Annotated in this window: 51 protein-coding genes, 1 tRNA gene and 1 other annotated feature; of the genes, 27 read left to right on the top strand and 25 right to left on the bottom strand. The window is 37.0% G+C overall.

Going from position 1 to position 57671, the window contains the following annotated elements:
* Positions 1-561 precede the first annotated feature (561 nt).
* The 5 genes from croR to ACFO3L_RS08380 all read left to right on the top strand — a co-directional run bounded on the left by croR (position 562) and on the right by ACFO3L_RS08380 (position 6933).
* Positions 562-1254 carry a response regulator transcription factor CroR gene (croR, locus tag ACFO3L_RS08360; RefSeq protein WP_379965896.1) on the top strand — a complete coding sequence of 231 codons (693 nt, stop codon included), beginning with the start codon at positions 562-564 and terminating at the stop codon, positions 1252-1254.
* Positions 1244-2422 (top strand): sensor histidine kinase, encoded by a 1179-nt coding sequence (locus tag ACFO3L_RS08365; protein WP_379966236.1) that lies wholly within the window; start codon positions 1244-1246, stop codon positions 2420-2422. Before croR ends, ACFO3L_RS08365 begins: the two co-directional genes overlap by 11 nt.
* 42 nt (positions 2423-2464) lie before the next feature.
* Positions 2465-2671, top strand: a binding site (T-box leader).
* Between the two features lie 60 nt (positions 2672-2731).
* A complete protein-coding gene (serS, locus tag ACFO3L_RS08370; protein WP_379965899.1) occupies positions 2732-4006 on the top strand; it encodes a serine--tRNA ligase in 1275 nt (424 codons plus the stop codon).
* A gap of 143 nt (positions 4007-4149) precedes the next feature.
* Positions 4150-5613, top strand: a complete 1464-nt coding sequence (locus tag ACFO3L_RS08375; protein WP_379965902.1) for a polysaccharide deacetylase family protein — start codon at positions 4150-4152, stop codon at positions 5611-5613.
* A gap of 171 nt (positions 5614-5784) precedes the next feature.
* Positions 5785-6933: a cobalamin-independent methionine synthase II family protein gene (locus ACFO3L_RS08380; protein WP_379965905.1), complete on the top strand. Its 1149-nt coding sequence runs from the start codon at positions 5785-5787 to the stop codon at positions 6931-6933.
* Between the two features lie 466 nt (positions 6934-7399).
* Here ACFO3L_RS08380 and guaB read toward each other — a convergent pair whose 3' ends face one another.
* The 17 genes from guaB to mnmE all read right to left on the bottom strand — a co-directional run bounded on the left by guaB (position 7400) and on the right by mnmE (position 25491).
* Positions 7400-8881, bottom strand: a complete 1482-nt coding sequence (gene guaB, locus ACFO3L_RS08385; RefSeq protein WP_379965908.1) for an IMP dehydrogenase — start codon at positions 8879-8881, stop codon at positions 7400-7402.
* Between the two features lie 213 nt (positions 8882-9094).
* A complete protein-coding gene (locus ACFO3L_RS08390) occupies positions 9095-9802 on the bottom strand; it encodes a DUF1129 domain-containing protein (protein WP_379965911.1) in 708 nt (235 codons plus the stop codon).
* Positions 9803-9857: 55 nt separating this feature from the next.
* Complete coding sequence (ychF, locus tag ACFO3L_RS08395) at positions 9858-10958, bottom strand: redox-regulated ATPase YchF (protein WP_379965914.1); 1101 nt, start codon at positions 10956-10958, stop codon at positions 9858-9860.
* 15 nt (positions 10959-10973) lie between these two features.
* Positions 10974-11162, bottom strand: coding sequence for a DUF951 domain-containing protein (locus tag ACFO3L_RS08400; RefSeq protein ID WP_379965917.1), 189 nt, complete (start codon positions 11160-11162; stop codon positions 10974-10976).
* 21 nt (positions 11163-11183) lie between these two features.
* Positions 11184-12071, bottom strand: coding sequence for a ParB/RepB/Spo0J family partition protein (locus ACFO3L_RS08405; RefSeq protein ID WP_379965920.1), 888 nt, complete (start codon positions 12069-12071; stop codon positions 11184-11186).
* On the bottom strand, positions 12061-12825 hold the full coding sequence (locus ACFO3L_RS08410) for a ParA family protein (protein ID WP_379965923.1): 765 nt from the start codon (positions 12823-12825) through the stop codon (positions 12061-12063). Before ACFO3L_RS08410 ends, ACFO3L_RS08405 begins: the two co-directional genes overlap by 11 nt.
* Positions 12826-12836: 11 nt before the next feature.
* Positions 12837-13553, bottom strand: a complete 717-nt coding sequence (gene rsmG, locus ACFO3L_RS08415; protein WP_379965926.1) for a 16S rRNA (guanine(527)-N(7))-methyltransferase RsmG — start codon at positions 13551-13553, stop codon at positions 12837-12839.
* A gap of 227 nt (positions 13554-13780) precedes the next feature.
* Positions 13781-15565, bottom strand: a complete 1785-nt coding sequence (locus ACFO3L_RS08420) for a glycoside hydrolase family 35 protein (RefSeq protein ID WP_379965929.1) — start codon at positions 15563-15565, stop codon at positions 13781-13783.
* An 87-nt stretch (positions 15566-15652) separates the two neighbouring features.
* Positions 15653-16642, bottom strand: coding sequence for a tagatose-bisphosphate aldolase (gene lacD / locus ACFO3L_RS08425; RefSeq protein ID WP_379965932.1), 990 nt, complete (start codon positions 16640-16642; stop codon positions 15653-15655).
* Positions 16643-16678: 36 nt separating this feature from the next.
* Positions 16679-17848, bottom strand: a complete 1170-nt coding sequence (locus ACFO3L_RS08430) for an AgaS family sugar isomerase (RefSeq protein WP_379965935.1) — start codon at positions 17846-17848, stop codon at positions 16679-16681.
* 216 nt (positions 17849-18064) lie between these two features.
* Positions 18065-18466: a PTS sugar transporter subunit IIA gene (locus tag ACFO3L_RS08435; RefSeq protein ID WP_379965938.1), complete on the bottom strand. Its 402-nt coding sequence runs from the start codon at positions 18464-18466 to the stop codon at positions 18065-18067.
* 18 nt (positions 18467-18484) lie between these two features.
* A complete protein-coding gene (locus ACFO3L_RS08440) occupies positions 18485-19294 on the bottom strand; it encodes a PTS system mannose/fructose/sorbose family transporter subunit IID (protein WP_379965941.1) in 810 nt (269 codons plus the stop codon).
* Positions 19281-20168: a PTS mannose/fructose/sorbose/N-acetylgalactosamine transporter subunit IIC gene (locus ACFO3L_RS08445; protein ID WP_379965944.1), complete on the bottom strand. Its 888-nt coding sequence runs from the start codon at positions 20166-20168 to the stop codon at positions 19281-19283. Before ACFO3L_RS08445 ends, ACFO3L_RS08440 begins: the two co-directional genes overlap by 14 nt.
* A 12-nt stretch (positions 20169-20180) precedes the next feature.
* Positions 20181-20660 carry a PTS sugar transporter subunit IIB gene (locus ACFO3L_RS08450; protein ID WP_379965947.1) on the bottom strand — a complete coding sequence of 160 codons (480 nt, stop codon included), beginning with the start codon at positions 20658-20660 and terminating at the stop codon, positions 20181-20183.
* 428 nt (positions 20661-21088) lie between these two features.
* Positions 21089-21952, bottom strand: coding sequence for a homoserine O-acetyltransferase/O-succinyltransferase family protein (locus ACFO3L_RS08455; protein ID WP_379965950.1), 864 nt, complete (start codon positions 21950-21952; stop codon positions 21089-21091).
* A 222-nt stretch (positions 21953-22174) separates the two neighbouring features.
* Positions 22175-24076, bottom strand: a complete 1902-nt coding sequence (mnmG, locus tag ACFO3L_RS08460; RefSeq protein WP_379965953.1) for a tRNA uridine-5-carboxymethylaminomethyl(34) synthesis enzyme MnmG — start codon at positions 24074-24076, stop codon at positions 22175-22177.
* A gap of 17 nt (positions 24077-24093) precedes the next feature.
* Positions 24094-25491 (bottom strand): tRNA uridine-5-carboxymethylaminomethyl(34) synthesis GTPase MnmE, encoded by a 1398-nt coding sequence (gene mnmE, locus ACFO3L_RS08465; protein ID WP_379965956.1) that lies wholly within the window; start codon positions 25489-25491, stop codon positions 24094-24096.
* A 229-nt stretch (positions 25492-25720) separates the two neighbouring features.
* On the opposite strand from mnmE, the gene ACFO3L_RS08470 reads away from it, so the two are divergent.
* Positions 25721-26047, top strand: coding sequence for a hypothetical protein (locus ACFO3L_RS08470; RefSeq protein ID WP_379965959.1), 327 nt, complete (start codon positions 25721-25723; stop codon positions 26045-26047).
* A 56-nt stretch (positions 26048-26103) separates the two neighbouring features.
* On the opposite strand, the gene jag is transcribed toward ACFO3L_RS08470, so the two are convergent.
* From jag to rpmH, 4 genes are all read right to left on the bottom strand, one after another.
* Positions 26104-26862 carry an RNA-binding cell elongation regulator Jag/EloR gene (gene jag, locus ACFO3L_RS08475; protein WP_379965962.1) on the bottom strand — a complete coding sequence of 253 codons (759 nt, stop codon included), beginning with the start codon at positions 26860-26862 and terminating at the stop codon, positions 26104-26106.
* A gap of 39 nt (positions 26863-26901) precedes the next feature.
* Positions 26902-27726 carry a YidC/Oxa1 family membrane protein insertase gene (locus ACFO3L_RS08480; RefSeq protein ID WP_379965965.1) on the bottom strand — a complete coding sequence of 275 codons (825 nt, stop codon included), beginning with the start codon at positions 27724-27726 and terminating at the stop codon, positions 26902-26904.
* A gap of 16 nt (positions 27727-27742) precedes the next feature.
* Positions 27743-28087, bottom strand: a complete 345-nt coding sequence (gene rnpA / locus ACFO3L_RS08485) for a ribonuclease P protein component (RefSeq protein WP_379965968.1) — start codon at positions 28085-28087, stop codon at positions 27743-27745.
* 117 nt (positions 28088-28204) lie between these two features.
* The gene (gene rpmH / locus ACFO3L_RS08490) at positions 28205-28339 is read right to left on the bottom strand and encodes a 50S ribosomal protein L34 (RefSeq protein ID WP_071874528.1); all 135 of its coding nucleotides are present in this window, start codon (positions 28337-28339) and stop codon (positions 28205-28207) included.
* A gap of 538 nt (positions 28340-28877) precedes the next feature.
* On the opposite strand from rpmH, the gene dnaA reads away from it, so the two are divergent.
* The 6 genes from dnaA to gyrA all read left to right on the top strand — a co-directional run bounded on the left by dnaA (position 28878) and on the right by gyrA (position 37502).
* On the top strand, positions 28878-30215 hold the full coding sequence (dnaA, locus tag ACFO3L_RS08495) for a chromosomal replication initiator protein DnaA (protein ID WP_379965971.1): 1338 nt from the start codon (positions 28878-28880) through the stop codon (positions 30213-30215).
* A gap of 161 nt (positions 30216-30376) precedes the next feature.
* Positions 30377-31507 (top strand): DNA polymerase III subunit beta, encoded by a 1131-nt coding sequence (gene dnaN / locus ACFO3L_RS08500; protein ID WP_379965974.1) that lies wholly within the window; start codon positions 30377-30379, stop codon positions 31505-31507.
* A gap of 218 nt (positions 31508-31725) precedes the next feature.
* The gene (gene yaaA, locus ACFO3L_RS08505) at positions 31726-31965 is read left to right on the top strand and encodes a S4 domain-containing protein YaaA (protein ID WP_379965977.1); all 240 of its coding nucleotides are present in this window, start codon (positions 31726-31728) and stop codon (positions 31963-31965) included.
* The gene (gene recF / locus ACFO3L_RS08510) at positions 31952-33076 is read left to right on the top strand and encodes a DNA replication/repair protein RecF (RefSeq protein ID WP_379965980.1); all 1125 of its coding nucleotides are present in this window, start codon (positions 31952-31954) and stop codon (positions 33074-33076) included. The genes yaaA and recF overlap by 14 nt, the downstream gene beginning before the upstream one ends.
* Complete coding sequence (gene gyrB, locus ACFO3L_RS08515; RefSeq protein WP_379965983.1) at positions 33073-35022, top strand: DNA topoisomerase (ATP-hydrolyzing) subunit B; 1950 nt, start codon at positions 33073-33075, stop codon at positions 35020-35022. The genes recF and gyrB overlap by 4 nt, the downstream gene beginning before the upstream one ends.
* Positions 35023-35042: 20 nt before the next feature.
* The gene (gene gyrA, locus ACFO3L_RS08520) at positions 35043-37502 is read left to right on the top strand and encodes a DNA gyrase subunit A (RefSeq protein WP_379965986.1); all 2460 of its coding nucleotides are present in this window, start codon (positions 35043-35045) and stop codon (positions 37500-37502) included.
* Between the two features lie 49 nt (positions 37503-37551).
* Here gyrA and ACFO3L_RS08525 read toward each other — a convergent pair whose 3' ends face one another.
* Positions 37552-38649: an ROK family transcriptional regulator gene (locus ACFO3L_RS08525; protein ID WP_379965989.1), complete on the bottom strand. Its 1098-nt coding sequence runs from the start codon at positions 38647-38649 to the stop codon at positions 37552-37554.
* 264 nt (positions 38650-38913) lie between these two features.
* On the opposite strand from ACFO3L_RS08525, the gene ACFO3L_RS08530 reads away from it, so the two are divergent.
* From ACFO3L_RS08530 to dnaB, 12 genes are all read left to right on the top strand, one after another.
* Positions 38914-39999, top strand: coding sequence for an alcohol dehydrogenase catalytic domain-containing protein (locus ACFO3L_RS08530; protein ID WP_379965992.1), 1086 nt, complete (start codon positions 38914-38916; stop codon positions 39997-39999).
* Between the two features lie 31 nt (positions 40000-40030).
* The gene (locus tag ACFO3L_RS08535; protein ID WP_379965995.1) at positions 40031-41317 is read left to right on the top strand and encodes a hypothetical protein; all 1287 of its coding nucleotides are present in this window, start codon (positions 40031-40033) and stop codon (positions 41315-41317) included.
* Positions 41318-41331: 14 nt separating this feature from the next.
* On the top strand, positions 41332-43491 hold the full coding sequence (locus ACFO3L_RS08540; RefSeq protein ID WP_379965998.1) for a hydantoinase/oxoprolinase family protein: 2160 nt from the start codon (positions 41332-41334) through the stop codon (positions 43489-43491).
* A 5-nt stretch (positions 43492-43496) separates the two neighbouring features.
* On the top strand, positions 43497-44030 hold the full coding sequence (locus tag ACFO3L_RS08545; protein WP_379966001.1) for a hypothetical protein: 534 nt from the start codon (positions 43497-43499) through the stop codon (positions 44028-44030).
* Positions 44005-45387, top strand: a complete 1383-nt coding sequence (locus ACFO3L_RS08550) for an FAD-dependent oxidoreductase (protein WP_379966004.1) — start codon at positions 44005-44007, stop codon at positions 45385-45387. Before ACFO3L_RS08545 ends, ACFO3L_RS08550 begins: the two co-directional genes overlap by 26 nt.
* A gap of 10 nt (positions 45388-45397) precedes the next feature.
* A complete protein-coding gene (locus ACFO3L_RS08555) occupies positions 45398-46993 on the top strand; it encodes a xylulokinase (protein WP_379966007.1) in 1596 nt (531 codons plus the stop codon).
* Between the two features lie 245 nt (positions 46994-47238).
* Positions 47239-47538: a 30S ribosomal protein S6 gene (rpsF, locus tag ACFO3L_RS08560; RefSeq protein ID WP_379966010.1), complete on the top strand. Its 300-nt coding sequence runs from the start codon at positions 47239-47241 to the stop codon at positions 47536-47538.
* 42 nt (positions 47539-47580) lie between these two features.
* Entirely contained in the window at positions 47581-48093 is a 513-nt protein-coding gene (gene ssb / locus ACFO3L_RS08565) for a single-stranded DNA-binding protein (protein ID WP_379966013.1), read from the top strand.
* Between the two features lie 23 nt (positions 48094-48116).
* On the top strand, positions 48117-48356 hold the full coding sequence (gene rpsR / locus ACFO3L_RS08570) for a 30S ribosomal protein S18 (protein WP_379966016.1): 240 nt from the start codon (positions 48117-48119) through the stop codon (positions 48354-48356).
* 182 nt (positions 48357-48538) lie between these two features.
* Positions 48539-48991 (top strand): 50S ribosomal protein L9, encoded by a 453-nt coding sequence (gene rplI, locus ACFO3L_RS08575; RefSeq protein ID WP_379966019.1) that lies wholly within the window; start codon positions 48539-48541, stop codon positions 48989-48991.
* 109 nt (positions 48992-49100) lie between these two features.
* A tRNA-Lys gene (locus ACFO3L_RS08580) sits at positions 49101-49173 on the top strand.
* A 187-nt stretch (positions 49174-49360) separates the two neighbouring features.
* Entirely contained in the window at positions 49361-50731 is a 1371-nt protein-coding gene (dnaB, locus tag ACFO3L_RS08585) for a replicative DNA helicase (RefSeq protein WP_379966022.1), read from the top strand.
* 79 nt (positions 50732-50810) lie between these two features.
* On the opposite strand, the gene ACFO3L_RS08590 is transcribed toward dnaB, so the two are convergent.
* Entirely contained in the window at positions 50811-52433 is a 1623-nt protein-coding gene (locus ACFO3L_RS08590; RefSeq protein ID WP_379966025.1) for an ABC-F family ATP-binding cassette domain-containing protein, read from the bottom strand.
* 202 nt (positions 52434-52635) lie between these two features.
* Here ACFO3L_RS08590 and ACFO3L_RS08595 point away from each other — a divergent pair, with 202 nt between their 5' ends.
* Positions 52636-53454 carry a ZIP family metal transporter gene (locus ACFO3L_RS08595; protein WP_379966028.1) on the top strand — a complete coding sequence of 273 codons (819 nt, stop codon included), beginning with the start codon at positions 52636-52638 and terminating at the stop codon, positions 53452-53454.
* A 51-nt stretch (positions 53455-53505) separates the two neighbouring features.
* Here the strand turns inward: ACFO3L_RS08595 and ACFO3L_RS08600 are convergent, their stop codons facing one another.
* Positions 53506-54753 (bottom strand): glutamate-5-semialdehyde dehydrogenase, encoded by a 1248-nt coding sequence (locus ACFO3L_RS08600; protein WP_379966031.1) that lies wholly within the window; start codon positions 54751-54753, stop codon positions 53506-53508.
* Positions 54753-55559 carry a glutamate 5-kinase gene (gene proB / locus ACFO3L_RS08605; RefSeq protein ID WP_379966034.1) on the bottom strand — a complete coding sequence of 269 codons (807 nt, stop codon included), beginning with the start codon at positions 55557-55559 and terminating at the stop codon, positions 54753-54755. The genes ACFO3L_RS08600 and proB overlap by 1 nt, the downstream gene beginning before the upstream one ends.
* 194 nt (positions 55560-55753) lie before the next feature.
* On the opposite strand from proB, the gene ACFO3L_RS08610 reads away from it, so the two are divergent.
* Entirely contained in the window at positions 55754-56260 is a 507-nt protein-coding gene (locus ACFO3L_RS08610; protein ID WP_379966037.1) for a dCTP deaminase/dUTPase family protein, read from the top strand.
* A gap of 17 nt (positions 56261-56277) precedes the next feature.
* Entirely contained in the window at positions 56278-57648 is a 1371-nt protein-coding gene (gene radA, locus ACFO3L_RS08615) for a DNA repair protein RadA (protein ID WP_379966040.1), read from the top strand.
* Positions 57649-57671 lie beyond the last annotated feature (23 nt).

Here is a 57671-nt window from a genome sequence, read left to right on the forward strand (position 1 = left end):
ATTCTACACGTTTGTTGTTTGTTTTGCTTGCTTTGTTCAGTTTTCAAAGGTCTACGTTGTTGCTTTGTCAACAACTCTTATATCTTATCAGATTGAGCAGTTGCTGTCAACTACTTTTTTATCTTTATTTAAAAACTCATGAATAAGATATTGCACTGTATCAACAGCGACTTGAACATCTTACCAAACATTCGTTATGTTTGTCAATCGTTTTTTATAAAAAACTTAAAAAATATAGCTGAGATAAATAACCACTTTTTCAATCCCAATACCTAATAATATACCAACTTTCAATTGCTACGTCAACTACAAAAAGCCTATTATATCAACGTTTTGATTTAACCCTTTTCATGCGAAGGCTCTAGGCTCATTATGAGCGTTAACATAACTTAAAAACGGATTATATGTCATTATAACATCCTAATGTTCGTCAAAAAGTAAAGTTCATCGACCACGACAACTATTGATTCCTCAGTTTTCCTAAAGAATGAAGTTTATTTTATCTATTTTTTGATTTTTTTGATAATATGAGGATAGATAAAACTACTAGGAGGCTACGTTATGAAAATTTTAGTTGCAGATGATGATAAAGAAATTGTTGAATTATTAAGTATCTATCTCCAAAATGAGGGCTACGAACCCGTAAAAGCTTACAATGGTCAAGAAGCTTTAAATACTGTACGGTCCACACCTGAATTAGGATTACTTATTCTAGACATCATGATGCCAGAGTTAGACGGCATGCAAGTTGTTAAAACTCTTCGTAAAGAAGATTCTCAGATTCCTATTATTATGTTAACTGCAAAAACAACTGATATGGATAAAATCAAAGGGCTTGTAGCTGGTGCAGATGATTACGTCACAAAACCTTTCAATCCATTAGAAGTTATGGCTCGTGTGAAATCACTATTACGCAGAACAAAAATGTCTTCAGAACAAAATCAACCAGAGATTTTAGAAGTTGGTTCATTAATTATCAATCGTGACTCACATGAGGTTACGACTGTTGATGGTGTTGCCATTCAATTAACTGCTCTTGAATTCGGGATTTTATACTTACTTGCTTCACATACAAGCCGCGTATTTAGCGCAGACGAAATTTTTGAACGCGTTTGGAAACAAGAAAGTGTTGTTTCTGCTAAAACCGTCATGGTTCACGTGAGCCATCTACGCGATAAAATTGAAGAGGCAACTGGTGGCGAGAAAATCATTCAAACAGTTTGGGGAGTTGGATATAAAATCGATGCCAAATAACAGCTTTGAAAACAAGAAACGAATTACACTGACTTCTAGAGAAATTAGCGAATTGTTTGCAGAAGGAATCATTACAATTATTTTACTACTATTAATTAACGTTTCGATCATTGTTTTGTTTTCTTCTATTATAAATAGTTCTCCCTCTCTAAATGATGCGATTTTTGAATCACGTAATAGTTTTGTACGTAATTTTAATTCAACAATCTTTTTAAGCGGTAAAAGTATCTTACTTCCTCTCTTCTTACTATTAGATGCTTTCATTCTCTCATGGCGAATTATTCGTCGCTACCGTCAAATGCAATTGCGTCATATCATTTCGGAATTGCATTACATTGCTGAAGGCAATTACGATCACCGGATTCCTTTTGAATTACGTGGTGATTTAAATCGGGTAGTCTCAAGTATTAATGGTCTCGTCGACAGTACTGTGGCGGCTATTGAAGAAGAGCGTCGTATTGAACAATCAAAAGACGAGCTAATTACCAATGTCAGTCATGATATTCGCACACCATTAACGTCTATTATTGGTTATCTAGGTTTAATTGAAGACCGGCAATATCATTCAAAAGAAGATTTATTAAAATATACGCATATCGCGTACGTTAAGGCGAAGCAAATGAAATCTTTAGTCGAAGATCTCTTTGAATATACAAAAGTTCGACAACCTGATACACCAATTAGCACAACCACCTTTGATATGGTCCAACTCTTAGAACAATTAGCGATTGAGTTTGAGTTGGAAGCTTCTCGTAAATCTGTAGAAATTCAAGTTCAGTCCGATTGTCCACAAATTTTAATGACAGGTGATACCGATAAATTGGTACGGGTGTTTAATAATTTAATTACTAATGCGTTAAAATATGGGAAAAATGCAACCTTAATTATGATTACAATTGAAAAAATCGGGACAGAAGTTGTTGTGTCCGTTAAAAATAATGGAAAAATGATTCCAAAGCATGCTTTAGATGCCCTTTTCAATCGTTTTTACCGCGTGGAAGAGTCTCGCTCACAAGAAACAGGTGGGTCTGGCTTAGGTTTGGCCATTGCTCAAAGTATTATTGCCCTTCATGGTGGCTATATTTATGCCAAGTCGAATCAACAATGGACATCCTTTATCATCCATTTACCACTTGGTATTCGACAGAAAAGTCAAATTATTGATTAATAGTTGACGAAAGGTTGGTTTTCCGCTATGCTAAAACAAAATATATCTATTAAGCAGAGAATCTAGTATGTGTTTCTTCTATATAAGTAGAGAGCTGATGGTTGGTGAGAATCAGTATAGTTAAACACAGAATCCAATTCTTTTATTGCTTCTTTTGAAAGAAAGACCTACTCTTTGGTTACAAGAGATACAAGGGCGACAGTTTGTCGAACTTGGGTGGTACCGCGAATAATCTATTTCGTCCCAAGCTATTAGCGTGGGATGGAATAGTTTTTTTATTTTATTTACTATATATAGGAGGGTATAAAAATGTTAGATATGAAAATGATTCGCCAAAATTCTGATTTCGTTCAACAAAAATTACAATCTCGTGGTGTAAAGGCGGATGTTTTAAAAAAGTTTATTAGTCTAGATGAACAACGTCGTGCGCTACTCGTTCAGACTGAGGAACAAAAAAAATACCGCAATGATGTTTCTGGTGAAATCGCACAGTTAAAACGTGAAAAATTAGATGCTTCTGAAAAAATCAACGAAATGAAAGTCGTTGGTGAAAAGATTAAAGAAATCGATCAACAAATTCTAACAATCGATGCACAACTGCAAGAAATTGCAACGACTCTACCGAACTTGCCGCATGATAGTGTGCCATTAGGTGCAGATGAAGAAGATAATGTCGAAATCCGTCGTTGGGACACACCAAGAGACTTTGATTTTGAACCGAAACCTCATTGGGAAGTCGCAGAAAACTTAGATATTTTAGATTTCGAACGCGGTGCAAAAGTTTCTGGTAGCCGCTTTGTTTTCTACAAAGGCGCTGGAGCACGGTTAGAAAGAGCTTTATACAACTTTATGCTTGATCAACACGTTGATGAGCACGGTTATACAGAAATGTTAACGCCTTATGCTGTTAACAGCCAAGCAATGTTTGGAACCGGTCAATTTCCAAAATTTAAAGAAGATGTCTTCCAATTAGCGGACACAGACTTAACACTAATTCCAACCGCTGAAGTGCCTTTGACAAATTATCATAGTCAAGAAATTTTAGACGAAAAAGACTTACCGATTTATTTCACCGCTTTGAGTCCAGCTTTTCGTTCAGAAGCTGGTAGCGCAGGACGTGACACTCGTGGTTTGATTCGTTTACATCAGTTTAATAAAGTGGAAATGGTGAAACTAAGTAAAAGTGAAACGTCTTATGATGAACTAGAAAAAATGACAGCTGATGCCGAAAGTATTTTACAAAAATTAAAATTACCTTATCGTGTGTTGGCACTTTCAACTGGCGATATGGGCTTCTCAGCAGCTAAGACATATGACCTTGAGGTTTGGATTCCAGCACAAGACACTTACCGTGAAATTAGCTCATGTTCAAACTGTGAGGACTTCCAAGCGCGTCGTGCCATGATTCGTTACCGTGATGCAGATGGAAAAATCCAATACGCCCATACATTAAATGGTTCTGGCCTAGCAGTTGGTCGTACAGTTGCAGCTATTCTTGAAAACTACCAAAACGAAGACGGCAGCGTTACTATCCCTGAAGTACTTGTTCCTTATATGGGCGGTATGACTAAAATCGAAAAATAAATCTATTGGCTTTTAGCAGTCTAAAAAACTTCTTCAGATAAAAAAACTGAAGAAGTTTTTTTAAATTTTGATTACGTTTAATTGAGAAAATATATTAATAATGTTACATTATTAACAACTATGTACAAAGTCGAGGTGCTCCAATGAACGAACAAAAACCAATTCAATCACGAAGCGAGCTTCGCGCTCTTCAAAAGAAAAAAAGTGGCTCAAAATGGCTTTTCCGTATTGGAATCCCGCTATTTCTACTACTGATCACTCTTACAGCAGGATTTTTTGTTAAGCATTTTTTTGAACAGCAAGCGCTAAAAGATAGAATTGCTAGCGAAAAACAAGCGCTAATTGCGAGTACTCAAAAATTACAAGCTCAAAGCGGCTTTGAAACAACAGAAGAGATTCACGAAAAAAGAAATATCACTGAAATCATTTACCAACCAAAAGAAGACAAAGGCTTTCCAATTCCCAATTTTAATGAGAAATCAAAAAAAATGATTGAGCAAATTGCCGATAAACAAAAAGCAAAACATCCTACTGTTTTAATTGCCGGGTTGGGTACAGAAAGTTTTACAGAACAACTGGGCGCCTATCATATAAAAGTTGACACTTATCAATGGCAAGTCGATAAAAATAATTTTGATAAAGTGGCCACCGAAAAAGGGGCACCAATGTATATGAATCAAAAAACAGGTAAACCGGTCACAAGTAAAGAATTAATTGCAGAAGAAGCCAATTTATTAGGTATTCACCAAGTTATTCAGCAACAAATTTTAGATGAAGCGAAAGAACCTAAAAAGATTATCGATGCGGTCTTAAACCTACCAATTATTAATTGGGAATCAAAAATAACTTATACACCCGATGAACTAAAAATAACACTGCCAAAAAATGATACCGGCGTTTCTAAAATCACTTTACCTTACGATAAAATTCGACCATTTATTCAAAATGATTTAGTCAATCCAGCCGCTTTTAAAGAAGAAGCGCCTGCTCTTGACCCGAATAAAAAATATATTGCATTAACCTTTGATGACGGCCCTAGTGCCGCAACCACACCACAAGTTCTTAAAGTATTAGCTGAGAAAGACGTCAAAGCGACTTTCTTCTTATTAGGACAAAATGCGAGAGAATATCCAGAAATCGTGAATCAAATTCAAAAGGATGAACATGAAATAGCAAGCCATTCATACTCTCATCCACAGTTAACTGCCTTAACTGCAGAACAAGTCGTCAGAGAGGTCCGTGATACAGATAAAGCGATTTTCAATGCCACGGGAATTTTACCACGCACCTTTCGCCCACCCTATGGTGCGGTTAATCCCGATGTCGCTAAACAAATCGGAAAACCTGTTATCCAATGGAACATTGATTCTTTAGACTGGCAAACAAAAAATACCAAGTCTGTCATTCAAATGGTAAATCAAACCTCGCATCCTGGCGGAATTGTATTAATGCATGATATTCAAGAAGCAACAGCCGATGCTTTAGCCACTGTCATTGACAACCTTAAAGCGCAAGACTATGAATTTTTAACGATTGAAGAAATGTTCCAATTCAGCGAACGTCCACTCTATCAATATTTTAGCCTTAATGACTCTCGAAAAGTTTAAACGAAAAAAGACTGGAAAAACGTGCCTAAGAGGCAGTGTTCCAGTCTTTTTTATCATATGATTATAGCTTAAAACTATAGCTAGCTGATATTAATAAGTATAACTTCTTTTAGGGTTTATTTGGTATGCTAATGCTATCAAATTATTGCAACTATATTGGAGGGTATTACTATGGCTAAAGAACGGTTCCAACTCGTTGGGTCTTTACTACGACCAACTAATTTATTAGACTATAAAAATAAAATTGAAGTACGCGATGATATTCAATATCCATTTTATAATGATTTCATCGGGTATCAAGAAACCGAAACTGCTGAAATTGCTAAGATTATTGAAAAACAAATTACGGAAGAGATTCCTGTAATTACCGATGGTGAATACTCTCGATCAATGTGGCATTTAGATTTTGTTTGGGGTTTTGAAGGCATTGAACGCTTTATTGCAGATAGCGGGTACACTTTCCAAGATTTCGATGGTGGTATTTACGAAACACGTAAAGACATTGGCATTCGAATTACCGCACCTCTTTCAGGTAAAAATCATCACTTCATTACTTTATACAAACAATTGAAAGCACAGACCAAGGATCATCCTATTAAAATCACGGTTTGGGGTGCGGCTCATGCCTATACTGAATTAGCAATTATGAACCAAATTTACGGTGAAGAACAAGTTTACAAAACACAAGATGCCTTAAAAGAAGGTTTAATCCAAGCTTACAAAGAATTTTTAGTCGAATACAAAGAAGCTGGCGGTCAAATCATTCAATTTGACGACTGTTTATGGGAATTATTTTCCGAGGATAATGAACAAAGCTTCTTCACTGCTGGAAACAATGGTTTAGAAGAGTTGGCAGATGCTTTTATCGCAATCAATAACAATATAGCTGATTTTGCGCATGAACTTGGATTAAAAGTTTGGACGCATAATTGTCGCGGAAATTATGAAAGTCGGCATGCGGCTAGCGGTAGTTATGAATCAATTGCCGAAAAATTCTTACGTGATCAACGGTATGACCGTTTCTTCTTAGAATGGGATGATGAACGCGCAGGTGAACTTTCCGCTCTTTCTGTTTTAAAGGACCGTCCAGAAGTTGAAGTTGTACTCGGACTTCTTTCCAGTAAAACTGCCCATTTAGATGATGAAGAACGTGTTTATCAACTGCTTGAAAAAGCGAGCGATGTTTTACCAAAAGAGCGTTTATTCTTATCACACCAATGCGGTTTTGCTTCTTGTGATGGTGGAAATGAGCTATCCATTGACCAACAATGGGCTAAAATTAACCAAGGTCAGGCAATCGCTAAGAAGTTTTGGCAATAAAAAAAATTAAAAAAACGCCAAGCAGAGACTATCAAAGTCTTTGATTGACGTTTTTTTGCTTATTAATCATTCCAGAATGCTTATTTTATAGCCTCTTATTTAAACGGCATAAATAAATCAGCTACTCTGAAATAAGATCTTCTGGAAAAAAGTGAATAACACACTTTCTTTCCAGAAGATTTCTTATTTATCGTAGCTGAACAATGTATTTATAGCCTCTTGTTTAAACAGCATAAAATAAGCAGGATTTCGGTAATAAGCCGAAATTTTTTCAAAAGAAAAAAACTCTTTTGAACAATTTCTTGCTTATTACTCAATCCTAGACGCTTATTTTATAGCCTCTTAGTCTTAAACGGCATTTCTGAAGCAATGACTCGGTGATAAGCCAGATTCTTTCGAAAGTAAAGTACACTTTCAAACGATTCTTTACTTATCACTCGTCATTAGACACTTCAGAGATAGCCTCTTATTGCACGGAGTAGTTTGGTGCTTCTTTGGTAATTTGGACGTCATGTGGATGAGACTCTTTTAGTCCGTTGCCACTCATTTGAATAAATTGTGCTTCATCACGTAATTGTTTTAAGTTTGCTGCACCAACGTAACCCATACCTGATTTTAAGCCACCAATCATTTGGAATAAGATGTCTGCGGCACTTCCTTTGTACGCAACACGACCTTCGATTCCTTCTGGAACTAATTTGTTGGCTTCATTGACGCCACCTTGGAAGTAACGATCGCTTGAACCTTTCTCCATTGCGCCAAGTGAACCCATTCCGCGGTATGTTTTAAAACGACGGCCTTGGTAAATTTCAAATTCACCTGGTGATTCGTCGGTTCCTGCTAACATACTACCTAACATTACCGCAAATCCACCGGCAGCTAATGCTTTAACGATATCACCTGAGTATTTGATTCCGCCATCAGCGATAATGCCTTTGCCATATTGACGTGCAACGGAAGCAGCGTCATAGATTGCTGTTAATTGTGGTACACCCACTCCTGCAACGACACGGGTTGTACAAATTGAACCTGGTCCAATCCCAACTTTCACTACATCAACGCCTGCATCATATAACGCTTTTGTTCCTTCAGCTGTCGCAACGTTACCGGCAATCAAGGTAGCTTCTGGGAATTTTTCACGAATTTCTTTGATTTTACGTAACACACCCGCACTGTGACCATGTGCAGTATCAATTACAATCGCATCGGCCCCTGCTTCTAATAATGCCGCTGCACGTTCAAAACTATCACTTGTCACACCAACTGCTGCTGCGACTAATAGACGGCCATGTTCATCTTTCGCTGCATTTGGAAATTCGATTACTTTTTCAATATCTTTAATCGTAATTAAACCACTTAAACGACCTTCTGCATCAACGATTGGTAATTTTTCAATTTTATGTTTTTGTAATGTTTTTTCTGCTTCTTTCAAAGAAGTACCAACGGGTGCTGTCACCAAATTTTCTTTGGTCATCACTTCGTTAATTTCAATATTATAATCTGTTACAAAGCGGACATCACGGTTTGTAATAATTCCGACTAATTTACGATTTTCTAATGTATCAACAATTGGCACACCACTAATACGGTAAGTTGCCATTAATTTTTCAGCGTCCGCCACTAAATGTGTTGGTGTTAAGAAAAACGGATCAATAATAACGCCACTTTCTGAACGTTTTACTTTACGAACTTCATCGGCTTGTTGCTGTGTACTCATATTTTTATGAATCACGCCTAAACCACCTTGACGTGCCATTGCAATCGCCATTTTGCTGTCAGTTACTGTATCCATACTGGCACTAATAATCGGAATATTTAATTTGATATTTTTTGCTAATTGCACACTCATATCGACATCGTTTGGTAACACGTGACTTTCTGCTGGAATTAATAAAACATCATCAAACGTTAACCCTTTTTTTACAAATTTCGTTTCCCAGTTGGACATTGCTGTAACCACTCCTCAAATTATTTGTTTTTTTGTATTGTTATAGAAAATAGCAAAAATCTGATTGTCTGTCAACTATCCGTTTCCGAATATTAAAGAAAACTCATTATTTTCAAGTGTTATGAAACAAAAAGACGAAGATTCAAAAAAGAACCCGAACATTATCCGATGAATTTTTACATTCATTCGATTAACATTCGAGTTATCTGAAAATTATTTTTTCGGAGCTTCGCCTTTAGGTAAAGCCAAACTGCCGACAATATTGTATTTTTTCTTTAAGTAGTAACGCACACCAAAAGCTGCCGCACCAATTAATAGTAAACCAACTGGTGGTAAAATCACATTAATTACCGGTGGGATTAATGCAGAGAATCCAATTAAAGTAATCCAAGCTAAAAAGGCTCCAGCTAAAATTAAAATAATTTTCCACATTTTTAAACGTTCGCTTTTATCTGCACCTGGTTTTTCGAAGCGGTAAACGTATTTATACATTAAGTAAAATACCCAACCACCGATTGCTGCCATTAAGAAGAGTGTAATTACGCCATAAACTTGGACCGCGTCTTTCATTAATAAGCCCATTGTTCCTAGCATTAAACCAAAGACAGCTAAAATTAAAAGCGCATTATCAAGCCACATGAAGAATGGTGTTGTTTCTTTCTTTTCTTCCGGTTTATTTAAAATCGCTTCTGTTCGTTCCGAAACGGTTCCAAATAATTGACGAGCAGTTTTCCCACTTTTTTGCTCTTGAACAAGCACTGGTAAAATATCGTGCAAAGCAATGGCTTTTTCTTCTTCCGATAAATTCGCCGCATCTAATGATTTTTTTAAATCAAAGATGTATTGTTGATTTTTATTCGTTAATTGCTTTTCTAATTCGCGGTTTTCTGAAACATAATCTCGAATTGTTTCTGTTTCCATCTTTTGATAGCCCCCTTTTTAAATGACGTTCCGACTAACGCGTTGCAGAACTGTTTTACACGTTAAAACGAAACAGCATAACATCGCCATCTTGCACAATGTATTCTTTTCCTTCTAAACGAACACGGCCAGCTTCTTTAGCTGCTTGCATCGTCCCATAATGACTTAAATCATCAAATGAAACGGTTTCTGCACGGATAAAACCACGTTCGAAATCGGTATGAATAATTCCAGCTGCTTGAGGTGCTTTAATCCCTTGTTTGAAAGTCCAAGCACGAACTTCTTGTTCGCCAGCGGTAAAGTAAGTTGCTAAACCCAGTAAATGATAGGCTTTACGAATTAATTGATCTAAACCAGATTCTTCTAAGCCCAATGCTTCTAAAAATTCTAATTTGTCTTCATCATCTAATTCTGCAATTTCTTCTTCTGCACGGGCACTAACAACTACGACTTCCGCATGTTCACTCGCTGCAAATTCACGAACTTGCTTCACATATTCGTTACTCTCTGCATCAGCCACTTCATCTTCACTGACGTTAGCAATGTAAAGAACGGGTTTTGTCGTTAATAAGAAAAGTGATTTAACCATTTTTTCTTCATCTTCCGTAAATTCAATTGAACGTGCTGACAGACCTTCTTCTAAAACGGGTTTAATTTTATCCAAAATTGCTAATTCTGCTAATGCATCTTTGTCTTTTGTACGAGCAATCTTTGAGACTCTTTGATGACGCTTCACAACAGAATCTAAGTCTGCTAAAACAAGTTCTAAGTTAATTGTATCAATATCTGCTAACGGGTCCACACGGCCTTCTACGTGCGTAATATTGTCATCGTCAAAACAACGAACAACATGGCAAATCGCATCCACTTGGCGGATATGACTTAAAAATTGATTTCCTAGTCCTTCTCCTTGACTTGCACCTTTTACGATTCCCGCAATATCAGTAAATTCAAAAGTAGTTGGAACGGTTTTCTTTGGTTTCACTAACTCGGTTAAACGTTGTAAACGAGCATCTGGTACTTCAACCATTCCTACGTTTGGATCAATTGTCGCGAATGGATAGTTTGCGGCTTCTACACCCGCTTTTGTAATTGCATTGAATAAAGTTGATTTTCCAACGTTTGGTAAACCAACGATTCCTGCTGTTAATGCCATCTCTGATTCCTCTTTCTATTCTGGATTACTTTTTTCTAAAATCTTTTTCATTTTTTTCTCAAATTCTCGTCGTGGCATCATGACCATTTGACCACAAGCAAGGCATTTAATCTTGATGTCGGCACCCATGCGAATAATCTCCCAACGGTTTGTTTGACAGGCATGCGGTTTTTTCATCTCAACAATATCTCTCAAATCATACATTGTAGTCAGCTCCTTTGGTTATTATGCTTCATCGAATGTAATATTCAATAAATCTAAGATGCGGGTGAGATCGCTTTGCGACAAGTACTCAATCTCAATCTTTCCTTTGCCTTTTTTCTCATTGATTTCAACACTTGTACCTAATTTATCCATCAAGCGGTCTTCACTCTCACGTAAATAGTAAGGTTTTTCTTGAATAATACGTGAAATCTTTTTCTTTGACTTGTCTTCATTCATCTCTGCAACAAGTTGTTCCAATTGACGAACAGTCAAGTTTTCTTTGACACATCGATTAGCTAATTTTAGCATTTCTTCTTTGTTTTTTAAACCTAATAACGTACGGGCTTGCCCCATTGATAAACGTTCATCTTGTAACATTTCTTTAGCCAATTGTGGCAACGTTAATAAACGCAAATAATTGGCAATGTACGGGCGACTCTTACCTAAGCGCGTCGCAACTTCAACTTGTGTTAATTTCAAATTATCCATCAACATCTTATAGGCTTCCGCTTCTTCTAGAGGGTTGAGGTCTTCTCGTTGCAAGTTTTCTAAAACTGCGACTTGCATCATCGCTTCTTCATCAAAGTCACGGATAATTGCTGGGATTGTTTCTTTTTTAGCTAGCTTTGATGCACGGAAACGACGCTCGCCGGCAATAATTTCATAGCCTTTAACCGCGGATTTACGGACAATTATCGGTTGAAAAACACCCGAGTGAGCAATTGAACTTGCTAATTCTTTCAACGAGGTCTCATCAAAGGTTTTTCGTGGTTGATATGGATTTGGACGCAACTCATTGAGCGAAATGTCAACTACGGTTTCCGTTTGAACATCGACCTCTTCTAGACTTGCTAAATCTTGAAACAACGCATCGATACCTTTACCTAAAATTTTTCCTTTATTTTTCACGCGCTAACACTTCCTTTGCTAGTGCTTGATACACTTCCGCTCCTTTTGAACGAATGTCATAGTCAATAATCGACATGCCATGACTTGGCGCTTCTGATAAACGTACGTTACGCGGTATAATTGTTTCATAAACTTTTTCTTGGAAATAGCGACGAACTTCCTCAACTACTTCTGCACCCAAGTTGGTACGCGCATCGTACATTGTCAATAAGACACCTTCAATTTCCAGTTCTGGGTTAAAGTGCTTTTGAACAAGACGAACGGTATTTAGCAATTGACTTAGTCCTTCTAACGCATAGTATTCACATTGAACGGGTATTAGGATGGAATCACTCGCCGTAAAGGAATTAATTGTTAAATGACCTAGTGATGGTGGACAGTCAATTAAGATGTAGTCATACTGATCTTTGACTTCATTTAATGCCAACTTTAAACGCGATTCACGTGCCATCATAGATGTTAATTCAATTTCAGCACCAGCTAGTTGTAACGTTGCTGGTACAATATCTAGGCCTTCTCTTGAACTTGGAACAATCGCTTCTTGAATCGGTACTTCATTGACTAAGACATCATAAATATCTTTTGTCACATCGGGCTTACGAATCCCCATCCCACTTGTCGCATTACCTTGTGCATCAATATCAACAAGTAAAATTTTCTTTCCCATAAATGCTAAACTCGAACCTAAGTTAACAGTCGTAGTTGTTTTACCTACGCCACCTTTTTGATTTGCAACTGAAATGATGCGGGCCATAAATTGTCCTCCTATACTATCGGTTGTTTGTTTGGTAACCCTGGTTTTCTCGGATATTTTTTCGGTGTCTCTTTTTTCTTCTCAATCACTAAAACATGACGCTCATCGCCAATGATTGGTAAGAAACTAACTTTATCTTCAATAAACTTACCTCCCAGCAAACGAATTGCTGGTTGCGCTTCTTGTAATTCTTCTTCACTTTTAGCCGCTTTGAGTGCAAAAAATGAACCTTTTTTCTTAACTAAAGGTAAGCAAAGCTCAGTTAAGACGTTCAAACGCGCGACTGCACGCGCCGTCACGTAATCATAACTTTCACGGTGCTCTTTTGATTGCGCAAAAGTTTCCGCACGATCATGAAATAACGAGACGCCTTGTAAGCCGAGTTCACTCACTAAATTCGTTAAAAAAGTAATCCGTTTATTTAATGAATCAACAATTGATACTTGTAATGTCGGAAAGACAATTTTTAATGGAATACTGGGAAAACCTGCACCTGAACCTACATCACATAAAGACGCTTCAGTATTAAAATCGACAACTAATGCCAACATAATTGAATCATAAAAATGCTTCAAATACACTTCGCGTTTTTCCGTAATTGCCGTCAAATTCATCTTTTCGTTCCACGACACTAACAACTCAAAATATTTCTCAAATTGTCCAAGCTGCTTTTCACTCAGTACAATCCCTTGCTCTTCTAATTTTTCTTTGAATTCTTCAGGTAACATCGCTTATTTCCTTTCTTCTTCGTGAAACAGAAAAATGTTTCACAGATCCGTTATTACTTTAACGTAAATTCAACAATCATGCAAGCAAAACTCGCCTTTTTCTAGAGATTTTTTATGTTCCACGTGAAACAATCAGAGGCTATTTCTAGAGCGTTTTGATTATGAGAGATAAGAACATTTATAGATAGAAAAGGCGATGACTATAAATGTCATCGCCTTTTGCTATTCTAATGTAAAGTTGTTTCAACTAAATCAAAGATTGGTGCTTTGGTAAAGCTGATTTTATCACTATAAATCCCTTCTGTTTCAAAAATCACGACTTCATTTGCGCCTTCATTTAAGAATCCTTTTGGAATATAAAGTGATTGTGTTGCTCCTTTGTTCCAGAAGCGACCAATATGATTACCGTTAACTAACACAATTCCTTTACCAAACGCTTGCATATTAATAAAAGTATCTTCCAGTTGCTCAGCATCAAAGTTAAATTGATAGAAGCCAGGTTGGCCTTCATGCCAGTCTTTTGAATAATCGAGCGTTAATGGTTTATCAAATGGCAATGAATATTGTTCCCAATCTAGGATAAAGTGTAAATCAGTCATCACACCTTGGCGAATCCCTTTACGTTGCGTATCTGCCAATAATTTATGACCGTAGTTCACACGCCCCATATTCTCAATCAAGATATCCATTTGGTTGATTTCTTCTTTTGGTTCGAAGTAAATACTTTCACCAATTTTTTCTTGGTACTGAGTCATGATGTGTTCGCCGTTTATATACATTTTGGCACGGTCACGCGCATCAATAATTCGGTAATGTTCTTTTTCTGCCTCACGACGAATACTTGTACGATAGAACATGTATCCATAGTTTTGACCAACTTTTTCCATCGGTTGCGGGTACTTTGTCACAATCTTTTCACTAATATCATCTAAAACTTCGACTAAACCAACTTTATTAGCTAGTGGTACATCAATAATTTCCATTGTTTCTTTAACAATTGGATCCATTTGTTCAAGTTCAGGGAATAGTTCGTGGACTAAGTCTTTAATTGCATAGTATTTTTCAGTTGGATTGCCTTGCTCATCTAGCGGCGCTCCATAATCATATGAAGTAATTTGTGGTAAATCAAGTGTGCCGCGAGCCGAAGAACCATTCATAAAGCCAAAGTTCGTACCACCATGGAACATATACAAATTCACACTACCTAGCTCCAAGACTTCCCGCAATGCTTCAACCAATTCATCCGTTTCACGAGTGATAATTGGTTCAGCCCAACGGTTAAACCAGCCATCCCAGAATTCCATACACATTAATGGCCATTTTTTCCCATAAGATTCATGGAAATCTTTTAAAGCCGCAAAGTTTTCTTTTCCGCGTGAACCAAAGTTACCAGTTGGTAAAACACCCTCTTCAACCATGCTACCAGCAGCTAATGTCGCTAACCATGAACCATCTGAAGTGAACAATGGTACATTAACGCCTAAATCTTCCATTAACGTTTTAATCGCACGTAAGTAATCTTTATCTTCACCATAAGAACCGTATTCATTTTCGATTTGCATCATAATGATTGGTCCACCATTCGTGATTTGTAACGGAACAACTTGCTCCATTAAAATTTTGTAATACTCACGAACATAACCTAAGAATTTAGGATCACTTGAACGAATACGCATATCTTTATTTAATAACCAAGCCGGTAAGCCACCAAATTCCCATTCCGCACAAATGTATGGTGTTGGACGTAAAATAACGTACAAGCCCATTTTTTCAGCTTCTTTAATAAAACCAACTAAATCACGGATCCCATCAAAGCGAAACTCCCCTTCATTTGGTTCATGGATATTCCAAGGAACATACGTCTCGACTGTATTAAAGCCTAATGCCTTTAAGTTATGTAATGAATGATGCCAATCAGAAGGATGCACGCGAAAATAGTGGATTGCTCCTGACAAGATTTTAAAAGGCTCCCCATTTAACATAAATTCTTCTTTAATTTCAAAAGTTGCCATTTTGATTTCTCCTTTATTAAACGAACCATCCTATTGAAAATAGAATGGCCCGCTTTTTAGCTCTCAATTTGAACTGAAAAATCAACCTTAGATTATTTCAGCTTTATCGTGCCATGAGCTTGCAGTTTCAGCTACTACGCGATTTAATGATTCAATATTTTCTTTTCCTTCTGAACGTAACCATTGACGAGCGGCTTCTTCACCAGACTCGATAAATGGTGCTACACCATTTTTCCAAGTTGCGCGTCCACATAATACACCGTTAAATGTTGAACCTGCTTCTTTAGCGAAAACTAATGTATCTTGGAATAATTTCGCAGATACGCCTGCACTTAAGAAAATAAATGGTAAGTGTGTTGCTTCGCTTTGCTCTTTGAAGAATCGTAACGCTTCCTCACGTGTATGAACAACTTCACCTTCAGCAAAGCCTTCAACAAAGTTCATGTTAACGGGTACTTCAACTTTTAAAACATCTACTTTGTATTGAGGTTTTGAGAATTCTCTCATCATTTCATTCACTTTATGTGGTTTTACTTTAGCAAATTCAGCAGAACCGTTATCCGCATTTGTTGCATCGTAAGATAATAATTCTAAGTAAAATGGTAAGTCTTCTGCTAAACATTCGCTACCTAAGCGTTCAATAAAGACATGTTTTTTATGGTTGATTGCTGGATCTTCGTCAATATCATAGTAAAGCAAGAATTTAATGGCATCTGCACCTTGTTCTTTTAATGATAAAACAGACCATTCTTCTAATAAATCAGGTAAACGTCCTGGAGTCGATGCGTCATATCCTGTTTTTTCATAAGCTAATAATAAGCCAGCATGTTCATCGCGAACTTTCGCCGCTGGTAAACCGTATTCTGGATCTAATAAGATTGAAGAAGAAAATGGTGTCAACTCTTGCGAAACAAGTGATTTGAATTCTTCGATTTGTTTAGCCGTTGCATCAACGCCTAGAGCAGTCATCATTTTTTTCATTGCACCACGTTGGTCAATGGCTAATGCGCTAATAACGCCTTCTTTTGTTGATAAACGATCCATTGCTGCTTTTTTACCTGCTGTTAGTTGTAACATATTTGTCTCTCCTCTTCTTTTCTCAAAAATCAATTTTTAGTATTCGTGAATAATTACGCCTTTAACGACACGGTTAACCGTGCCAGTTGGTGATGGTGTATCTGGTGTGTTACCAACTTTGATTGATGATAACAATGAAACGGTTTGTGCGAATACGCCACCAGCTAAAGCTAAGTACCCATCTGGTAAAAGACCTGTTCCTTGTTTCAAGACAAAGTTTTCACCTGAGAAGTTCACATCGCCTGCTTGACCAATACCGATGATACCAGCCGCGATTTGATCGCCGTTCACTTCTTCTAAAATATCAACGTCATATTGACGTGTATAAGTATTATTACTAATGAAATCAAATAACAATGTTTTTTCATTTACGAATGATTTTGGACCATGACGGAAACCTAATGAAGAATCAAAGACTGTCGTAATTTTTCCAGCTGTTAATTCTAATACTTTTAATTGCGCCTCACGTGTTAAACCTGATAAGCTACCTGATCCTAAGTAAACGATACGTTCAAAATCACGATCGATAATTGCTTGAATCTCTGTTTCACGGCTTAAAACATCTTCACCTAAAGCGCATAGATTTTGAACGATTGTTGCTTTTTCAGCTGTTTTATTTGATTCATCAAAGACTAATAAGCCTGTTAATGTCATACAAGAAAAACTACCTGTCATCGCAAACCCTGCATCATTTGAACGCTCTGGCATTAATAATAACAAGTTACGCTCATCGCCTACAGCTGCTTTTGCTAATGCACCTTCTTTGGCACAAGTGATTGTCATATGATAAACATTTTTAATTACTTTGTTGGCTAAATCAACCGTTGCCACACTCTCTGGACTATTTCCACTACGAGCAAAAGAAACAAGAATGGTTGTTTCATCTGCTGAGAAATATTGTTCCGGTGATGAAACGATATCTGTTGTTCCAATACTTTGGAAAATGAATTTACTTGTATCACCATGTTGACTTAAGTACGGTACTAAAATATCTCCTACATACTGAGAAGTACCGGCTCCGGTGAAAACAACACGGATACGTTCAGTCGTGCTTTCTTTAACTGTGTTTAAAAATGCTGCAATTCTTTCTTCTGAACCTTTGTAATTTTCAAATGCTTCCGCCCATAATTCTGGTTGTTGGCGAATTTCACGGGTTGTGATTTCAGCGCCCATTTTAACAAGTTCTTCTGTTGCTAATTGATACATATTATCTCCTCCATCTTCCTATTAGTTAATCAAATTTCAACCAATCAACTGGTTACTACCACAACCTAAGTCTACTATTAAAAAAATGACTAGTCAACAGGAAATGTTGATTCTTTCAGACTTTAACAACATTTTAATAAAATTCAAGCGATTCAATAAAAAGAACCACTTAACAAAAGAATGCATTCTCCTTGTTAAGTGGCCCTTCACTAATTCTTATTCATCTTCGTCGTCGTCATCAGCTACTAGAAGGTCGTTAATAAATGTAATTCCTTCTCTTGCATCTGACACAAGGTCCGCTTTAGATCCAATCATTTCGCCGTTAATAAAACTAATGACCATTGGCATGTTCATTCCTGAGTACAACTCAAAAGATGCACCTGTCATTAACATTTTCGCCGCTACGTTACTTGGTGTACCACCAGCTAAGTCGCATAAAACAACGTATTCGTCTAAATTTTCCACTACAGCTTCTAATTTAGCTTGAAATTCAACAGGTCCTTCCTCCGGTAATAAAGCAACCGTATGAATTGTTTCTTGTGGTCCCATAATCATTTCTGTGCTTTGTTTTAAATGTTCGCAAAATGTTCCATGACTAATTAATACTAAATGACTCATTTGAGGTACTCTCCCTTATTATTTTGAAATAACGCCTAATGCAGATAATGCAATAGATACGATTAATACGATGAAAATTGCACGTGTTGATGTGATATTTTTCTTACCTAATAACCAGTAAACTGCACCAACAATTAATGCTGGGAATAAACGAGGTAAGATCATATCTAAGTTGTTTTGTAAGCTTAATGTTACATCACCGATTGCAGGTGCCCAAGCAATTTTAACGTTGATCATTGTTGCAACTAACGCTCCAACCATGAATACCCCCATTAAAGTCGCAGCATCTGTTAAAGCTGTTAAACGGTGTTGCATTGTTGTAACTAAGCTAACCCCTTCTTTGTATGAGAATTCTAGTTGTTTCCAACGTAGAACCATTACAGCGATTTGAGCAGCTAACCATAGGAACACCCCAACTGGGTTTCCTTGAATCGCCATGTTTGCTGAAATCGCACCAAAGATTGTTGGAATTAACGCACCAAAGATTGAATCCCCGATAGCCGCGAATGGTCCCATTAAACCAGTTTTAATACCTGAAACAGTACTAATTCCTTCAATTCCCTCTTTTTCTTCAATCGCTAAGTCAATCCCTGTCACGATTGTGTTTAAGAAGTTTGATGTATTAAAGAATTGTGCATGCGCAGTCATTGCTGTTTTTAGTTCTTCTGTATCATCACCGTACATTTTACGTAATTGTGGTAATACAGTGTATAAGTAACTTGATCCTTGCATACGTTCATAGTTCCAACCTAATTGGAAAGTGAAAAGGTTTCTACGGTTAATTTGTTTAAAATCTTCTTTTGTTAATTTATAATTAGATTTCGTCATCGTCAATTTCCCCCTCAGCAGAAGCATTTGAAGTTCCTTGTGTTGGTGCTGGTGTTGCGTGATTGTTCTTGTAACTCATGGCAGCTAAAGCAAAACCGATTAACGCAATTGCTAACATTGGTAAGCCGTTTAAGACTGCTGAGTATTCTTCTACTACACTTGCTACGTTTGCACCCAATAGTTGGATGTTTCCGAATAATGTAGTGAATAACGCTGTAATCACAAACCCTAAGATTAAGTAAGGGAAGTGTTTTTTAACTGGTAAGTAACGTAATAAGATAGCAAAACCGACTGCAGGTAAAACAGCTCCAGCAACAGATAATCCGTCACCTAACCATTTTAAGTCGCCATTTAAGATTGCTACAACGTTTTCAACTAAATCGCCACCAAATGCTAAAGCAAGGAATACTGGAAGCATACGTGATAACGCCCAAGGAAGTGCTCCTGCTAAGTAGTTACGTTCGATTGCTTTATAGTCGAAGTTTTCAATATGAGCATCGATACGGTGTGCAAAGAAAGTATTTGCAAAACGTCCTAAGATATCCATTTGAATCATTAAAGCTGCTACTGGTACCGCAATTGTTGCAATCGCTTGTTCTGGATCCCATCCTAAAGCGATTGAGAAAGCCGTTGCTAAAACGGTTCCTGAGTTGGCATCAATTCTTGATGCTCCACCGAATGTTCCAACACCTAAAACAGTTAATTGCATTGAGCCACCAATTAGTAAACCGGTTTTGATATCGCCCATTACTAATCCAGCAAAAAGTCCCGCAAAAACTGCCGAACTCATTGAAGAGTAAACTGTTAATTCATCTAAGATTTGATAACCTGCATATAATGATAATAATAAAATTTGCCACCATTGAATTGCCATGAATGTTCCCTCCTATTTGTTTAATAATGTCATGAAGTCTTCTGATCGGTCACTTGGAACCATTTGTGATACTAAACGAACACCTTTTGCTTTCAAAGCTTCGAAAGCCTCCACGTCTGCATCCACTACATTAATTGATTTCGTAATTGCTCTTGTTTCTGGTGTTTGCGACATGTTACCAACGTTAATTTCTTCTAATTTAACGCCAGCTTCCACAAGTTTCAACAAACGATCAGGTCTGCGTGCAACAATTAGTAGACGTTGAGAATCATATTTCCCTGCTACAATGTTTGCTGCTGCTTTTTCGACTGGTAAAACGCTTAACTTAACGCCAGAAGGAGTCGCTAATTTCAAACCACTCTTTTCAATTGCGTTGTCCGCTACCTCGTCATCCACAACCATGATACGACTAATATTTAATTTCGTCGTCCATAAGTTTGCTACTTGACCATGAATCAATCTTCCATCGATTCGCACTCCAATAATACTCATTACTGTTTCCTCCTCACTGACTTCTTTATTCAAAAAGCCAACTTTTTCTTACGCATTACTATCAAATTAGAAGAGAACGTTTACAAATATCAGAATTCATTTAATCTAAAAGAAAGATGAGAATGAAATAATAATTACTTTTTACACTTTTCTTTTATTAATAAATGCTCTGTCATTTTGTAAAACGCTTTTTCAATCTGGTAGTAACCACAACCTCAGTATAAATTATTTAAAGTAATTGTCAAGTCGGATATGACAAAAAAATTATACATAATAGCAAAAATCCGTTTTTTCGTTGAATAAAAGATATAAAAAGCGCTTACAAATCAATGATTTCGATTAGTTTATACTCTTTATCATTTTTATAAAATAATTTGATACTAACAGACGGTCACAGGTGATTTACTGGTACTAATTTAAACCCCAGTTTATTTTGATAATGACTTGATCCAATTTTTGTAAAATAAGTGAGCATACTTTTCCCAATTATTAATAATTGGTTGATTTATATCATCTTTTGCAAAATAATTTTTAGGTAACTCCGGTGACAAATTACGAGCGAGATCACGATCATACTCTTTTTTTAATGTATCCGTATCGTATTCTAAATGACCTAAAATATAAATATTTCGATTCTTATCCGAAGTAAAAATTGTCGGACCCAAATCCTGACTTTTAGCAATAATTTCAAAGCTACCTTGTTTGATTTTTTTTAAATCAAGGCCTGTATGCCGAGACTGTGGATAAGAGAATTCTTTAGGGAAATTCGCCATCAATGGATTCGACGTTTGAGCCTGTTGTAAAAAAAGACCGAATAGTTTGTCCTTGTATTGAATTTTTTCAATCCCATAGTAAACATACAGTGCGGCTTGTGCTCCCCAACAAATATTTAAAGTTGAGACACCTTTAGATTGACTCCAAAGCATGACTTGCTTTAACTCTTCCCAATAACTTACCTCTTCAAAAGGAATGGTTTCAATCGGAGCACCCGTAATAATCAGACCATCAAAATGTTCAGCTTCTATTTCAGAAAATGTGTGGTAATTTTTTTCTAAATGAGCTGGATCGGTCGTGGTACTTTTATAGGTTGTCATTTTAATCAATTTAACTTCAATCATTTCTTGACTATTCGATAGTAGACGAAAAAATTGATCTTCAGTAATCTCTTTTTGTGGCATTAAATTAATTAATCCTATTTTTAGTGGTTGTGTCGCTTCCTGATTATTTAAGATGATTGATTTATTGGATACTTTTCGATTTGTAATTTTCAAACCTATCTCTTGGTTTTTCAAATAAATTCCTCCTTGTTTTTTAATAATATAACAATATTTCTAACCAATTTATAATAATGATTAAAGAATGTCAACTTTTATACTAATCACAAAGGTAGAATTATTTGAGACTTTCCAGATTTTTCATGCTTTACCTATTGTTTCACGTGAAACATTTCTCTTTATCAAGGAGAAAAAAGCTTCTATTAGATTTTTATCTCATCTAATAGAAGCTTTTTTATATTATTCTGCTACTTTCGCAATCTTACCTTGTTCGATGTAAACCATTAAGATACTGATATCTGCAGGATTGACCCCGCTAATTCGGCTGGCTTGAGCTATCGTTTCGGGTTGGATTTTTTGCAATTTTTGACGGGCTTCTGTTGCTAACCCATTAATTGCTTCGTAATCAATTCGATCTGGAATACGTTTTGATTCCATACGTTTTAATTTTTCAACTTTTTCCATTGCTTTTTTTATATAGCCTTCGTATTTCACTTGAATTTCAATTTGTTCAATTTCTTTGTTTGTTAAAGCTTCTCCTGGTTTTTCAGGCATGAATGGTACCAAGTCAGCATATTTAATTTCTGGACGGCGTAAAATTTCATAGGCCAAAATTCCATCTTTTAATGTTGCTGAATTAATTGATTCTAAGAATGCTTGGAAAGCTTCCGTTGGTTTCAATCGAATACCTTTTAAGCGTTCAATTTCCGCTTCCACAGTCGCTTTCTTCTTATTGTATACGGCGTATTGTTCTTCTTTTACAAGTCCAATATCATAACCCATTTGAGTTAAACGTAAATCGGCATTATCATGACGTAAAATTAAACGGTACTCTGCACGAGATGTTAGTAAGCGATAAGGTTCCATCGTACCTTTAGTAACAAGATCATCGATCATAACACCAATGTAACCGTCACTGCGTTTTAAAACTAATGGTTCTTTTCCTTGAATCTTCAAGGCAGCGTTGATTCCAGCAATCAAACCTTGGCTAGCGGCTTCTTCATAACCACTTGTACCATTTGTTTGTCCTGCCGTATAAAGATTTTCAATTTTCTTTGTTTCAAGTGTTGGACGTAATTGGTGCGGAACAACCACATCATACTCGATTGCATATCCGGTACGCATCATTTGTGCATTTTCTAACCCAACAACTGAGTGCAAGACGTCCATTTGCACATCTTCTGGTAAAGAAGACGACAATCCTTGTACGTAAACTTCTTCCGTGTTCAAGCCTTCTGGTTCTAAGAAGATTTGATGACGCTCTTTATCGGCAAAACGGACAATTTTATCTTCGATTGATGGGCAGTAACGTGCTCCCACCCCTTCAACGATTCCAGTAAACATTGGCGCACGGTGTAAATTATTTTGGATAATTTCATGAGTCGTTGGATTCGTATATGTTAACCAACAAGGCACTTGATCTTTTAAATAGTCTTCGTCAGAGGTGGAGAAACTAAAATGATTCGGTGCTTCATCGCCTGGTTGAATTTCTGTCACATCATAGTTAATACTACTTGCTTTAATTCGTGGTGGTGTTCCTGTTTTAAAGCGTTCAATTTCAAGACCTAGTTCTTTTAAGTTATCCGCTAATGCGACCGCTGGTTGTGAGTTATTCGGGCCAGAGGAATATTTCAATTCACCAATAATAATTTCACCGCGTAAAGCTGTTCCAGCAGTAATAATAACTGCCTTTGAATGGTATTTTGCGCCTGATGAAGTAATAACGCCACGGCAAACACCCTCTTCAACGATTAATTGATTAACAATTCCTTGGCGAAGTGTTAATAGTTCTTCTTTTTCGATGACATGCTTCATCTCTGCTGCATACGCTTGTTTATCCGCTTGCGCACGCAAAGCACGGACTGCTGGGCCTTTTCCTGTATTTAACATCCGCATTTGAATATATGTCTTATCGATATTTTTACCCATTTCGCCACCTAAAGCATCGATCTCCCGGACAACGACGCCTTTAGCTGGACCACCTACAGAGGGGTTACATGGCATAAATGCTACCATATCCAAGTTTAATGTGATAAGCATCGTGTTTAAACCCATACGACTTGCTGCAAGTGCCGCTTCTGAACCCGCGTGACCGCCACCTACGACAATCACATCAAATGATTCACCTTCATAATATTGCATGAATTGTTCTTCCTTCCTTATTTCCCTAAACAGAATTGACTAAATAATTGTGTAATTAACTCATCTTGAACGCTATCTCCAACGACCTCACCTAAATAATCCCAACAGCGAGTCATATCCATTTGGACTAAATCAACCGGCATGCCGATTTCAATGCCATGTAAAACTTCATCTAATGCTTGAACGGCTTGTTCGAGTAAGCCGATATGACGTGTATTAGATAAGTAAGAGGCATCTTTTTCACCAGTTTTACCTCCAAAAAATAGTGTTGCAATAGCTGTTTCTAACGAATCAAAGCCTTCATTTTCTAAGACAGAAATCGCATAGATTGGTGTCTCTCCGACCAATTGGTGTAACTTCTCTTGGTCCAATTGTGGTGTTAAGTCCGTTTTATTTAATAAAATAATTCGCTTGCTATCTTGTGTTGCTTCAATCAGCTGTTGATCTTCTAACGTTAAAGCTTCACTTTGGTTTAAAACAAGTAAAACAAGATCGGCTTCCGTTAACGCTTTACGGCTACGCTCCACACCAATTCGTTCAACGACATCTTCGGTTTCACGAATACCTGCTGTATCGATTAATTTTAAAGGGACACCACGTAAATTAACATATTCTTCGATCACATCACGCGTAGTTCCTGCAATGTTAGTGACGATTGCTTTTTCTTCTTGTAAAAGATGATTCAGTAGACTGGATTTTCCAACGTTTGGTCGACCGATTATCGCGGTACTTAACCCTTCACGTAAAATCTTCCCTTGTTGAGCGGTTTGTAATAGCGCCTTAATTTGCGCTTTCACATCATGCGCTTTTTCTAGAAGTAATTGTGTCGTTAATTCCTCCACATCATCATACTCAGGATAATCGATATTCACTTCAACTTGGGCCAAAGTCGCTAAAATTTCTTGGCGAAGTTCACGAATAAGTGTCGATAAATTCCCATCTAATTGATTCAAAGCTAAATGCATCGCACGATCTGTCTTCGCTCGAATCAAATCCATTACAGCTTCAGCTTGTGATAAGTCCATACGACCGTTTAAAAAGGCACGCTTAGTAAATTCTCCTGGTTCTGCTAAACGGGCACCTTGGCGCAATAAGAGCTGTAAAATTTGATTGACGACGACAATCCCACCGTGACAGTTGATCTCAACAATATCTTCTCGGGTGAATGTTTTGGGTCCCTTCATCACCGACACCATCACTTCATCGATTAATTGCTCGTTCACTGGATCATAAAGATGACCATAATTAATTGTATGACTTGCGACCTCTTGTAATTTTTTTGAACCATTACGGTAAATACGATCAGCAATTTGAAAGGCGTCATCGCCACTTAAACGAACAATACTAATCGCACCTTCACCTGGTGGCGTTGAAATTGCTGCAATGGTATCGAACTCTTGCGTAAACTTTGCCAATGAAATTCCTCCTAATTTTTGACACAAAAAAAGCGCACACTCCACCCCTCGGCGCTAAAACGCTGGGGTAGACTTTGCACTTTGACTGCTTTGGTCTTGATTGAATTCTTGTCATAGAGTAGCATATTTTTTTTAAACTGACAAGTCCGAGGCCAATTAAGTTTTGCTTAAATTGTAAAAAAGGACTAATATAAAACTATCATATTTTGCGTTAGAAAGGATGACTCTCATGAACAAATCAAATGACACACTTGCTATTGAAAAAATTGTACTTTCGACTGGTAATATTAGTCGGCCCTACATCGTCCGTGATATCGTTTTTGCAATGGACACGTTTGATCTAACCACTTTTAATCAAATTCATGACCCAGATGACTACTTCACCAAGGTAATTAGACAATTAAAAGAAAAAGCTTTAAAATACAGCGCCGATGCGATTATTAACTGTCATTTCTCTTATGCTCATGAAGCGACACCGCACAATGAGGAACCGATTGTCCGTATTACGGCTTATGGAACGATTGTTCAATTCCGCAGTTCAACCATCGGTGGCTAGGAAATAGTCAAAAACGTCAATGATCACTTATACAACAAGCGGTCATTGACGTTTTTTTAATAATATTTCTTAGCTGGTTCAACAACTAAGTAGCGGTAAGGTTCTTCCCCTTCAGAGTGTGTTTTCACATAATCTTTTTTGCTCAAAGCTGCATGAATTTGTTTACGTTCAAAAGCTGGCATTGGTTCTAAGAAAATCGGACGGCCCGTACGATCAACTTTTTCTGCCGTGCGTTCCGCCAAACGTTGTAAAATCGCTTGACGTTTTTCACGGTAATTCCCAACATTAATGACAACTGAAATTTTATTTTGAGCCAAGCGATGAATAAATACTTGTGCTAAATATTGTAAAGCATTTAAGACTTTCCCGTGTTTTCCAATCAAAATTCCTTGTTTTTCAGTTTCAAGTTGAAAAACAAATAAATGATCTTCACGTGTCATTTTAACTAAAGCAGGAGCATCCAGTGCTTTTGAGATGTCCGTTAAATAAATCGCTAATTGCGTTAACGCTTCTTCATCCGATAGTCCTTCAGATGTGGTTGCTTTTTTTATTTGTGGTGCAGGTTTAATTGATTCTTCAACAACTGGTGCTTTAATGACTTCTTGCGTCACTGGCTTTTCTACAACCGGACTCGGTTTTGCTTCCTCTGAAACGACTGGTTCCATTGAAATACGGAAATTTTTCTTACCCATTCCGAAGAAGCCTTTTTTGCCTTCTTCCACAATTTCAATCGTTACTTGATCTCTTTCTAAACCAAGCGCCTTTAATCCTTGCGCAATCGCTTCTTCAATCGTAGCTGCTTCAAAAATTGACATCTGTATAACTCCCCTCTACTCTATGCTTTTGATTTTTAATTATTTTTTACGTTTTTTCTTTGGATTTTGTGCTTTCTTCAATGCTCGTTCACGATCACGTTCAAGTTTAGCAACTGCTTCACGCTCTTTAATAATTTTAAATGGATTATTAATTAACAACGTTTGCCCTACTTGGAATGCATTCGAGACTACCCAATATAATGACAACGCACTTGGTAAATTAATCGCCATCACTAAAATCATAATTGGCATAACGTAGTTCATCACTTTTAGACTCGCATTTGACTCTACTTGGCTCATACTTGATAAATATGTACTAGCAAAAGTAAAGATTGCTGCTAATATCGGTAAAATAAAGTAAGGATCGGGTTTTCCTAAAACCTCTATCCATAAAAAACTACCTTCTCTTAATTCTGGTACTCGAGAAATTGCTTGATAAACAGCCATTAAAATTGGCATTTGTACTAATAATGGTAAACAACCTGCATAAGGATTAACACCATGCTCTGCATAAAGCTTTTGTGTTTCCTCACGTAGTTTTTGTTGCGTTGCGACATCTTTTGATGCATATTGTTGTTGCAATTGTTTCACTTTTGGTTGAACATCTTGAGTTTTACGCATGCTCTTCGTTTGGAAGTGCATTAATGGTAATAAAATAATTCGCGTTAAAATCGTGAATAAGATAATCCCTAGTCCTCGACTGCCGCCAATAGATAACCACTTGATTGCCCGTGCAAAATTATAAACAATGATTTCCCAAATTCCCGTGCTTGATGCTGAAATCTCTCCAGTTCCACAGGCCGATAAAAGAACAACAAAAGCAAGCATTGTCATTAATAATCGTAGATGCTTTCTTTTTTTCACTAGAATAATTCCTTTCTTAATTCGATTTCATTACTTTCGCAAGTTTTAAGACATGCTGTAAATTTGAGTACACTTCTTGAAAAGATAAAAGGGCGACAGAGGGTCTTGCAATAATAATAAAATCAACATCTGGCGATAAATTCTCCCTTAGTTCTTGTAGGCTCGCGCGAATTTTACGCTTTACCGCATTTCTTTGGACCGCATTTCCAACTTTCTTACCAACTGAAATACCTACCCGAAAATGCTTTTGATCTTCTTTCGGTAAAACATAAACGACGAAATTTCGATTAGCCGAAGATTTCCCCGATACAAAAACCTTTTGAAATTCTTTCTCTTTCTTTACACGATAGGACTTTCTCATGCCTTTACATCATTTCCTTCTACTTAGTTAATACCAATCAATCATACCATAATTAGCCGAAAGGTAGCACCCTTTCGGCTAATTATGTATAAAAAAAAACCACTGATTTGCAGTGGTTTATGCAGAAAGAACCTTTCTGCCTTTACGACGACGGCTAGCGATTACGCGGCGACCGTTTTTTGTACTCATACGTTTGCGGAAACCGTGAACTTTTGAATGTTTACGTTTACTTGGTTGATATGTTCTTTTCATTCTTTTCACCTCCAAAAAGGATTTGCTATCGATACTTTTCGACATACCTTGATATTATAACGAATCGTCTATGATTTTGTCAATCAAAAAATGGATAAAATCTTTCACCTCAGTCTTTCTAACACCTAGTAGTTATCCACAAAAGCTTATTTTTATAGAAAAATGATCTGTGAATTGATTAAATAAAAAAAATGTTGTCTTTAAATTTAAACAAAGGTTTTCCACACATTCACAGGCTAAAACAAGTTATGCACAACCTTATTTTTTCTTGTGTATAACTTCGAGTAAACACGATTAAATCAAGGTCTTTTTTCCAGTTTTGCTTGTGGGTAACTTTGTAAAACACACGTTTTCCACATGTCGATTCTTTTTGTGGAAAACTATTTTTTAAGCTTGTGGATTTCTTTTTTTACTTTTTGTTAACACTGTGGATGAAATTCTTTTTTTTTATCTTTTTTAGTGTTTCTGTGGAAAACTTTTTGATTTCATGCTAAATTGGTAATATCTATCTTTATCTATTCTTACAGGAGGATGAATTATGCCATCTCTTGAAACTATATGGAGAGAATTGCAGGACAGTTATCGTAAAGAAATGAACCCCGTTAGCTATAACACTTGGATTGAACCTGCAAAACCTCTATCTTTTCAAAATAAGCAATTAATTATTGAAGTACCAACAATGATTCAAAAGAACTATTGGGAAAAAAATCTAGCAAGTAAAATTTTAGAAACCTTCTATATGATGAGCGGCGAAGAAATCTTACCCATTTTTGTCACACCCGATGAAGCTGAGAATTTAATGCAGCAAGTAGCTGAGAAAAAATCAGATCCAATTGATGAAACAAATAATAGTAAAGCTCTTTTAAACTCAAAATATACATTTGATACGTTTGTGATTGGTAAAGGAAACCAAATGGCCCACGCGGCTGCTTTAGTTGTTGCCGAAGATCCCGGTTCTATTTACAATCCTTTGTTTTTCTACGGCGGGGTTGGTCTAGGTAAAACCCATTTAATGCACGCGATTGGTCATCAGATGCTTTTAAAACGACCACATGCCAAAATCAAATATGTTAGTAGTGAAAATTTTACGAATGACTTTATTACATCCATTCAAAAAAATCGAATGGAAGATTTTCGTAATGAATATCGAACGGTTGATTTACTATTAGTTGATGATATTCAATTCTTAGTCAATAAAGAGGGGACACAGGAAGAGTTTTTCAACACTTTTGAAGAACTTTATCGTAATAACAAACAGATTGTCCTAACAAGTGACCGTTTGCCAAATGAGATCCCAACTTTACCTGAACGCCTAGTTTCGCGCTTTGCTTGGGGCCTATCGGTCGATATTACACCACCTGATTTAGAAACACGCACGGCAATTTTACGGAAAAAAGCCGAAGCTGAGAACCTTGAAATCCCAGATGATACGCTTAGTTATATCGCCGGTCAAATTGATTCAAATATCCGCGAATTAGAAGGCGCTCTTGTCCGAGTTCAGGCCTTCGCCGCAATCCAAAGTTCTGATATTACAACGAGTTTGGCTGCTGAAGCACTGAAAGCACTAAAAGCCAGTCACCATTTAAGCCAAGTCTCCATTTTGCAAATTCAAGAAGAAGTCGCAAAATACTATCACTTGCAGATTAAAGATTTAAAAGGGAAAAAACGTGTCAAAAATATTGTCGTTCCAAGACAAATCGCTATGTATCTCTCAAGAGAGTTAACCGACAATTCGCTACCTAAAATTGGGGCAGAATTCGGTGGGAAAGATCATACAACAGTGATTCATGCCCATGAAAAAATTCAACAACTCTTAAAACACGACGCCATTATCCAAAATGAAATTGCTGAAATCAAAGAAATCATTTATAACTAGTTGTGCATAAGTCTTAAAAAACCAATAAAGTTTTCCACAAGTTATTCACAGGTGGAAAACTTTATTTATCGAGGTTTGTTATCTGTTATCCACAGTACTAACAAGCCTACTACTTCTACTATTTTTTTTTATTAATAATCAATCTAAAAGGAGCTGCAATTATGAAACTAACATTGAATCGAAATGCCTTCATTCAAGAATTACAAACCGTTCAAAGAGCCATAGCTACAAAAACAACCATTAATATCCTAACTGGAGTAAAAATGGATTTAACAAACCAAGGTTTAACTCTAACTGGAAGCAATGCTGAAATCTCAATAGAATCTTTTTTAAGTGTGGAAGATGAAACAGCACAAATGCAAATCGAAAAAACAGGATCAATTGTCTTACAAGCACGTTTCTTCAGTGAAATTATTCGTCGTTTGCCAGAAGAAGATTTTACCTTAGAAGTTTTAGAACAAAACCAAGTTAAAATTACTTCAGGTAAAGCTTATTTTACTGTTAATGGATTAGATTCAGAGAATTATCCACATTTACCAATTATTGATACGCCAAATCAAATACAAATACCGATTCAAGTCTTAAATAAATTAATTAGTGAAACAGTTTTTTCTGTTTCACAACACGAGAGTCGTCCAATTTTAACTGGAGTTCACTTTGTTTTATCAAATGAAGTCTTATTAGCTGTAGCAACGGACTCTCATCGTCTAAGTCAAAGAAAAATTCCGTTAACGAATACAAGTGAACAATTCGATATTGTTATCCCTGGAAAAAGCTTAATTGAATTGTCTCGTTCATTGTCTGATGAAGAAGGGGTTGTAAGTATTCGCATAATGGACAATCAAGTCCTTTTTGAAACAGAAGGGATGAAATTTTATTCTCGATTATTAGAAGGGGCTTATCCTGATACGAATCGTTTAATTCCTACAAATTTTAATACAACAATTGAATTTGAAGGTAAAGAATTTTTAGCAGCGATTGATCGGGCTTCATTATTATCACATGAAGGACGTAATAATATCGTTCGCTTACATATTGCTGATGATGGCGTTATCTTATACGGAAACTCACCTGAAATTGGAAAAGTGGAAGAAAGTCTAAATTACAACCAAGTTTCTGGAGAACCATTAGATATTTCCTTTAATCCGGACTATATGAAGGCCGCTTTGCGTGCTTTTGGCGATACAACGATTAACATTCAATTTATTTCAGCTATTCGCCCATTTATTCTAGAACCATCTGAAGGTCAAGGCGAATTTGTTCAATTAATTACTCCCGTTCGTACCAATTAATTACAGATTTTCAACTATTACTGAAAATTATGAAAGTTGAAACAGAAAAAGCAAAAAACGCCTTAACATTCATTTTAAGGCGTTTTTTGCTTTTTTAAGGAAAATAGTTAAAAGTCCTCAAAGTTGCTAAAAACAAAGAATAAACGGATAAATTTGTTTTTTTAGGCATAAAAGGGTATAATATTAAGAGTGAACTCTTGATAGAATTGAGGGATAAAATGAAAACAAATATTTATTTGCAAACAGAATATATGACGTTAACTCAAATGTTAAAAGAAGCCAATATTATTGGTAGCGGTGGACAAGCCAAATGGTTTTTAGCTGATAATACAGTCTTTGTTGATGGTGAACCTGAAAATCGTCGTGGCCGTAAGTTATATGCTGGAATGATGATCGAGATACCCGGGGAGGGTACTTTTTTTATGAAAACACAGGATCAATTCAATGAGACTAAATGAGCTTCAAATCAAAAATTTTCGTAATTACAAAGAAGCCCATTTAACTTTTGATAAAAATTTAGTCATTTTTTTAGGCGAAAATGCTCAGGGTAAAACGAATTTACTCGAAAGCATTTTTGTTTTATCTATGACACGTAGTCATCGAACAACCCAAGAACAAGAATTAATTGGTTGGGATGAAGGAAATGCGTATATCAAAGGTCTCGTTCAAAAAAAACATGCCACTGTACCATTGGAACTTTTATTAACGAAAAAAGGCCGAAAAACGAAAGTCAATCACATTGAACAAAAAAAATTAAGTAGCTATGTTGGCCAAATGAATGTGATTTTATTTGCTCCAGAAGATTTATCTTTAGTCAAAGGCAGTCCGCAATTGCGTCGGCGGTTTTTAGATATGGAGATTGGCCAGATTAATCCAATATATTTGTACGATCTTGTACAATATCAAAAAATCTTAAAGCAACGGAATCAGTATTTAAAGCAACTTTTTGAAAAAAAACAAACCGACGAATTGTATTTGGATATTTTAACTGAACAGCTGGTTGATTTTGGCAGCAAAATTTTTCTAGCAAGACAGTTTTTTGTCAAACGATTAGAATATTGGGCCAATCAATTACACGGTCAAATTAGTCAAGGGAAAGAGACGTTAGCAATTGAGTACGTTTCAAGCTTACCTTTGCTTACAACAACTGATCTGGAGACGATCAAAGCTGATTTTTTAACTGCTTTAGCAAAAAGTCGTGAAAAAGAACGTTACCGTCAAATGACGACGGTTGGACCACATCGTGATGATTTGATTTTTTTAATAAATGAAAAAAATGTGCAAACATTTGGTTCTCAAGGACAGCAGCGAACGACCGCATTGAGCGTTCGTTTAGCCGAAATTGATTTAATTCATGAGGAGACTGGCGAATATCCAATTTTATTATTGGATGATGTCATGAGTGAACTCGACGATTCTCGTCAACTTCACTTACTTCAAACAATTGAAGGAAAAGTACAAACATTTTTAACGACAACGACACTAGAACATTTAAAAAATAAAATGACAGTTGAACCAGAGATTTATTATGTTCAACAAGGATTAATTAAAGGGGAGAACGCGAAGTGACCGAAGAAGAAAAAAATTTAGCTGAATTAGCAAAAGCATATGATGCCAGTCAAATTCAAGTTTTAGAAGGTTTAGAAGCTGTAAGAAAGCGTCCGGGAATGTATATCGGTTCGACGAGTTCTGAAGGTTTACACCACTTAGTTTGGGAAATTGTTGACAACTCGATCGATGAGGCCCTAGCAGGGTTTGCGACAACAATCGAAGTGATTATTGAAAAAGATAATAGTATTACCGTTGTCGATGATGGTCGTGGTATTCCAGTTGGGATTCAAGCCAAAACGGGTCGACCAGCAGTTGAAACGGTCTTTACTGTACTTCATGCGGGTGGTAAGTTTGGTGGCGGCGGATATAAAGTTTCTGGGGGACTTCATGGTGTAGGTTCTTCTGTTGTTAATGCCCTGTCTGAAAAATTAGATGTTAAAGTTTATAAAGAAGGCAAAATCCATTACCAAGAGTTTTTCCGCGGAAAAGTTGGTTCTGATTTAGCCATAATTGGTGAAACAGATCGTCATGGGACAGAGGTTCACTTTATACCTGATTCTGAAATTTTTAAAGAAACAACGGAATTTGATTATGAAAAGCTTTCAAAGCGTGTGCGTGAGCTGGCTTTCTTAAATCGTGGTTTAAATATTTCGATTGAAGACCGTCGTCCGGAAGAACCGATTAAAAGTGAATATCATTATGAGGGTGGAATTAAGAGCTATGTCGAGCATTTAAATGCTACTAAAACCGTTCTTTTCCCAGAACCTATCTTTCTTGAAGGTGAACAACAAGACATCATTGTTGAAGTATCAATGCAATATACGGATGGTTATCACACCAATCTATTAAGTTTTGCAAATAATATTCATACTTATGAAGGCGGTACACATGAGTCTGGTTTCAAAACAGCGTTAACCCGTGTAGTGAATGATTATGCGCGTAAACAAAAATTGATGAAAGAGAACGATGAAAATTTAACTGGTGAAGACGTACGGGAAGGTCTAACGGTTGTTATTTCAATCAAACACCCAGATCCTCAATTTGAAGGACAAACAAAAACAAAATTAGGCAACTCAGAAGTTCGTACAGTAACCGATCGTCTCTTCTCTGAGCACTTCATGAAATTCTTGATGGAAAATCCTTCTGTTAGTCGTCAAATCGTTGAAAAGGGTTTACTTGCGTCGCGTGCACGACTTGCTGCGAAACGAGCGCGTGAAGTGACTCGTCGTAAAGGTGCGCTAGAAATTAGTAACTTACCTGGTAAATTAGCTGATTGTTCAAGTCGTGACCCTGAAAAAACAGAATTATTTATTGTCGAAGGTGACTCAGCCGGTGGTTCGGCCAAACAAGGTCGTAGCCGAGAATTCCAAGCGATTTTACCGATTCGAGGTAAAATTTTAAACGTTGAAAAAGCATCAATGGATAAAATTTTAGCCAATGAAGAAATTCGTGCGCTCTTTACAGCGATGGGAACGGGTTTCGGTTCCGATTTTGATGTTGCAAAAGCGCGTTATCATAAATTAGTAATTATGACCGATGCCGACGTCGATGGTGCACATATTCGAACGTTATTATTGACCCTCTTTTATCGCTACATGCGTCCGATTGTTGAAGCAGGTTATGTTTATATCGCGCAACCGCCATTATATGGTGTCAAACAAGGGAAGAAAATTATTTATGTTCAACCTGGAAAAGATGCGGAAACGCGTTTACAAGAAGTCGTTGATTCCCTACCAGCAACACCAAAACCAAGTGTTCAACGTTATAAAGGTTTAGGAGAAATGGATGACCACCAATTATGGGAAACAACGATGGATCCAGAAAACCGTTTAATGTTACAAGTATCGGTGGATGATGCAATCGAAGCAGACCAAATTTTCGAAATGTTAATGGGAGATAAAGTTGAACCACGTCGTGCCTTTATCGAAGAAAATGCTCATTACGTGAAGAATTTAGATATTTAATCGAATAAGGAGGAAAAATTTTGGAAGATCAAAAGAAAAACATTCAAGAAGTTAATCTAGTAAGCGAAATGAAAGATTCCTTTATCGATTATGCGATGAGTGTTATTGTTTCTCGTGCCTTACCTGATGTTCGTGATGGCTTAAAACCGGTTCATCGTCGTATTTTATACGGCATGCATGAACTAGGTGTAACACCAGATAAAGCACATAAAAAATCTGCCCGTATTGTCGGAGATGTTATGGGTAAATATCACCCACATGGTGACAGTGCAATCTATGAATCGATGGTTCGTATGGCTCAACCATTTAGTTACCGTTACATGCTAGTTGATGGTCACGGAAACTTTGGTTCTGTCGACGGTGATGGTGCAGCGGCGATGCGTTATACAGAAGCACGTATGAGTAAATTAGCGTTAGAAATGTTGCGTGATATCAATAAAAAAACGGTTGATTTCCAAAGTAACTACGATGATTCAGAGTCGGAACCAACTGTTTTACCCGCTCGCTTTCCTAATCTTTTAGTCAACGGAACAACAGGGATTGCGGTTGGTATGGCAACCAATATTCCACCGCATAACTTGAATGAAGTGATTGCAGCAATTGACGTATTGATGGATAATCCAGATGCGACAACTGCTGATTTAATGGAAGTACTTCCAGGGCCAGATTTCCCAACGGGTGGACTTGTTATGGGTAAATCGGGTATTCGTCGTGCTTACGAAACGGGTCGTGGCTCTATTACCATTCGTGCAAAAGTTGAAATCGTTGAAAAAACGAATGGACGCGAACGAATCTTAGTAACTGAATTGCCATATATGGTCAACAAAGCCAAATTAATTGAACGTATTTCTGAATTGCATCGTGACAAACGAATTGAAGGAATTACTGATTTACGTGATGAATCTTCGCGTGAAGGGATGCGAATTGTCATTGATGTGCGCCGCGATGTCAGCGCATCAGTTATTTTAAATAATTTATATAAAATGACACCTCTACAAACTTCTTTTGGTTTTAACATGTTAGCGATTGAAAAAGGTGTACCAAAAGTTTTAAGTGTGAAACGTATTTTAGAAAATTATATCGAACATCAAAAAGAAGTGGTTGTTCGTCGTACAGAGTTTGATAAAAAGCGTGCAGAAGACAAAGCCCATATCTTAGAAGGTTTACGTATTGCTTTGGATCACATTGATGAAATCATTGCGATTATCCGTGGATCAAATAATGATGCAGCTGCTAAAGAAGCTTTGATTACTCGTTTTGAATTTTCAGATCGTCAAGCACAAGCGATTTTAGATATGCGTTTACGTCGCTTAACCGGCTTAGAGCGCGACAAGATTGAAAATGAATACCAAGAATTACTTGTTTTAATTGCTGATTTAGCTGATATCTTAGCAAAACCTGAACGAGTAATTGAAATTATTCAAACGGAATTACATGAAATTGGTCAACGTTTCGGTGACGCTCGTCGTACGGAGCTCTTAATTGGTGAAGTATTGAATCTAGAAGATGAAGACTTAATCGAAGAAGAAGAAATCGTTGTGACTTTAACCAGCAATGGTTATATTAAACGCGTAGCGAATACGGAATTTAGAGCACAACGTCGTGGTGGACGAGGCGTTCAAGGGATGGGTGTCCATGATGAAGACTATGTTCAAACATTGATTTCATGTTCAACCCATGACACGTTACTCTTCTTTACTAACGTTGGAAAAGTTTACCGAGCAAAAGGTTACGAAATTCCAGAATATGGTCGGACGGCAAAAGGAATTCCAGTAATCAATCTATTAGGAATTGATTCAAATGAACAAATCCAAACGATTGTTTCAGTGAATAATGAAGAGATTTCAGGTAATGGTTACCTCTTCTTTACAACACGTTTAGGTGTCGTAAAACGGACATCTGTAACAGCTTTTGCGAATATCCGTAGTAATGGATTAATTGCGATTGGCCTTAAAGATGGCGATGAATTAGTCAATGTTCTGAAGACGACAGGTGAAGATGTTGTTATTATTGGGACACACGATGGCTATTCTGTTACATTCTTAGAAGAAGCAGTTCGTGATATGGGACGTACTGCAGCCGGAGTCCGTGGTGTTCGCTTAAGAGAAGAAGATTACGTGATTGGTGCTTCGATTATTCGAGGCGAAGATGAAGTCTTAGTTATTACTGAAAATGGTTATGGAAAACGAACAAAAGGTTCGGAATATCCAATCAAAGGCCGTGGTGGTAAAGGGATTAAGACGGCTAATGTTACCGAGAAAAATGGTCCGTTAGCTGGTTTAACGACTGTTTCAGGTGAAGAAGACTTATTATTGATCACAAATAAAGGGGTCATGATTCGCTTCCATACAGCCGATGTTTCGCAAACCGGTCGTGCAACTTTAGGTGTTCGTCTAATTAAGATGGAAGAAGATGCAAAAGTTGTAACAATGACGACTGTTGAACCGGAAGAAGTAGAAGAAATAACCGAACAAGAGTAGAAAATCAAAAAATGCTTGGGATCCAATGGATTCCAAGCATTTTTTTGATTTAAATTTCCTCAATAAATGACAAAATAGAAGGTAAAGCTGCACCAACAGCAATTGATTCTTTACGTTGATTACAAAGGAAAATATAGTCGGATTTGTCACCAAAAGAGTTTCGCCGATCCAATTTTTCTTGGATGGTATGTAAGTAAGGTTCGAGATGACTACCGACATATCCTCCAAGAATAATATCACAGTCTAGTACCATTCGAATGGCATTCAACGTTTCAACCAAATCAATTACATAAGCATCAAAAATCGTTCGAAATTCCTGATTTTCAGGCAATTCATCAAAAAAGACTTCTAAATTTCCATCGGTAAAGCGAGAAAGTTGTTTGGATGCTAGATATTGATCGACACAGCCTCTTTGTCCGCAATAACATTGTTTTCCGTCACTATGTAAGCGCAAATGACCGACTTCACCAGATTTTAAAGTATTTCCATAATAAGGTTCACCATGTGACAAAACACAGCCACCGACGTTATTACTCAGCATAAGATAAAAAGTAGTATTAGTTGGGGGATAATTCCAAGTTTCACCAAAACCAGCTGCATTGGCATCATTATAAAGTTTACATGGGAGTCCTAGATAATTTTCAATTTCTTTGACTTCAAGTGATTTGATTCCTAGTATTTCACCATAGACCACCTTATCATTTGTAATATTCGTCAATGCAGGAAGCCCGATGCCACATTCCAACACGTTATTTAATTCAACTTTATTTTTCTCTAAAATCGTTTTGATAAGCTCACGTAATTGAATAAAATAACTTTCTGTATTTGAAAATTTCTTTTTAACACGAATATAGTCCACAATTTCCGAGGAAAGGTTAATTAGAACGAGAGAAATATGATTTTTAGTAATGTCGATACCAATCGAGTAACGAAGTTGTTGATTGATAGAATACTCTTTTGAGTTTCGTCCCCCCGTATTCTTTTCCATACCTGAATGAATAATTAGATTATCGTCCATTAGTTGACTAATACAAGAATTGATTGTCGGTAAACTCAAATTTAAATTCATTTGGAGTGCTTGTTTAGTTGTTCCAGGATTGGAATAAATGTAATTGAATACTTCTTTTTTATTGCTATTTTTACGCATTTGGTTACCTCCTTAAACAGTATTTATGCGTTTAATTAATTATAAAATTGATTCATTTTCATTATCTCGCACTCATTATATCAGAGTGGACTATCGAACGACAAGAGATATATAAAATACTTTTACAAAGTTATTTTATAAAAGGTGTTGACAAAAGAGTTTGCAAAGAATAAGATATGAAATGAAAACGAAATCACTTTGTGAAATTTCAAAAACAGCAAATAACAAATTGACTATTTGCAAAACAATTTAGGAGGAAGAATCATGGACGAATTTTTAAATGGAAAAATGAAAGCGCTTGTGGCTAGTGGTGTTGGAGAGTATGAATTAGCATTGGATTTTCCAATCCCTGAATGTGGACCGGATGAAGTTTTAATCAAGACTGAAGGTTGTGGTATTTGTGCAGGAGATCTGAAATGTTATAAAGGCGCTTCACGTTTTTGGGGCGATGAAAACCAACCAATGTGGGTAAAACCACCATTTATTCCAGGACATGAATTTCTAGGCCATATCGTTAAAATTGGTGAAAATGTTAAAGGGTTTGAAATCGGCGAACGAGTGATCGCTGAACAAATCGTACCGTGTGGCGAATGTCGTTATTGTAAAACAGGACGCTATTGGATGTGTGAGCCACATGCGACGTTTGGTTTCCAAAAAGAAAACAATGGTGGAATGTCTGAATATACACTATTTCCTAAAACAGCTTTAATTCACAAAGTTCCTCAAGATTTACCAATTGAAAAAGCTTTATTAATTGAACCTTATGCTTGTTCAAAGCATGCAGTGGATCGTGCAAATATTTCGAACGAAGATGTTGTCGTGATTTCAGGTGCCGGAACCTTAGGTCTAGGGATGGTTACTTATGCACATATGAAAAATCCATATAAATTAATAGTGATTGATTTAGTGGATGAACGTTTAGAAAAAGCTAAAGAGTTCGGTGCAGATATTGTATTAAATCCTAATAAAGAAGATGTTGTTCAAGTAATTAAAGATTTAACAGAAGGTTATGGCTGTGATATTTACATTGAAGCAACGGGACATACAAGTAGTGTCAACCAAGGTTTACAAGCAATTAGAAAATTAGGGACATTTGTTGAATTCAGTGTCTTTGGTGAAGATACGACAGTTGACTGGAGTATTATTGGAGACGTAAAAGAATTGGATCTTCTAGGTGCACACTTGTCGCCTTATTGTTATCCATTCGTGATTGAACATATTGCTAATGGCTCTTTAAAAACAGATGGTTTAGTCACTTCAACTTATCCAATTGAACAATGGGAAGAAGGATTTGAAAAGGCAACAGGCGTCGATGGTGATTTTAAAGTTGCTTTGTTATTCGATAAATAAAAATTTAATATAAGAAAAAGGGGGATTCGTAATGATTATTGGTATTTTAATTGTTTTAATCTTTGTTGTCATGGCAGCTTTAATGATGATGAAAAAAATTCCAGCGTTGCTAGCATTACCGGTTATGGCTGTTTTGATTAGTATCGCAGTCGGTCTACCTGCAACAGGAGAAGAAGGTATCTTTACATTTGTTTTAGACAATGGTTCGACTCGCTTAGCGGGGACTTACGTCGCAATCTTATTTAGTTGTTGGTTATCTCAATTATTAAATCGTACGGGTGTAACGAATACATTGATAAAAAAAGCGGCTGAACTTGGTGGTGACCGTCCACTAATTATTGCTTTGTTATTACTGATTGTCACATTCATTATGTTTACAACGTTATATGGAACAGGTGCGGTAGCAATGGTTGGAGCCGTAGTCTTACCAATCTTATTATCAATTGGTATTCCAGCTGAAATTGCTGCCAATAGTTTCTTAATGGCGATGACAGGTGGCTATGTTTTAAATCCGGCTAATATTTCGTTAATTACAAATATTACTGGTGTTGATGCACAAGTCATTAACCCTGCAGCTGTTATCTTAGCAGTTCTTAGCTTATTGTTCATGCTTGTTTATTTAATCTATGGCTTTAAAAAAAGTGGCATTCGTTTAGCGATGTCGGTTGATACAAAAAAAGCCAGTGATCAACAATTACATGGTTTCAGAGGATTTATGGCATGTATGACACCAATTGCAGTTATCTTTATGACTTTAGTTTTCAAATTACCTGCTCTGCCAGTATTTATGGTTGGACTTGTTTGGGCAGTTGTCTTTACTTATAAAGGAACGTGGGCTCAAAACGTCAATTTATTAGTTAAAAGTTGTTACGAAGGTTTTCGTGACGGTGCGCCGACTGCAACGTTAATGTTTGGGATTGGAATGATTATTAATGCGGTAACCGCACCAACTACGCAAGCAGTTATTAATCCATTTATGAAAGCGATCACACCTACAACACCACTTGGACTAATTATTTTTATCTGTGCATTGAGTCCTTTTGCATTATATCGTGGTCCATTTAACCTGCAAGGTTTAGGTGCTGGTTTAGCGGCAAGTATGCTAGCAATCAATGTTGTCCCTGTGGCAGCATTATCAGCTGTTTTCTATGCCGCCTTTAGATGGCCAACACAAGCATGTCCAACATCGACACAAGTGGTCTGGACGGCAAACTACGTAGGGATGGATCCCGTATCATTAACCAACAAAACGCAACTTGCCAACTGGATTGTAACGATTATTTCAGTTGTTATTCTGACCTTTATATACTTTAAATAATGGAGGAATCATTGATGAAAAAATACAGAGTAGGAATCGACGTTGGAGGAACTTTTACAGATGCGGTTGCAGTTGATAATGAAACGTATCAATTGGTAGGACAAGTAAAAGTTCCTACAACGCATGATGATATACACGGTGTTAGTGCCGGAATTGTAAAAGCTTTAGATAAATTAATGGATGAGTATCAAATCGCTGCTGAGCAAATTACTTTTATTGCGCATGGAACAACACAAGCGACGAACGCACTTTTAGAAGGTGACGTTTCAAAAGTCGGAGTTGTGACGATGGGTAAAGGGATTGAAGGTTGGAAATCAAAAATCGATACAAATATGGGTAAAATTGAGATTGCAGAAGGTAAATTTTTAAATACCAGCAATCACTATATTAATTCAACTAAAAATATTCAAACGGAGATGCGTAATGTTTGCCAGAAGATTAAAAATGAAGGTCTGGATAGTGTCGTAATTTCTGAAGCATTTAGTGTGGATAATCCCGAAAATGAAGAATCGTGCGCCTTAATTGCTAGAAAACAAGGTCTTCAAGCGACAGCCAGTCACGATGTTTCTAAATTATACGGATTAAAAGTTCGGACGCGTACAGCGGTTGTTAATGCTAGTATCTTACCGAGAATGATGGAAACGGCTGATATGACTGAGTCAAGTATCAAACGTGCCAATATTAAATCCCCACTTATGATAATGCGTTGTGATGGTGGAGTTATGACGATTGATGAAGTCAGAACACGTCCAATTCTAACCATTTTATCGGGACCAGCTGCGGGTGTGGCAGGTGCCTTAATGTATGAAAAACTAACAGATGGTATTTTCCTTGAAGTCGGAGGTACAAGTACAGATATTTCATGTGTGAAAGACGGGAACGTTGTCTTGAAGTATTCTTCTATTGGTGGCCATAAAACATATTTGAATTCACTTGATGTTCGAACTGTCGGAATCGGTGGCGGAAGTATGGTTCGGATTGATAGTCATCATAAAATTACAGATGTCGGTCCGCGTAGTGCACATATTGCTGCTTTGGATTATGAAGTCTTTGCGAATGCGGAAGATATTCAAAATCCAGTTTTAAAAGCGATTAGTCCACTCCCAGGAGATCCAACATATGCTTATATTGAATGTAGTAATGGAAAAGAGTATTCATTAACATTGACTGGTGCAGCAAATATTTGTGGATATATTCCTGAAGAAGATTACGCACATGGCAATCTTGAAGCAGCAATCAAAGCTTGGGAACCTTTAGCAAAAGCAATGAATTTATCAGTTAAAGAAACAGCAGAGATGGTATTAGATTTGTCAGCTAAAAGAAATGGCGAAGTTGTTTCTCAAATGATTAAGGATTATGGTTTGTTACATGAAGAAATTACAATGGTTGGTGGTGGTGGCGGTGCCTCATCAGTTGTCCCTCACCTTGCAAATAAATTAGGGGTAAACTTTAAAATTGCTGAAAACGCATCGGTTATTTCACCAATTGGTGTGGCACTTGCTTTGGTGAGAGATATGGTTGAACGTACAGTAACCGATCCAACGGAACAAGACATTATGTCTATTCGTAAAGAAGCAATTCAAATGGCAATCAATTCCGGAGCAACAGAAGATTCGATTGAAGTTAAGATTGAAATTGATAGTCAACAAAACAAATTACGTGCGATTGCCACTGGAGCAACCGAACTACGATCTAAGACATTAGGTGGTCGTAAGAAAACGGAACAAGAATTAAAAGAAATTGTGGCTGATAATTTAAAACAAAATGTGAATCAAATTAATATTTGTGGTAAAAACGATTACTTCACTGTTTTAAGCAGTACACGACAAAAGAAACATCTCCTTTTCTTTAGAAAAGAATATACACCAGTTCGGGTTGTTGACTATGAAGGGGTTATTCGATTACAAAAAGTCAACAGTACAGTTGTTACAACACCACTTTCTAAATGGAAGAGCACCGTCGATCATTTAATTGCTGAAAATATCGTCTATGGTGATGGTGGTGAAGAAATACCAAATATTTATATTATTGATGACGCTCGAATCATCGATTTATCTGGAATGCGGGACGCTTCGCAAATTTTATCTTTATGTGAAGCAGAATTGAAAGCGTCTTCTGGAAAATCTGATTTAATTGTCATTTGTACCTTAACTACAGAAAATCAAAGAGGGTAATTTGGATGAGTACTTTTGAACAACATCAACTGAATATTTTGAAGCGAGATACTTTGATTCATCATATCCCCGAAGATGATTATCAAGTAATTTTTGAAAAAGTTGCAACGCATGGTCAAGCGGTTATTCAAAAGTACTGGTCAATTATTCAAAGTGAAAGGTTAATTGCTTGGATCTTAAAACAAGGGATTCATATTGCTTTTCAAACAAAAGTCACGCAAAAAAATCGTTTAGTCTTTGGAGAGTATGCCGAAAAAACGCAGCGAATCATTCTATACGAGGAAACGATTCAGAAACATCCTTTTGAATTTGTCGAAAACACGTTGGAATTTACTTTACTACATGAAATTTATCATGTGATTGAGGCTAAAGAAAAAACCAATTATCAAACCTATTATCAAGTTACACAAACATTATTGGGTCCAATTAAGCTCAAATCGGGCATTATTAGTTTTTCTGAATTGTCAGCGAATTATTTTGCTTATTGGATACTAGAATACTGGAGGAATAAAAATGAAGAAATCACTGAAGAAAACTAAAATGAAGACACAAGTATTAGTATTAGGTGGCGGACCGGGTGGTGTTGGTGCAGCAATTGCTGCAGCTAGAGAAGGTGCAGAAGTCATTATTGTTGACCGACAAGGATTCCTTGGAGGAAATATGACAATTGGCTTACCATTATTAGCTTTTTTAGATGCACAAGGAAGACAAGTTACACGTGGCTTACCACAAGAATTGGTTGATCGTCTAACGGAATTAGGCGGCAGTTTTGGCCATCGTGAGTGTCCATTACATAATTCAACGACCGTTATCGATCCAAGTTTAATGAAAGTCGTTCTTTTTGAAAAAATGAAAGAATATGGTGTTAAGCCGATGCTCCATTGCGAAGTTGTCGATGTTGCAGTTGAAAATGACGAAATTAAATCGGTAACTGTCAAAGGTAAAGGGCAAGAAATTGAGATTGAAGCAGACGTTTATATTGATTCAACGGGCGATGGTGACGTGGCTTTCATGTCTGGTGCTGAATTTGAAAAAGGACAATATTCTAATGGCGAAACACAACCGCCAACATTAATGTTTACAGTCGGTGGATTTAAATTAGATGAATTTATGGACTTCTTAAAAGAGAACCCAGATCAATTAAAACACGGCGATTCAATGAAAATTCGTCCAGGTTATACACCAGAATTCTTAAGTGAAAGTGAAAACCATGTGTTTGTTGGTTTAAGAAAATTAGTCTCAAAACTAAGAGAAGAAGGTAAATGTCCGATTGACCGTGATACGATTATTTATATCAATTTACCAAAAGATGGTTATATTGCGTTGAACTGCATTCGAATCTTGAATTTTGATGGTACAAACTTAGAGGACATTAGTAATGGAGAGATGACTGCTCATTTACAAATCTTACCATTAATTGAAATGTTAAAAGAACATGTTCCTGGATTTGAAGATATTTTCTTATCATCGATTTCACCATTTATTGGTATTCGCGAAACACGTCGTTTTATTGGTCAACAAATGATTGTTGAAGAAGATGCCATTAACGGAGTGATTCCAGAAGATACGATTGCTCTGGGTTCTTATATCATTGATATTCATAGCGGGTCAGGCGATTCAACAATTATTAAATCACTTGCTGGTCCTTACGGAATTACTTATGGTGCAACGTTATGTAAATCGATTAAGAACTTAATGTTAAGTGGTCGTTGTATTAGTGTTGATCCAGTGGTCTTTGGTTCATCTCGTGTAATGCCTACTTGTATGGCAGTTGGTGAAGGTGTCGGAACGGGTGCTGCAATGGCTGCGAAATTAGGAATTTCACCAGAAGAAGTGGATGTTCAAGAAATCAGAGAAAGCTTATTAGCGCACAATGCTATCTTGAGTTTAGACTAGAGGGAAGATTATGACGAATAATCATAAAGCAATCATTGAAGATGGCAAAGCAGTCTTAGGAATTGAGTTAGGCTCGACCCGTATCAAGTGTTGTCTAATTGATGAAAGTAAAACGCCTTTTATATCGGGTGAATTTGAGTGGCAGAACCAATTAGTTGATGGCATATGGACCTATGCCATCAATGATATTTGGGAAGGATTACAAAAATCTTATGCTGACTTAGTTCAAAATGTTCAAATGACGTATCAAGTTCCTTTAAGAAACTTAAAAGCACTTGGAATTAGTGCGATGATGCATGGTTATTTAGTTTTTGATGAAGGTGATCAGTTACTTGTTCCATTTCGAACGTGGCGGAATTGCATTTCCTCAGAAGCAGCCAATTATTTAACGAAAGAATTCAATTACAACATTCCTGAGCGTTGGAGTATTGCGCATTTTTATCAAGCAGTCCTGAATAATGAGACTCATGTATCAAACGTTGCATTTATGACTACACTCTCTGGCTATATTCACTGGCAATTAACCGGTAAGAAAGTTTTAGGTGTCGGCGATGCTTCTGGGATGTTTCCAATTAATGATCAAACACATAATTATGATGAGAAAATGCTTTCTCGTATGGATGAATTACTTGCAGAAAAAAATCTTTCGAATAAAATTGAGGCTATTTTACCAAAAGTACTATTAGCCGGTGAGTTAGGTGGATATTTAACTGAAGAGGGTGCCAAGCGACTCGATACTTTAGGGCAGCTTGAAGCGGGTATTCCTTTATGTCCACCAGAAGGCGATGCTGGAACGGGAATGGTTGCGACGAATACGATTTCTCAAAAGCAAGGAAACGTCTCGGCAGGAACTTCGATTTTTGCAATGTTTGTTTTGGAACAGGCATTGAAGAATGTTTATCCAGAAATTGATATTGTTACGACACCAGACGGTTCGATGGTTGCGATGGTTCACGGTAATAATTGCTCTACCGACATCAATAACTGGATTCGTATTTTTGATGAATTTGCAAAATTAATGGGTTATGAAGTGACAAAAGAAGAACTTTATGAAAAGTTATTTACCCATTCATTAAATGCGGCCCCGGACGCAGGAGGACTCCTGAATTATGGTTATTATTCAGGTGAACCATTAAGTGGTGTCATCGATGGGAGACCATTAATGCTTTTCCATCCAAATGCAGATTTTAACTTAGCTAATTTTATGCAAAGCCACTTGTTCTCGTCGTTTTCTGTTTTATCTTTAGGAATGAATATTTTAACGACCAAAGAAAAAGTAGCGATTGATAAAGTTTTTGCTCATGGTGGTCTATTCAAAACAGAAGCAATAGCCCAAAAGGCCTTAGCAACGGTTTTAGACAAACCCGTTTCAGTCATGAACACAGCGGGAGAAGGCGGTGCTTGGGGAATTGCGCTCTTAGCCGATTATCTAACTTACGCTGAACAAGGTATGACATTGCCAGAGTATTTAGCAAAATTTGTTTTTGAAGCATTGGAAGAAAAAGTGATTACAGTAGGTAAGAATGAAAGAGAAGGTTATTTAGCTTATTTTGAACAATATCAACAAGCTTTACCACTAGCTCAACAAGCTAGCCGTTATATCTAATCATGTAAAAGGGATGGTGTAGCCATCTCTTTTTTTGTTCGAAATTAAAAAAATCTAGTGGAAAAAAATTAACGAATCTTGCGTAAGTAACTGGTGACGACAAAAATATGCGGGTGATTTAGTAAAATACTTGCAAATCAAGTAGAATGTGTGTATAATTATTTTCCGTGAGTAGTCATTTATGGCCACTTTCTCTGCTCCTTTAAAAGTAAGGGAGCCTAAGACCATAGGGAGGTGAAAAATCAATGGAAAACGCGAAATATGAAATTTTATATATCATTCGTCCTAACATTGATGAAGAAGCAAAAACTGCTTTAGTCGAACGTTTCGATACAATCTTAAAAGACAACGGTGCAGAAGTTATCGAGTCTAAAGTTTGGGAAAAACGCCGTCTAGCGTATGAAATCAACGGATTCCGTGAAGGTATCTATCACATCGTTAAGATTTCTGCTCCTTCAGATGCAAATGCGGTTAATGAATTTGACCGTTTAGCAAAAATCAATGACGATATTATCCGTCACATGATTGTCAGAGAAGAAGCATAAATTGTTTCACGTGAAACAAAACGATGAGAGGAATGATTTATTTTGATTAATAATGTTGTATTAGTAGGTCGATTAACAAAAGATCCTGATTTGCGTTATACTTCAAGTGGTACAGCGGTAGCAACTTTTACACTAGCAGTTAATCGTAACTTCACTAGTCAAAGTGGCGAACGTGAGGCCGATTTTATTAATTGTGTCATCTGGCGTAAGTCAGCTGAGACGTTAGCAAACTATGCTAAAAAAGGGTCACTAATTGGGGTGACTGGCCGTATACAAACAAGAAACTATGACAATCAACAAGGTCAACGAGTTTATGTTACGGAAGTTGTAGCAGAAAACTTCCAATTATTAGAGTCGCGTACAGTAAATGAACAACGTCGTTCAGCACCAAGTGATGATTTTAATTCGAATCAACCAAGCTTTGGAAACAACAGCTACAATCAAAACCAAAATCAAACTTCTCCAACAAACGGAATGCCTAATTTTGATCGAGACACATCGGATCCGTTCGGTGGTTCATCAATTGACATTTCAGACGATGATTTACCATTCTAAGAAATTGATAGGAGGGAAATAGGATGGCACAACAAAGAAGAGGCGGACGCAAACGTCGTAAAGTAGACTACCTTGCAGCAAACCATATTGAACACGTTGACTATAAAGACGTTGAACTTTTAAAAAGATTTATTTCAGAACGTGGAAAAATCTTGCCACGTCGTGTAACTGGTACAGGAGCGAAAAACCAACGCAAATTAACTGTAGCAATTAAACGCGCGCGTATCATGGGATTACTTCCATTCGTAGGCGAAGAAGGTTAATTATTAGGGATCTCACTTAGGTGGGGTCCTTTTTGTTTTAATTAAAGTAAGTAACAAAACTATGCTAAAATAGAAGTCGCATAGACATTGTCTCAAGGGAATCAGTCATGAAACCTTGAAAAGTAGTCAAAAATAGTTTTTAATAAGAGACAGAAGCTTACAAAAGAAAAAGGAGCGATTATATGAAAGTTATTTTTTTAGAAGACGTTAAAGGTAAAGGTAAAAAAGGCGAAGTAAAAGAAGTCCCTTCAGGCTACGCGCAAAATTACTTAATCAAAAACAAATTAGCAAAAGAAGCAACGAAAGAAAGTCTAGCAGAAGTTGCTGGTAAGAAAAAAGCAAAAGCGAAACAAGATGCTGAAATCTTACAAGAATCAAAAAATCTAAAAGAAATAATCGAAGCCGAAGACACCATCGTTGAAATTAAAGCAAAAGCCGGTGAAGATGGACGTTTGTTTGGTTCGATTCCTTCAAAACAAATTACTGACGCTTTAGAGAAACAATATAAGATCAAAGTAGATAAACGTAAGTTAGATTTGAAACAACCGATTCGTGGTTTAGGAACAATGGAAGTTCCAGCTAAACTCCACCACGAAGTAACAGCAAAAATCAAAGTTAAAGTAATCGAAGGTTAATTTTTTATTAGCCAAACATTGAGCGAACGTCCAAAAAAACGTTCGCTTCTTTTTTTGAAAAAAACTTGATTTTCAAATCAATCAGCGTTACCATAGAGTTATTAGGAATGGGTTGTTAGCTCAGTTGGTAGAGCAGATGACTCTTAATCATCGGGTCGCGGGTTCGAGCCCCTCACAGCCCATAAAAGATAATTCAAGGAGATAGCTAAACGTTGGTGTGCAAGCATTTTGAACGTTTGAGCTATCTCTTTTAGTTGTCTGTACTTTTCTCAAATGCGAGAGTTAAAGAAATCTTATTTTGTTGTCAATTGTGATTTGACATGATTTTTAGTAGAATAGTAAGGAATGAATCGATTAGGAGCGAAAAGCATGAATGAAGTTTGGCAAGATAAGATACCGCCGCAAGATATAGAAGCAGAACAAGCCGTATTAGGTGCGATTTTTCTTGATAGTGACACATTGATTGATGCAATGGAAATCATCGATTCTCGGTCTTTCTATCGTCGTAGCCATCAAATTATTTTTCAAAGTATGGTTCAACTAAATGATCGTAGTGAAGCAATTGATGTGATTACATTGAAGTCTGAAATTGAACGTAGCAACTCTTTAGAAGATGTAGGAGGGATTAGTTATTTAGTCGAGCTAAGCCAGGCAACGCCTTCTTCAGCGAGTGTTGCGTATTACGCAAAAATAGTTGACGATAAATTTGTTTTACGTCAGTTAATTCAAACGGCTAATCAAATTGTGACAAAAAGTTTTGAACAAGGCGATGACGTTCAAAATATTGTTGATGAAGCAGAAAGAAGCATTTTAGAAGTATCCGAAAAACGAAATAGTACAGGTTTCCAATCAATTGCTGATGTTTTAAATAATACGATTGAAACCATCGATCGTCTGGCACAAAACAATGAAGAGATTACTGGTTTACCAACTGGTTATCAAGCACTAGATAAGATGACAGCTGGTCTACAAAAAGAAGAGCTCATTATTTTAGCGGCTCGTCCAGCCGTGGGTAAAACAGCCTTTGCTTTAAATATTGCACAAAATGTTGGAACGAAAACGGATCAATCAGTCGCCATTTTTAGTTTAGAGATGGGGGCGGAATCATTAGTTAACCGGATGCTTTGTGCGGAAGGATCGATTGAGGCAAGTCATCTTAGAACCGGTCAGTTGAATGAAGAAGAATGGCGCAACTTAATTGTTGCGATGGGAAGTTTATCTCGAGCGAATATTTTTATTGATGATACTGCCGGAATTAAAATTTCTGAAATTCGTGCGAGGTGTCGAAAATTAGCTCAGGAGCAAGGCGGATTGGGGTTAATTTTAATTGATTATCTGCAATTAATTGAGGGAACCGGTCGTGAGAATCGTCAGCAAGAAGTTTCTGAAATTTCGCGTCAATTAAAAAAATTAGCAAAGGAATTAAAAGTACCTGTAATTGCTTTGTCACAGCTCTCGCGTGGAGTGGAGCAACGACAAGATAAGCGGCCTGTTTTAAGTGATATCCGTGAATCTGGTTCGATTGAGCAAGATGCGGATATTGTAGCCTTCTTATATCGTGATGACTATTATGAACGAGAAGGCGGCGAAGACGAAGATCGTGAAGAACCAAAAAATGACAACGTGATTGAAGTTATCATCGAGAAAAACCGTAGCGGGGCACGTGGAACGGTCGAGTTATTATTTATTAAAGAATACAACAAATTTTCCTCCCTTTCACCAAGAGAAGAATTTGGTTAGAGTATCATTTCCTTCCCTAGATAGAGTAAAAAAACACGTTAGCCTTTTGTACTGGCTAACGTGTTTTTGATTGTTTCGTTTAGTTGTACAGGGCTGCAACACGAGCTTGTACATCTTGGTTTTCTAAGAATTCATCGTAAGTTGTATCGGCACGATCGACTAGTCCATTATTTGAAACAGTGATAATGCGATTAGCAATTGTTTGAATAAACTGATGGTCATGGGAAGCAAAGAGTAAAACACCGTTGAACGCGATTAAACCATCGTTTAAGGCGGTAATTGATTCAAGGTCTAAATGGTTTGTTGGATCGTCTAAAACGAGTACATTGGCTTTAGAAAGCATGTTTTTAGATAACATACAACGAACTTTTTCGCCCCCAGACAAAACCTTAACTTTTTTCATTACTTCATCGCCAGAAAATAACATGCGTCCTAAGAAGCTACGTAAGAACGTGTTGTCATCTTCTTCTTTATTGGCATATTGACGTAACCAGTCGACAATGGTTAATTCATTATCAAATTCCGCACTAGGGTCTTTTGGTAAGTAAGATTGGCTAGTTGTTACACCCCAACGAACAGTACCTTCGTCTGGCGTAATTTCACCCATCAAGACTTTAAATAACGTCGTTGTAGTAATATCATCATTTGCTAAGAAGGCAACTTTATCTTCGCGACCTAAAGTAAATGAAATTTTATCGAGGATTTTCTTTCCATCGATTGTTACACTAACATTGTCAACTTGCACGACGTCATTTCCAATTTCACGTTCTGGTTTAAAACCAACGAATGGGTAACGGCGAGAAGATGGTTTAATATCGTCTAAAGTAATCTTATCTAACATTTTCTTACGTGATGTTGCTTGTTTGGATTTTGAAGCATTGGCACTAAAACGTGCGATAAAGTCTTGTAACTCTTTAATTTGTTCTTCTTTTTTAGCATTTTGTTGTGACTGTAAACGAGCAGCTAATTGGCTTGATTCTAACCAGAAATCGTAGTTCCCAACAAATAGTTGGATTTTCCCGAAGTCTAGGTCAGCCATGTGTGTACATACTTTGTTTAAGAAGTGACGGTCATGGGAAACGACAATCACGGTATTTTCAAAGTTAATTAAAAATTCTTCTAACCAAGCAATCGATTGAATATCCAATCCGTTGGTCGGCTCATCAAGTAAAAGCACGTCAGGTTTACCAAATAGTGCTTGGGCAAGTAAAACTTTAACTTTTTGGCCGGCATTTAACTCACTCATTTGTAGGTGGTGTAAATCTTCAGATAGATTTAATCCTTGCAACAACATTGCTGCTTGGGGTTCTGCTTCCCAACCATCAAGTTCTGCAAATTCGCCTTCAAGCTCAGCAGCACGAATGCCGTCTTCATCGCTGAAGTCTTCTTTCATATAAATGGCATCTTTTTCTTTCATGACGTCATATAGACGTTTATGTCCCATAATAACTGTCTCAAGGACACTAAATTCTTCATAGTCAAAATGGTTTTGTTTTAAAATGGCTAAACGTTCATCAGGACCCAATGTAACATTTCCTGTTGAAGGCGAAATTTCACCAGATAAAATTTTTAAGAAAGTTGATTTACCAGCTCCATTTGCACCGATCAAACCATAACAATTTCCAGGGGTAAATTTAATATTTACATCATCAAAAAGTTTGCGATCTGAAAAATGCAAACTAACATCACTTACTGTAATCAATTCTTTTCCTCACTTTAATTTTTATTGACAAAGGTCTCTATGCATTATAGTAGGAATAGTTAGAATTATCAAGTATATCACTAGAAGACCTCTTATTTTTACAAAAGATTCGGCAAGCCTAAAAATATTTCACGACAAGCAATAAATGTGATATGATACAAGTATTAAATAGTCAATGTTACTTTGGGAGGGAAGAGATCAGATGGTTGATTGGATAATGGAACTAGCACCGTGGCAACAGGCGCTAGTTGGTACTGCTTTTACTTATTTTATGACGGCATTAGGAGCTGGATTGGTTTTTTTCTTTAAAAAAATTAATCGCAACGTTCTAAGTTTGATGCTTGGTTTTGCTTCAGGTGTGATGATTGCTGCGAGTTTTTGGTCACTGCTTGATCCAGCGATTGCTAAAGCAGAGGAAAATGGTAGTATTTCATGGCTTGTAGTTAGTATTGGTTTTGGATTGGGTGGGCTTTTCTTGTATGCAGCGGATAAAATTTTACCGCATATTCATTTCGGACCCAATCAAAAAGAAGAAGGAATTCCTAGTCACTTTAAACGGACGGCATTATTAGTTTTTTCCATTACTTTGCATAACATTCCAGAAGGGTTAGCAGTCGGTGTGGCTTTCGGTGCAGCTGCAAGTGCAGATGACCCACGAGTGGCCGTTTTAGGGGCGCTATCACTAGCAATAGGGATTGGGATTCAAAATTTCCCAGAAGGAGCAGCTGTTTCGATTCCTTTACAACAAGAAGGTCTGAGTCGAGGAAAAGCTTTTTTCCATGGACAAGCTTCAGGTTTAGTTGAACCTATTGCAGGAGTTCTTGGCGCTTTGCTTGTCGTTAGAATGACACCCATTTTACCTTATGCGTTAGCGTTTGCAGCTGGTGCGATGATTTATGTTGTAGTAGAAGAATTAATCCCAGAAGCTCGGATGACGAATGAAGGACATCGCCATTTTGGTGTTTTTGGTACGATGTTAGGCTTCATTATTATGATGATGTTAGACGTAGCGTTAGGATAAAAAAGAAACTTGTCTCGAAAATCGATAGTGATTTTCGAGACAAGTTTTTTCTTATTTTCTTACTTGTCCATTGCCATAAACAATGTATTTCGTAGAAGTTAATTCATTTAAGCCCATTGGACCGCGCGCATGCAGTTTTTGCGTAGAAATTCCAATTTCAGCACCAAAACCAAACATGAAACCATCAGTAAAACGAGTCGACGCATTGACGTAAACTGCGGCAGCGTCCACTTCGTTTAAGAAACGTTGTGTCGCAAAATAATTATTTGTGACAATTGCTTCGGAATGTTTGGTCCCATAATGACGAATATGTTCCATTGCTTCATCTAGAGAATGAACGACTTTAATAGCTAACATTAAATCTAAATATTCAGTTTCCCAATCAAGTTCAGTCGCGAGTTCAGCCGATTTTAAATAAGCTTTGGCTTGTTTATCAGCAAAAAGTTGAACACCTTCTGGTACGAGTAATTTTTCAAGTTCAGATAAGAAAACAGGGGCTACTGCTTCATGAACTAAAATGGTTTCGACTGCATTACAGACAGAAGGACGTTGAACTTTAGCATTAAACGTAATATCTAATGCCATTTGTAAATCAATATCTTCATCAATATAAATATGATTGTTGCCCGTTCCGGTTTCAATGACAGGCACAGTCGCTGATTCTTTGACGCGACGAATTAGGCCGGCACCACCGCGAGGAATTAAGACGTCTAGGTAGTCATTTAGGCGCATAAATTCATTGGCAACCTCATAAGAAGGGTCCGCAATTAATTGAATGGCAAAGGAATCAAAGTGATTGGCTTCTAATGTTTCTTGTAAAATTTTTACAAGCTGTTGATTTGAATGAATTGCTTCTTTTCCACCACGTAAAATAACCGCGTTTCCGGTTTTAAAACACAGACTTGCTGCATCGGTCGTAACGTTTGGACGGGATTCATAAATAATTCCAATCACGCCCAGCGGTACGCGTTGTTGGCCAATCATTAGACCATCCGCATTTTTCCACATTTTTTCAACTTCTCCAATTGGATCAGGTAGTGTGGCTACTTGGCGCATTCCCTCAGCCATTTCTATAACCCGCTCTTTAGTCAGTCGTAAACGGTCAAGTAGGGCATCGGTAATGCCATTTTCTTTAGCTTTTGCAAGATCTTTAGCATTAGCATTTAAAATAAGTTGACTATTTTTTTCAATCGCGTCAGCCATTTTTTCAAGTAGTTGATTCTTATGTGTCGTATCTAAAAGGGCGAGTTTTTGACTTGCAGCTTTCGCCTGTTGTCCAAATAAAACTAAATCACTCATTAATTTTCCTCCTTTTTAAAGAACGTACCAATGTCATCACCATTTAAAATATCAAAAATAATTTTTGGTCGTTTACCGTTTGCAAGGACCATGCTACTATCGAATGAGAAAATTCGCTTGGCAGCTTTCAATTTACTACTCATGCCCCCCGTCCCAAAAGCACTCCCTGGTCCGGTTCCTTGGGCCATTAATTCATCGTTAATTTCATGAATCTGTGAATATAAAGTGGCACTAGGATTCGTTGTTGGATTAGCCGAGTAAAACCCGTCAATATCAGAAAGCATAATCAGTACTTCAGATTGAATTAACTGCGACACAATGGCAGAAAGTTGGTCGTTATCACCAAATTTGGTTGAATGGTCCAGTTCATCAATTGCAACGGTATCATTTTCATTAATAATTGGAATAATTCCCATATCAAGCAATTGCTCTAAGGTATTAATAACGTTTTTACGGCTTTCAGGGTATTCGATAACATCGCGTGTTAGCAGAATTTGTGCAGTTTGTTGACTATAGCTCATAAAGCGTTGCGCATAAATGTTCATTAAAGCAGCTTGGCCCACAGCGGCCACCGCTTGTTGTTCAGGAATTGAGGTGGGTCGTTTCGCTAAATTCAACTGATGCATACCGACACCGATCGCACCGGATGAAACTAAAATGACTTCTTTTCCTTGGTTTTTTAAGTCTGTTAAAACAAAAGCCAACTCATCAACAGCCGATAGATTAATCGTACCGTTTGGATGAATCAGTGAACTTGTTCCGACTTTTATAACTAAACGTTTTGCATTTTTTAACGATTGACGCATTTCTTCACCTCATATTTAATAATGGATTTCAAGACTTTGTCCTATTGTACTCGTAAAATGTGATTTCGTCATGTTTTATTCGCCAGATGTTTGAATTATCTAAAAATTTGTAAAGAACCGAACAATTTTGATTCTAATTCTACCTTTTAGGGAAAATATGTTAAAATAAGAATAGCATTTTTTGGAGGATGAACATGAAAATACGTGGATTTGAAGTAATTACAAGTTATGAAGGACAAGGAATTAATATTCCTCAAAGAGCAACCCATCAAGCAGCGGGTTATGATTTTGAAGCAGCTGCAGATGTAACGATTCCAAGTATTTGGAAACAGTGGTTAAGTCGTCGAGTAGGTACCGATCAACAAGTCGCAAAAAAAATTAAACCGGTCCTTGTACCAACCGGAATTAAAGCTTATATGGGTGAAGAAGAATTTTTACAATTAGCCAATCGCTCGAGTAATCCATTAAAACGTTTTTTGGTTTTATCAAACGGTATTGGAGTTATTGATAGCGATTATTACGATAATCCAGGAAACGAAGGACATATTATGTTTCAGTTTACAAACTTTGGTTTGACTGATTTAACAATTAAAAAAGGGGAGAAAATCGGACAAGGAATTTTCTTACCGTTTTTAAAAGCCGATCAAGATCAAAGTTTAACTGAACGAACAGGTGGTTTCGGTTCTTCGGATGTCATTTAAAAAGTAGGAGGACAATATTGGCAAAAAAAGCAAAAACACAATTTGAGTGTCAACATTGTGGTTACATTTCACCACGTTATTTGGGAAAATGTCCAAATTGTAATAGTTGGAACTCACTAGTTGAAGAAAAAATACAAGATACAACCGATCGCCGTAGTCGGACAACGCTAACAGGTAAAAAAATGCAGCCGATGCGTTTAAATGAAGTTGTTGCTCGTAAGGAGCCCCGTGTTAAAACGAAAATAGATGAACTCAACCGGGTCTTAGGTGGTGGGGTTGTCCCAGGTTCGATGGTTTTACTTGGTGGCGATCCAGGAATTGGTAAATCAACCCTCTTACTACAAGTTTCGCAACAACTAGCTGCGACAGGTGGCAAAGTACTTTATGTTTCTGGCGAGGAGAGTGCCGAACAAATTAAAATGCGTGCCGAGCGCTTAGGTGCGACGAGAGACGAATTTTATTTGTATGCCGAGACAGACATGCAAGATATTCATAAAGCGATTGAATCGTTAGAACCAAGTTACGTCATCATTGACTCGATTCAAACCATGACACAGCCAGACGTGAGCAGTGTAGCCGGTAGTGTCAGTCAAGTTCGCGAGACGACGGCTGAGTTATTAAAAATTGCGAAGACAAATGGCATCGCAATTTTTATTGTTGGTCATGTGACGAAAGAAGGATCGATTGCTGGTCCAAGAATGTTAGAACACATGGTGGATACCGTTTTATATTTTGAAGGAGAACAACATCAAAGCTTCCGGATTTTAAGGGCAGTTAAAAATCGTTTTGGTTCAACCAATGAAATTGGTATTTTTGAAATGCGTGAAGGCGGTCTACATGAAGTTGCGAATCCTTCACAAGTCTTTTTAGAAGAGCGCTTAGCTGGTGCAACAGGTTCGGCGATTGTTGTGGCAATGGAAGGCACGCGCCCAATTTTAGTCGAGATTCAAGCGTTAGTAACTCCAACAATGTTTGGAAATGCCAAACGAACCACAACGGGACTTGATTTTAATCGAGTTTCCTTAATTATGGCCGTGCTTGAAAAACGTGCCGGTTTATTATTACAAAACCAAGATGCATATTTAAAAGCTGCCGGCGGTGTGAAATTGAATGAACCCGCAATTGATTTAGCTTTGGCGATTAGTTTGGCATCGAGTTATTACGAAAAAGGTACGAGTCCAACAGAATGTTTTATTGGTGAAATTGGTTTGACGGGTGAGATTCGACGAGTGACATCAATTGAACAACGAGTCAAAGAAGTCCAAAAACTAGGATTCAAAAAAGTTTACGTACCAAAAAACAATCTCGCCAACTGGACACCACCAAAAAATATCGAAGTCATCCCTGTTGCAACACTAGAAGAAGCACTAAGAAAAGTATTTAAGTAAAAGAGGCTATTTTTTGTGCGGTC

Origin of the sequence: Enterococcus eurekensis (genome assembly GCF_042654605.1) — a bacterium.
GTDB classification, from domain to species: Bacteria; Bacillota; Bacilli; order Lactobacillales; family Enterococcaceae; genus Enterococcus_I; species Enterococcus_I eurekensis.

What these genes read in the sequence shown, in the direction of transcription:
- recF (WP_379965980.1), top strand. Translation starts at nt 31,952, where the DNA reads ATGAGACTAAATGAGCTTCAAATCAAAAATTTTCGTAATTACAAAGAA.
- ACFO3L_RS08600 (WP_379966031.1), bottom strand. Translation starts at nt 54,753, where the DNA reads ATGAGTGATTTAGTTTTATTTGGACAACAGGCGAAAGCTGCAAGTCAA.
- ACFO3L_RS08470 (WP_379965959.1), top strand. Translation starts at nt 25,721, where the DNA reads ATGAACAAATCAAATGACACACTTGCTATTGAAAAAATTGTACTTTCG.
- dnaB (WP_379966022.1), top strand. Translation starts at nt 49,361, where the DNA reads ATGAATGAAGTTTGGCAAGATAAGATACCGCCGCAAGATATAGAAGCA.
- ACFO3L_RS08530 (WP_379965992.1), top strand. Translation starts at nt 38,914, where the DNA reads ATGGACGAATTTTTAAATGGAAAAATGAAAGCGCTTGTGGCTAGTGGT.
- ACFO3L_RS08535 (WP_379965995.1), top strand. Translation starts at nt 40,031, where the DNA reads ATGATTATTGGTATTTTAATTGTTTTAATCTTTGTTGTCATGGCAGCT.
- rsmG (WP_379965926.1), bottom strand. Translation starts at nt 13,553, where the DNA reads ATGTTACCTGAAGAATTCAAAGAAAAATTAGAAGAGCAAGGGATTGTA.
- dnaN (WP_379965974.1), top strand. Translation starts at nt 30,377, where the DNA reads ATGAAACTAACATTGAATCGAAATGCCTTCATTCAAGAATTACAAACC.
- ACFO3L_RS08390 (WP_379965911.1), bottom strand. Translation starts at nt 9,802, where the DNA reads ATGGAAACAGAAACAATTCGAGATTATGTTTCAGAAAACCGCGAATTA.
- ACFO3L_RS08595 (WP_379966028.1), top strand. Translation starts at nt 52,636, where the DNA reads ATGGTTGATTGGATAATGGAACTAGCACCGTGGCAACAGGCGCTAGTT.
- ACFO3L_RS08420 (WP_379965929.1), bottom strand. Translation starts at nt 15,565, where the DNA reads ATGGCAACTTTTGAAATTAAAGAAGAATTTATGTTAAATGGGGAGCCT.
- ACFO3L_RS08540 (WP_379965998.1), top strand. Translation starts at nt 41,332, where the DNA reads ATGAAAAAATACAGAGTAGGAATCGACGTTGGAGGAACTTTTACAGAT.
- ACFO3L_RS08555 (WP_379966007.1), top strand. Translation starts at nt 45,398, where the DNA reads ATGACGAATAATCATAAAGCAATCATTGAAGATGGCAAAGCAGTCTTA.
- ACFO3L_RS08550 (WP_379966004.1), top strand. Translation starts at nt 44,005, where the DNA reads ATGAAGAAATCACTGAAGAAAACTAAAATGAAGACACAAGTATTAGTA.
- ACFO3L_RS08545 (WP_379966001.1), top strand. Translation starts at nt 43,497, where the DNA reads ATGAGTACTTTTGAACAACATCAACTGAATATTTTGAAGCGAGATACT.
- lacD (WP_379965932.1), bottom strand. Translation starts at nt 16,642, where the DNA reads ATGTTACAACTAACAGCAGGTAAAAAAGCAGCAATGGATCGTTTATCA.
- ACFO3L_RS08365 (WP_379966236.1), top strand. Translation starts at nt 1,244, where the DNA reads ATGCCAAATAACAGCTTTGAAAACAAGAAACGAATTACACTGACTTCT.
- dnaA (WP_379965971.1), top strand. Translation starts at nt 28,878, where the DNA reads ATGCCATCTCTTGAAACTATATGGAGAGAATTGCAGGACAGTTATCGT.
- ACFO3L_RS08525 (WP_379965989.1), bottom strand. Translation starts at nt 38,649, where the DNA reads ATGCGTAAAAATAGCAATAAAAAAGAAGTATTCAATTACATTTATTCC.
- ACFO3L_RS08375 (WP_379965902.1), top strand. Translation starts at nt 4,150, where the DNA reads ATGAACGAACAAAAACCAATTCAATCACGAAGCGAGCTTCGCGCTCTT.
- ACFO3L_RS08410 (WP_379965923.1), bottom strand. Translation starts at nt 12,825, where the DNA reads ATGGCCCGCATCATTTCAGTTGCAAATCAAAAAGGTGGCGTAGGTAAA.
- guaB (WP_379965908.1), bottom strand. Translation starts at nt 8,881, where the DNA reads ATGTCCAACTGGGAAACGAAATTTGTAAAAAAAGGGTTAACGTTTGAT.
- rpsF (WP_379966010.1), top strand. Translation starts at nt 47,239, where the DNA reads ATGGAAAACGCGAAATATGAAATTTTATATATCATTCGTCCTAACATT.
- rpsR (WP_379966016.1), top strand. Translation starts at nt 48,117, where the DNA reads ATGGCACAACAAAGAAGAGGCGGACGCAAACGTCGTAAAGTAGACTAC.
- ACFO3L_RS08400 (WP_379965917.1), bottom strand. Translation starts at nt 11,162, where the DNA reads ATGTATGATTTGAGAGATATTGTTGAGATGAAAAAACCGCATGCCTGT.
- serS (WP_379965899.1), top strand. Translation starts at nt 2,732, where the DNA reads ATGTTAGATATGAAAATGATTCGCCAAAATTCTGATTTCGTTCAACAA.
- ACFO3L_RS08430 (WP_379965935.1), bottom strand. Translation starts at nt 17,848, where the DNA reads ATGTATCAATTAGCAACAGAAGAACTTGTTAAAATGGGCGCTGAAATC.
- ACFO3L_RS08440 (WP_379965941.1), bottom strand. Translation starts at nt 19,294, where the DNA reads ATGACGAAATCTAATTATAAATTAACAAAAGAAGATTTTAAACAAATT.
- ACFO3L_RS08445 (WP_379965944.1), bottom strand. Translation starts at nt 20,168, where the DNA reads ATGGCAATTCAATGGTGGCAAATTTTATTATTATCATTATATGCAGGT.
- proB (WP_379966034.1), bottom strand. Translation starts at nt 55,559, where the DNA reads ATGCGTCAATCGTTAAAAAATGCAAAACGTTTAGTTATAAAAGTCGGA.
- ACFO3L_RS08380 (WP_379965905.1), top strand. Translation starts at nt 5,785, where the DNA reads ATGGCTAAAGAACGGTTCCAACTCGTTGGGTCTTTACTACGACCAACT.
- rpmH (WP_071874528.1), bottom strand. Translation starts at nt 28,339, where the DNA reads ATGAAAAGAACATATCAACCAAGTAAACGTAAACATTCAAAAGTTCAC.
- jag (WP_379965962.1), bottom strand. Translation starts at nt 26,862, where the DNA reads ATGTCAATTTTTGAAGCAGCTACGATTGAAGAAGCGATTGCGCAAGGA.
- croR (WP_379965896.1), top strand. Translation starts at nt 562, where the DNA reads ATGAAAATTTTAGTTGCAGATGATGATAAAGAAATTGTTGAATTATTA.
- ychF (WP_379965914.1), bottom strand. Translation starts at nt 10,958, where the DNA reads ATGGCATTAACAGCAGGAATCGTTGGTTTACCAAACGTTGGAAAATCA.
- ACFO3L_RS08450 (WP_379965947.1), bottom strand. Translation starts at nt 20,660, where the DNA reads ATGAGTATTATTGGAGTGCGAATCGATGGAAGATTGATTCATGGTCAA.
- rnpA (WP_379965968.1), bottom strand. Translation starts at nt 28,087, where the DNA reads ATGAGAAAGTCCTATCGTGTAAAGAAAGAGAAAGAATTTCAAAAGGTT.
- ACFO3L_RS08435 (WP_379965938.1), bottom strand. Translation starts at nt 18,466, where the DNA reads ATGAGTCATTTAGTATTAATTAGTCATGGAACATTTTGCGAACATTTA.
- rplI (WP_379966019.1), top strand. Translation starts at nt 48,539, where the DNA reads ATGAAAGTTATTTTTTTAGAAGACGTTAAAGGTAAAGGTAAAAAAGGC.
- yaaA (WP_379965977.1), top strand. Translation starts at nt 31,726, where the DNA reads ATGAAAACAAATATTTATTTGCAAACAGAATATATGACGTTAACTCAA.
- ACFO3L_RS08610 (WP_379966037.1), top strand. Translation starts at nt 55,754, where the DNA reads ATGAAAATACGTGGATTTGAAGTAATTACAAGTTATGAAGGACAAGGA.
- mnmG (WP_379965953.1), bottom strand. Translation starts at nt 24,076, where the DNA reads ATGCAATATTATGAAGGTGAATCATTTGATGTGATTGTCGTAGGTGGC.